Consider the following 57,368-nt stretch of genomic DNA (forward strand, 5'->3'; position numbering starts at 1 on the left):
GCCTCACCAGCGGTAGTGGGCGAAGGCGCGGTTGGACTCGGCCATCTTGTGGGTGTCCTCGCGGCGCTTCACGGACGCACCGAGACCGTTGGAGGCATCGAGGATCTCGTTCATGAGGCGTTCGGTCATGCTGTTCTCGCGACGGGCGCGGGAGTAGCCGACCAGCCAGCGCAGAGCGAGGGTGGTCGAGCGGCCGGGCTTGACCTCGATCGGCACCTGGTAGGTGGCACCGCCGACGCGGCGGGAGCGCACCTCGAGGCTGGGACGGATGTTGTCCAGCGCAGCCTTCAGGGTGACCACCGGGTCCTGGCCGTTCTTCTCACGGCAGCCCTCGAGAGCGCCGTAGACGATGCTCTCGGCGACGGTCTTCTTGCCGTCCAGGAGGATCTTGTTGATGAGCTGGGTGACCAGCGGCGAGTCGTAGACGGGGTCCACGACGAGCTGGCGCTTGGGAGCTGCTCCCTTACGAGGCATTACTTCTTCTCCTTCTTCGCGCCGTAGCGGGAACGGGCCTGCTGGCGACCCTTGACACCCTGGGTGTCGAGGGAGCCGCGCACGATCTTGTAGCGCACGCCGGGCAGGTCCTTCACACGGCCGCCGCGGACCAGCACGATCGAGTGCTCCTGGAGGTTGTGGCCCACACCCGGGATGTATGCGGTGACCTCGATGCCGGTGGACAGACGCACACGCGCGATCTTCCGCAGGGCCGAGTTCGGCTTCTTCGGGGTGGTGGTGTAGACGCGCGTGCAGACACCGCGGCGCTGGGGCGAGCCCTTGAGCGCCGGCGTCTTCGAGGCGGAGGACTTGTCCTTCCGTCCCTTGCGCACCAGCTGCTGAATAGTTGGCACAGATTCTCTTCCTGTTCGGCCACCGGAACTGTTGACTCCGGAGGATCGACATCTTCGACCGCTGCCTGCGTGGCGCCGCAGCGGACGGCGACCCGGTTCGCCGCCCCCATGCCCGGGAAGCGGTGGCGGACCGACCCGCCCGACCGGTATGGGACCGGCCGGTCGTCGGAGGACCGTGATCGATGCCCGCGCTGCGGGACCGGGCATGGCCGCCGCACCGATTTCGGGCACACCGCCAGGATCCGCTCCTCGCGGGGGACCCCCCTCGCTGCTCCCCGGAGGGGCGGCGGGTTCGTCCCAGCTCACGACCAGAGGGCACTCCGGACGCTCTGACAGTCTACGGAGGCCCGGCGGGCAGGGTCAAAGGGATGAGGAAGCTCCGACGCACATCACACCGGGCGGGACCAGCAGGGCTGCTCCACGACGCACCTCGGCCGCAGCACCGGCGCGAGCCGGCCTGCGGCCGAGGAGGATGAAGCGGAGTGGATCAGCGGATACCGAGCTTGCTGGTGCACGCCGGCCAGGCGCCCCAACCCTGACCGGCCTGGACCTTCTTGGCGATCGCGATCTGCTGGTCGCGAGTGGCCTGGTTGGCGTACGGGGCGTACTGGCCACCGCCGTAGGCGCGCCAGGTGCCCGCGGAGAACTGCAGGCCGCCGTAGTACCCGTTGCCGGTGTTGATCGACCAGTTGCCGCCGGACTCGCACTGGGCCAGTCGGTCCCACACGGAGCCCGAGGGCGCCGTGGGCGCGGGAGCCGAGGAGCGCTCGGAGCTGCGAGAGGACTCGGAGGAGCGGGAAGGCTCCTTCGTCTCGCTCTTCTTCTCGGTCTTCTTCTTCGTGGCCGGCTGTGCCTTCTCCTCCTGCACGGGGGCGGGCTCCGGTTCCGGCTCCGGCTCCGGCTCTGGCTCGGGCTTCGGCTTGGTGCCCACCAGGGTCACCTGCGCCACGGGCTCGGTCACGACCTTCTCGGTGACGACCTGCGACTCGGTGACCTCACCGTCGACCAGCTTCTCGGAGACGACCTTCTCCCGCGAGCCCTCCTTGCCGGCGACCTTCACCTTGGTGGTGCCCTCGAGGAGGGAGTCGTCCTTCTCGGTCTTCTTCTCGAAGGGGATGGTCTCGGTCTCGGTGCGCTCGGTCTGGCGCACGCGCTGCACGGTGATGGTGGCACCGTCCTCGAGGATCGAGTCGCGGTCCACGGACGCGGTGTCGGTGTCCTCGATGTCGCGGAGCACCGTGCGCATCGCCTCGTCGACGGTGAGAGCGGCGACCTCGAAGGTGTCCTGGCCGTACTGGCCCACGAAGGTGACGGTCTTGAGGGTGACCACCTCGACGTCGTTGCCGTCGGCGACCAGCTCCGTGCCGGGCTCCGGGGTGATGCGGGCGCCCTCGGTCTCGAGCTCGAGCTCCTCCAGCGCGTCGGAGACGGTGGTGCCGGTGGTGAGCAGTTCCTGGGGCTCGCCGTCCACGGTCACGGTGACGGGGGTGCGCTCGATGATCTGGATCTGGGTGCCATCGGTGACCTGCTCATCGAGTCCCGGGATCACCAGGTCGGTGTCCTTGACCTCGATGCCCTGGTCCGCGAGGACCTCGGCCACGGTGGGGCTGAAGGTGCGCACGTGGGACTCCTCCCCGTACGCATCCACCGTCACCACGTTCGACATCGCGTACGCGGTGCCACCGCCGCCGACGCCGATGACGCAGGCCGTCGCGGCCGCGATGATCCACGGGGTCTTCTTCACTGTTCCACCTGCTTCTCGCCGCCGCCAGGCGGTCCGTCGTTCCCTGGGTCCGTGGGCCCCGGAGGGGGCCGGGCGGGAATCGGCGCGATCGCGTGCTCGACTCCAAGGAGCCGAGGTGCTGCGGGGGAAGAACGCGCGGAGTGCCGCCGTCCTCCATGCTTCCGCGCGCGGCGGGGCCTCGTGAAGGGTCCCGGCCAGACCTTGGCCAGGGACCGGAGGGATCTTTACCCGCTCGTGAACATGCACGCGCCCCAGGTCACGCTGAGGAACGCACGGCGTGGCGGTCCTCACGGGCACGGACCGTCGAGCGGCCCTGTGACAGACGGGCAGCAGGGGCGGCCCCACCCGGAGGTGGGACCGCCCCTGCTGATCTGGCCGACCGCATCCGCTCCCCCGCTCTTACCGGCAGTGACCGGTGGAGGCGGAGGGGGATCTCAGCGGGTCAGCGGAAGTCCGTGCGGAACGGATCGGCGTAGTCGATGTCGTCCAGGTTCACCGAGCCGGTCTGGCCGAAGCCGGAGAAGTCCAGCTCGTCGTACCCGGGCACCTGGTACATCTGCGCCTTGGCCTCGTCCGTGGGCTCCACCGCGATGCGGCGGAACCGCGGCAGGCCGGTCCCAGCGGGGATCAGCTTGCCGATGATCACGTTCTCCTTGAGCCCCATGAGCTGATCGCTCTTGCGGTTCAGGGCGGCCTCGGTGAGCACGCGGGTGGTCTCCTGGAAGGAGGCCGCCGACAGCCACGAGTCCGTCGCCAGCGACGCCTTGGTGATGCCCATCAGCTCCGGGCGACCGGAGGCGGGCTGACCGCCCTCGGCGAGCACCCGACGGTTCTCGGTCTCGAAGGCCACGCGCTCGGCGAAGTCACCGGGCAGCAGGTCGGTGTCACCGGACTCGATGATCGTCACGCGGCGCAGCATCTGCCGCACGATGACCTCGATGTGCTTGGCGTGGATGTCCACGCCCTGCGAGATGTACACCTTCTGGACCTCGTCCACCAGGTGCTGCTGCACGGCGCGGGGGCCGAGGATGCGCAGCACCTGCTTCGGGTCCACCGAGCCCACGGTGAGCTGGTGGCCCACCTCGACGTGGTCGCCGTCGGAGACCCGCAGGGTCACGCGCTTGGACACGTTGTAGGTGATCGGATCGGTGCCGTCGTCGGGGGTGACGGTGATACGACGCTGCTTGTCGTTCTCCTCCACCTCGACGCGGCCCGCGGACTCGGTGATCGGCGCGAAGCCGGCCGGGGTGCGGGCCTCGAACAGCTCCTGCACACGCGGCAGGCCGTGCGTGATGTCGCCGTCGGCGCTGGCCACACCACCGGTGTGGAAGGTACGCATGGTCAGCTGGGTGCCGGGCTCGCCGATCGACTGGGCGGCGACGATGCCCACGGCCTCGCCGATGTCCACCAGGTGGCCGGTGGCCAGGGAGCGGCCGTAGCAGGCGGCGCAGGTGCCGACGGCGGAGTCACAGGTGAGCACGGAGCGGATCTTGACCTCGCGCACTCCCCCGGCGACCAGCTTCTCGATGAGCACATCGCCCACCTCGTCGCCGGCCGCGGCCAGCTCCTGGCCGTCCTCACCGGTGACAGCGGAGGCGAGCACACGCCCGTACACGGTGGTCTCCACGTTCTCGTGGGCCACCAGCGCACCGGCCTCCTCCACCGCGATCGGCAGCACCAGGCCCTTGGCGGTGCCGCAGTCGGCCTCGCGGACGATGACGTCCTGGGAGACGTCCACCAGACGACGGGTCAGGTAGCCGGACTGGGCGGTCTTCAGAGCGGTGTCCGCCAGGCCCTTGCGGGAGCCGTGCGAGGCGATGAAGTACTCCAGGACCGACAGTCCCTCCTTGTAGTTGGAGAGGATCGGACGCGGGATGATCTCGCCCTTGGGGTTGTTCACCAGGCCGCGCATACCGGCGATCTGGCGGATCTGCATCCAGTTGCCTCGGGCACCGGAGTGCACCATCCGGTAGATGGTGTTGGTCTCCTCGAAGTTCTCGCGCATCGCGTTGTCGACCTCATTGGTCGCCTCGGTCCAGATGTCGATCAGCTCCATGTTGCGCTCGGCCTCGGAGACCAGGCCCAGGTCACGGTTCTCCTGCACCTGCGCGGCCTTGGCCTCGTACTTCTGCACGATCTCGGCCTTGTTCGGCGGGACCACCACGTCGGAGAACGCGAAGGACACACCGGAACGGGTGGACCAGGAGAAGCCGTAGGCCTTCAGGGCGTCCAGGGACGCGGAGACCTGCACCTTCTCGTAGCGCTCGGCCAGGGCGTTGACGATCGAGCCCAGGCGCTTCTTGCCCACCTGGCCCTCGACGTACGGGAAGCCCTCCGGCAGCGTCTCGTTGAAGAACACGGTGCCCAGGGTGGTGGTGAGGGTGATCGGGTCGCCCTCGCTCCAGCCCTCGGGGGCCTCCCATCCGGTGGGCGGCACGATGTCGGTGAAGCGGATGGTCACCGGCGCGTTCAGGTCCAGCTCGCCCGCATCGAAGGCCATGATGGCCTCCGCCTCGGAGGAGAAGGAGCGGCCTGCGCCGGGGACGTCCTCGCGCACCGTGGTCAGGTGATACAGGCCGATCACCATGTCCTGTGCGGGCATGGTGACGGGGCGACCGTCGGAGGGCTTGAGGATGTTGTTGCTCGAGAGCATCAGGATGCGGGCCTCGGCCTGCGCCTCGGCGCTCAGCGGCAGGTGCACGGCCATCTGGTCGCCGTCGAAATCGGCGTTGAAGGCGGCGCACACCAGCGGGTGCAGGTGGATGGCCTTGCCCTCCACCAGCTGCGGCTCGAAGGCCTGGATGCCCAGGCGGTGCAGGGTGGGTGCACGGTTCAGCAGCACCGGGTGCTCGGTGATGACCTCCTCGAGCACGTCCCACACCTCGGGGCGGGCACGCTCGACCATGCGCTTGGCGGCCTTCACGTTCTGGGCGTGGGACAGCTCCACCAGGCGCTTCATCACGAACGGCTTGAACAGCTCCAGCGCCATGCCCTTGGGCAGGCCGCACTGGTGCAGCTCCAGCTGCGGGCCGTTCACGATCACGGAACGACCGGAGTAGTCAACGCGCTTGCCCAGCAGGTTCTGGCGGAAGCGGCCCTGCTTGCCCTTGAGCATGTCCGAGAGGGACTTCAGGGGGCGGTTGCCCGGACCGGTGACCGGTCGACCGCGGCGGCCGTTGTCGAACAGCGAATCCACCGACTCCTGCAGCATGCGCTTCTCGTTGTTCACGATGATCTCGGGGGCACCGAGATCCAGCAGCCGCTTGAGGCGGTTGTTGCGGTTGATCACGCGACGGTACAGATCGTTGAGGTCCGAGGTCGCGAAGCGGCCGCCGTCCAGCTGCACCATGGGGCGCAGGTCCGGCGGGATCACCGGCACGCAGTCCAGCACCATGCCGTCGGGCGAGTTGGTGGTGGTGCGGAAGGCGGAGACCACCTTGAGGCGCTTGAGGGCGCGGGCCTTCTTCTGGCCCTTGCCGTTGGCGATGATCTCGCGCAGGGACGCGGCCTCGGAGTCGAGGTCGAAGTCCTGCAGGCGCTTCTGGATCGCCTCGGCGCCCATGCCGCCCTCGAAGTAGGTGCCGTAGCGCAGCTTCATGGCGCGGTACAGCTGCTCGTCGCCCTCGAGATCGGCCACCTTGAGGGACTTGAAGCGCTCCCACACGTTGGTGACGCGAGCGATCTCGGCGTCGTACTTCTTGCGGATCTGGGCCTGCTCGCGCTCGGCGGAGTCGCGAACCTTGCGCTTCGCGTCGGCCTTGGCGCCCTCCTCCTCGAGCTGGGCGAGGTCCTTCTCGGCGGTGACGGCGCGGTCGTTGACCGCGCTGTCGCGCTCGTTCTCCAGCTCCTTGATCTCCAGGTCGTGGCGGGCCTGGAGGTCGGGCAGGTCCTCGTGGCGGGCGTCCTCGTCCACGGCGGTGATCATGTACGCGGCGAAGTAGATGACCTTCTCGAGGTCCTTCGGCGCGAGGTCCAGCAGGTAGCCCAGACGGCTGGGCACGCCCTTGAAGTACCAGATGTGGGTGACGGGGGCGGCGAGCTCCACGTGGCCCATGCGCTCACGGCGCACGGAGGACTTGGTGACCTCCACGCCGCATCGCTCGCAGACGATGCCCTTGAAGCGCACGCGCTTGTACTTGCCGCAGTAGCACTCCCAGTCCCGGGTGGGACCGAAGATGCGCTCGCAGAACAGGCCCTCCATCTCGGGCTTCAGGGTGCGGTAGTTGATGGTCTCGGGCTTCTTGACCTCGCCGTGCGACCAGGCGCGGATGTCATCGGCGGTCGCGAGGCCGATGCGCAGCTCGTCGAAGGTGTTGACGTCGAGCACAGGTGTCCTTCTCTCGAATCGTAAGTCAGGCGGTCTGAGTGATCAGGGTCGAGGGGCGGGCCGGCGGCCACGCGGGGCGTGGACCGTCGGGCCCTGTCTCTCAGACCTCTTCGATGGAGCCGACGCCCTCGTGGGGCCGGCGGGACAGGTCGATGCCGAGCTCCTCGGCGGCGCGGAAGACCTCCTCGTCGCTCTCCCGCACCTCCTGGGCGGTGCCGTCGGAGGAGAGGACCTCGACGTTCAGGCACAGCGACTGCATCTCCTTGAGCAGCACCCGGAAGGACTCCGGGATGCCGGGCTCGGGGATGTTCTCGCCCTTGACGATCGCCTCGTAGACCTTCACGCGGCCGGAGATGTCGTCGGACTTGATGGTCAGCAGCTCCTGCAGGGCGTAGGCGGCGCCGTAGGCCTCCAGGGCCCACACCTCCATCTCGCCGAAGCGCTGGCCGCCGAACTGGGCCTTTCCGCCCAGGGGCTGCTGCGTGATCATCGAGTACGGGCCGGTGGAGCGGGCGTGCAGCTTGTCGTCCACCAGGTGGTGGAGCTTCAGGATGTACATGTAGCCCACGGAGATCGGGTCGGGGAACGGCTCACCGGAGCGACCGTCGAACAGGCGCGCCTTGCCGTTCTCCTTGACCATCCGCTCGCCGTCCCGGTTGGGGCGGTGGTTGGCGATCAGGCCCTCGAGCTCATCGGCGGAGAGGCCGTCGAACACGGGCACCGCCACCGGGGTGCCGGGCTCGCCGTGCAGGGCCGTCTCGGGCAGGTCGTCCACCGCGGCGGAGCCCTTCTCGAGGTCCCAGCCGTTCTTCGCCACCCAGCCCAGGTGGGTCTCCATCACCTGGCCGATGTTCATGCGCCCGGGCACGCCCATCGGGTTGAGGATGATGTCCACCGGGGTGCCGTCCTCGAGGAACGGCATGTCCTCGACCGGCAGGATCTTGGCGATGACGCCCTTGTTGCCGTGGCGGCCGGCGAGCTTGTCGCCGTCGGTGATCTTGCGCTTCTGAGCCACGTACACGCGGACCATCTCGTTGACACCGGTGGGGAGGATGTCGCCGTCCTCCTCGTCGGTGAACACGCGCACACCGATGACGGTGCCGGACTCGCCGTGGGGCACGCGCAGAGAGGTGTCGCGCACCTCGCGAGCCTTCTCGCCGAAGATGGCGCGCAGCAGGCGCTCCTCCGGGGTCAGCTCGGTCTCACCCTTCGGGGTCACCTTGCCGACCAGGATGTCGCCCGGCTCCACCTCGGCGCCGATGCGGATGATGCCACGCTCGTCGAGATCGGCCAGGACGTCGTCACCCACGTTGGGGATGTCCCGGGTGATCTCCTCCTTGCCCAGCTTGGTGTCGCGGGCGTCGACCTCGTGCTCCTCGATGTGGATCGAGGTGAGGACGTCGTCCTGGACCATCCGGGAGGACAGGATGATGCCGTCCTCGTAGTTGTGGCCCTCCCACGACATGAACGCCACCAGCAGGTTCTTGCCCAGCGACAGCTCGCCCTGATCGGTGGAGGGGCCGTCGGCCAGGATCGAACCGGCCTCGACGCGGTCGCCCTCGTCGAACAGCACGCGCTGGTTGTAGCAGTTGCCGGCGTTGGAGCGCTGGAACTTGCCGATGGGGTAGGTCTGACGGGTGCCGTCATCGGCCATCACGGAGACCAGGTCCGCGCTGAGCTCCTCGATGACGCCGCCCTTCTCGGCCACCACCACGTCGCCCGCGTCCACCGCGGCACGACGCTCCATGCCGGTGCCGACCAGCGGCATCTCCGGGCGCAACAGCGGCACGGCCTGGCGCTGCATGTTCGACCCCATCAGCGCACGGTTGGCGTCGTCGTGCTCGAGGAAGGGGATCATCGCGGTCGCGACCGACACCATCTGGCGGGCCGAGACGTCCATGTAGTCGACGTCCGTGGCGTCCACCAGGTCCGGCTCGCCGCCGGCCAGGCGCACCAGCACCTGCTCCTCGGCGAAGCGGCCGTCGTCGGTGAGCTTGGCGTTGGCCTGGGCGATGACGTGGCGATCCTCGTCGTCGGCGGTCAGGTACACGATCTCGTCGGTGACCTGGCCATCGGTGACCTTCCGGTACGGAGTCTCGACGAAGCCGAAGGGGTTGATGCGGGCGAAGGTCGCCAGCGAGCCGATCAGGCCGATGTTCGGCCCCTCAGGGGTCTCGATCGGGCACATGCGGCCGTAGTGCGAGGGGTGCACGTCGCGCACCTCCATGCCCGCACGGTCGCGGGACAGACCGCCCGGGCCCAGCGCCGAGAGACGACGCTTGTGGGTCAGGCCCGACAGCGGGTTGTTCTGGTCCATGAACTGCGAGAGCTGCGAAGTCCCGAAGAACTCCTTGATCGCCGCCGTCACCGGGCGGATGTTGATCAGGGTCAGCGGGGTGATCGCCTCGACGTCCTGCGTGGTCATGCGCTCGCGGACCACGCGCTCCATGCGGGACAGGCCCGTGCGCACCTGGTTCTGGATCAGTTCGCCGACCGCGCGGATGCGACGGTTGCCGAAGTGGTCGATGTCGTCGGTCTCCACGCGCACGGTGTGGCCGTCGGCGCTGGTGTACTCGGTGAGGCCCTCGTGCAGGGCGACGATGTACTTGATCGTGGCCACGACGTCCTGCAGGCGCAGGCTGGACTCGGACAGCGAGCCGTCCACGCCGAGCTTCTTGCCGATCTTGTACCGGCCCACCTTGGCCAGGTCGTAGCGCTTGGGGTTGAAGTAGAGGTTGTTCAGCATGGCCTCGCCCGCATCGCGCGTGGGCGGCTCGCCCGGACGCTGCTTGCGGTAGATGTCCATGAGGGCCTCGTCGGTCGAGGAGATGCGGTCCTTCTCCAGGGTGGAGCGCATGGACTCGAACTCGCCGAACTCCTCGAGGATGTCGCTGTGGGACATGCCGAGGGCCTGCAGCAGGGTGGTCACCGACTGCTTGCGCTTGCGGTCGATGCGCACGCCGACCTGGTCGCGCTTGTCGACCTCGAACTCCAGCCAGGCGCCGCGCGAGGGGATGATCTTCGCGGAGAAGATGCGCTTGTCGCTGGTCTTGTCGATCGTCTCCTCGAAGTACACCCCCGGGGAGCGCACCAGCTGCGAGACGACCACGCGCTCGGTGCCGTTGATGATGAAGGTGCCCTTGTCGGTCATGAGCGGGAACTCGCCCATGAAGACCGTCTGGGTCTTGATCTCGCCGGTCTCGTTGTTCATGAACTCGGCGATCACGTACAGCGGAGCGGCGTAGGTGAGGTCCTTCTCCTTGCACTCCTCGACGCTGTACTTCGGGTCGTCGAAGGTGTGGTCCCGGAAGGACAGCGACATGTTGCCGGCGAAGTCCTCGATCGGGGAGATCTCCTCGAGGATGTCGGCCAGACCGGAGGTCTGCGGGACGTCCTCGCGCCCAGCGGCGGCGGCCTCAGCGGCACGCTCCTGCCAGCGCTCATTGCCCAGCAGCCAGTCGAAGGACGTGGTCTGCAGGCTCAGGAGATCCGGAACGTCGATCGGATCGCCGAGCTTGGCGAAGGTGACGCGCGGCGAGGCGGTGCGACGGGAGATGTCGGTGGTGATATCGGTGCTCGAGGCAGCCAAGGGGGGTCCTTCCAGGCCGATGACGGAATCCCAGGCGCGGCGAACACCCCGTGAGGTGAAGAGACTTGCCGATGGCCGGCGTGATGCCGAGATGACAGAGCCGTGATGACAGAACGGGGCGAGGCACAGCGCAAAATCCGAGCATACACAGAGTCGCGGATGGACACAAGGGTCGCTTCGCGACGGGTCCATCCGCGTCGGCCGCCATATGCCTGGCGCGGAAAGGCGAGGCCTCCTGCCCGTCTTTCTCGACGTGGCTGCCGGTGCGCACGCGTTCCCGTGCGGTGACGGGAGGGGCTCCGGTGCCGTGGGCGGCAGGAACAGCTTCGTACGTCACACAGGATGCTGACTATTCGCCCGCGAGTCAAGCAGCGGGCCGCGTGTCGGTGGTGAAGGCCAGAGCACATGGCGGCCAACCCCCGCGCCCGACCCGCACCGAGGGCCCCTCCGGACGGATCCAGAGGAGCCCTCGGCATCGCCCCGTGCTGTGCGGATCAGCGCCTGCGCAGCCCCACCATCAGGGCACCGCCGCCCAGCAGGGTCAGCGCGGCAGCGGCCATGCCCCAGGCCTCGACTCCGGAGGCGTTCTTCGCATTTCTCTGCGTCACGAAACGATCACGGACGCTACCACTGGGCGGGAACGGCGGAAGGGCCGCCCCGCAGCTGCGGGACGGCCCTTGCGTCTGTGATGCGCGTGCTCGCCGGGGCGAGCACCGGATCACTTGAGGGTGATGGTGGCGCCGGCGCCCTCGAGCTTCTCCTTGGCGGCCTCGGCGTCCTCCTTCTTGACGCCCTCGAGGACGGGCTTGGGGGCACCGTCGACGAGGTCCTTGGCCTCCTTCAGGCCGAGGGAGGTCAGGGCGCGCACCTCCTTGATGACGGCGATCTTGGCCGAGCCGGCGGACTCGAGAATGACGTCGAACTCGTCCTTCTCCTCCTCGGCGGCGGCCTCGCCACCGGCGGCGGCGCCACCAGCGGCGGCGACGGCCACGGGGGCGGCGGCGGTGACGTCGAAGACCTCCTCGAACTGCTTCACGAACTCAGAGAGCTCGATGAGGGACATCTCCTTGAAAGCTTCGATGAGCTCGTCGGTGCTGAGCTTCGCCATGATGGCGTTCCTTCCTGTCGGTGGGACCTGGTCCCTGGGTTCCGGTGCATCCGCGTGGGGCGGGTGCGTGGTACTTCAGCGGCGCTGGTGCGCCAGGTCATGCGGCCGGTTCGCCCCATCGGGCGGCCGACGGTCCAGCGCGATCGCGCTGGGCGGGTGCGGGAGCTGAGCCTGGGCTCAGGCCTCCTGCTTGACCCGCAGCGCGTCCACGGTGCGCACTGCCTTGGACAGCGGCGCATTGAACACGGCGGCGGCCTTGGACATCGACGCCTTCATGGCACCGGCGGCCTTGGCCAGCAGGACCTCGCGGGACTCGAGGTCCGCGAGCTGCTGCACATCGGCCACCGAGAGCAGGTTGCCCTCGAAGTAGCCGGACTTGATGACGAGCTGTTCGTGCTCCTTGGCGAAGTCACGCAGAGCCTTGGCGGGCTCCACCGGCTCACCCTTGATGAAGGCGATGGCGGTGGGGCCGCTGAGCTGACCCTCGAAGACGTCGATGCCGGCCTCGCGGGCGGCGATCTCGGTCAGCGTGTTCTTCACCACGGCGTACGTCGTCTCGGAGCCCAGAGCACGACGCAGCTGCTTGAGCTGGTCCACGCTGAGCCCGCGGTACTCGGTGACGACGGCGGCGTCGGAGCTGCGGAACAGCTCCGTGATCTCCGCGACGGCGTCGACCTTCTCGGGGTTCGCCATGGCCCTCCTTCCAGAGGTCTCGCGCCGCCGGGTGAAGGTCTCCGCGCACGAGAAAGGCCTCGACACGCAGGTGTCGAGGCCCCGGGCCGCACAGCACGTGCTCGGTGCCCCCATGGGAGCACCGGGCACGACCGAGCGACGGTCGTCCTGATTCACCTGCGCAGGCCATCCCGTGCGGGATTTCTTCGGTCCCCCTCAGGTGAGGGCGACGACCGGCGGTCTTCGGTACCGGTAACTGTACCCGCTCCCGAGGCTGTCCCGCCACGGGGCGACGGGCGGAGTGGGTCACACGACCGGCTGAAGCCGGTGATCTGACCCACACCCGATGTTGTCAGTTCGACGCTAAGGGACCCACGTCCCGGTGGGCATTGCCGGAGGGGCGAGTGTCGGGGGCATCCTCGCCCCGGGACCTCGCCCACCTCATCTGGTCGTTCTTCCGCCAGCATTCATCAGACCATCGAACCTGCAGGCGAGGGCGGGACCAAGGACTCTGCTCGCCTCAGCGCACCCTTCCGCCACGACGAGCCGGGCGCCCCCTTCCCCGCCACGGCCCCACGGCAGCAGGAGCTCCCCGCGCCCCTTCAAAAAGCATTCTGACCTGCGCTTTCACCCAGTGTGGCGCTGTTGACGAAGTGAGGGTGGCAATCGACCGGGCATCCCTCTAGCGTGATCGGTGACGGACCACACGGGCCGTCGGCTCCCCCGCTCGCGGGGCCGAGCAGCCGAGACCAGAGGCAAGGACAGAACCGAGATCATGACCGGCAAAGCCGACAGCGCGACCACCTCTACCCGCAGCTCCACCGCGGCCGCCATCGACACCCTCGCCGAGCGCGCCTCCGAGGCCCTGGCCGCCTTCGACTCCTTCAAGCAGAAGGAGATCACCGCGATCGTCCATGCGATGGCCCTGGCGGGCGTGGATCAGCACATGCCGCTGGCCAAGCTGGCCGTCGAGGAGACCGGCCGCGGCCTCTTCGAGGACAAGTGCGTCAAGAACATCTTCGCCACCGAGTACATCTGGAACTCGATCAAGTACGACCGCACGGTGGGGATCATCGCCGAGGACAAGCAGAAGGGGATCATCGAGATCGCCGAGCCGGTCGGCGTGGTCGCGGGCGTCACTCCCGTCACCAACCCCACCTCCACCGTCATGTTCAAGTGCCTGATCTCGATCATGACCCGGAACCCGATCGTGTTCGCCTTCCACCCCAGCGCGCAGAAGTGCTCGGCCGCAGCCGCCCAGGTGATGCTGGACGCGGCCGTCGAGGCCGGCGCACCCGCCCACTGCATCCAGTGGATCGAGCAGCCCTCGCTGGAGGCCACCGATGCCCTGCTGAACCACCCGACGGTGGCACTCACCCTGGCCACCGGCGGTTCCGGCATGGTCAAGGCCGCCTACTCCACCGGTAAGCCGGCGCTCGGCGTGGGCCCGGGCAACGTCCCGGTGTACATCGAGCGGACCGCGAAGGTGTCCCGCGCCGTCAACGACCTGCTGATCTCCAAGACCTTCGACAACGGCATGATCTGCGCCTCCGAGCAGGCCATCATCGTCGACGAGGAGATCGCGGAGCAGGTGCTGGAGGAGTTCCAGGCCTTCGGCGCCCACGTGGTCACCGAGGCCGAGCGCGCCAAGCTCGAGGACTTCATGGTGACCGAGAAGGGCGGGATCGCCGCCTCCGTGGTCGGTCAGAGCGCCGAGGACATCGCCCGAGGCGCGGGCATCGAGGTGCCCGCCGGCACCAAGCTGCTGATCGCGCCCATCGAGGGCGTCGGCGAGGAGCACCCCCTCTCCCGCGAGAAGCTCTGCCCGGTGCTGGCCATGCTCACGGTGCCCGGCAAGAAGGAGGGCTTCGACCTGGCCCAGCAGATGCTGGAGTTCGGTGGGCTGGGGCACACCGCGGTCATCCACACCTCCGACGCCGCCATCGAGCGCGAGTACGGACTGCGGATGAAGGCCTGCCGCATCATCGTCAACGCCCCCAGTGCCCTGGGCGGCATCGGGGACGTCTACAACGGTCTGCTGCCCTCGCTGACCTTGGGCTGCGGCTCCTACGGCCACAACTCTGTCTCCCGCAATGTCAGCGCGGTGGACCTCATCAACGTCAAGCGGATCGCGGAACGGCGGAACAACATGCAGTGGTTCAAGGTGCCCCCGAAGACCTACTTCGAGCGGTACTCCGTGCAGTACCTCCAGAAAATGCCGGAGATCAAGCGGGTCTTCATCGTCACCGACCCGGGCATGGTCCAGTTCGGCTATGTGGACGTGCTGATCGACCACCTCAAGCAGCGCCGCGAGGAGGTCGCCTGGACGATCTTCTCGGACGTGGAGCCCAACCCCACCTCCACCACCGTGTTCAAGGGCGCCCAGTGGATGCGGGACTTCGAGCCGGACTGCATCATCGCCCTCGGCGGTGGCTCCGCGATGGACGCGGCCAAGGGCATGTGGCTGTTCTACGAGCACCCCGAGGCCAGCTACTTCGGCATGAAGCAGAAGTTCATGGACATCCGCAAGCGCACCTACCGCTTCCCGAAGCTGGGCCAGAAGGCGGAGTTCGTGGCCATCCCCACCACCTCCGGCACCGGCTCGGAGTGCACCCCGTTCGCGGTGATCACCGATGCGGAGACGCACGTGAAGTACCCGCTGGCGGACTACGCGCTCACTCCGACCGTGGCGATCGTGGACGCCCAGTTCGTGGACACCGTGCCGAGGCGCACCGCAGCCGACTCCGGCCTGGACGCGCTCACCCACGCGATCGAGTCGTACGTGTCGACCATGGCCAGCGACTACACTCGCGGCCTCTCGATCCGGGCGGCACAGCTCATCTTCGAGAACATGCGGGCCGCCGTGCTGGAGAACGACATGGAGGCCAAGGAGAAGATGCACAACGCCTCGGCGATGGCCGGCATGGCCTTCGCCAACGCGTTCCTGGGCATCGTGCACTCCCTGTCGCACAAGTGCGGGGCGGAGTTCGAGATCGCCCACGGCCGCACCAACGCGATCTTCCTGCCTCACGTGATCCGGTACAACGCCACCAAGCCGTTCAAGCACGCGATCTTCCCGAAGTACGAGAACTACCGGGCCGACAAGGACCTCGCGGACTTCGCACGCTTCATGGGCTTCCCGGCCGCCACCACGGAGGAGGGCGTGCAGTCGCTGATCGACGAGGTGACCCGCCTGGCCGAGGATCTCGGCGTCGAGCTGAGCCTCAAGGCCAACGGCGCCACCCAGGAGCACCTGGACCGGGTGATCGACGAGCTCGCCTACCGGGCCTTCGAGGACCAGTGCACCCCGGCCAACCCCAAGGAGCCCCTGGTGATCGAGCTCAAGGAGCTGATCCAGGACGCCTTCGAGGGCGAGGTCGGGTACACCAAGCGCACCGGCGGCGAGGTGAAGGAGCCCTCCACCACCGCCTCGGCCGTGGCGATCGGCGAGAAGGCCCCGGCGGCCGATGCGACCGACAACGACGCGGACGACACCGCGGAGTTCGTCGACTCCGTGGATCCCGAGCGCGAGCGCGAGCAGGGCAAGGCGTGAGTCGCTGAGCGGCTGAGCAGCTGAGAGGAGGGCCCTGCACCGGTGATCGGTGCGGGGCCCTTCGCTGAGTGCGGTCAGCCGCGCACAGCGGCTTGACCTCTCGTCCATGATCTAGATGATGCGGGTCGGGACATTGCCGTCTCCTGGGCGGAGTGCCACCGGGATGGCTCACGCAGACGACGCACCGGGCCGCCATCGACGCAGGGCTCGGTGCTGCGCGAGGGCCGCGATTGCGGCCATGACCAGTGCCGCCAGCACCGGCAGCACCGAGGTGGCCAGGAAGTATCCCGGCGGGAGGAATCCGTTGAACGGTGGAAGTGTGTAGGGGAACGTCGTGGCGAAGGCGGTGACACCGCCGGTGACGATGGCGGCCAGCAACGGGATCAGGACTCGACCGACTGCGACCCCGAGGGAGAGCCCCGGCCCGGGTGCCCACATGCTCAGCACCCCGAGCCGATCCGATGCTCCATCGGAGTCCCCGAGCACGACGCCGGAGATCGCCAGCGCCAGTAGCACTGTTGCCACTACTGCGATCAACGGGTGCCAGCGGTAGAAGCTGTCGTAGCCGGTCCAGTAGCCCAGCAGCCACTCTTCGCCGATGTTCGACAGCTCGGGGCGGGGCAGCACCTGCTGGGACAGTTCAATCGCGATCTCCTCGCGGGGAAGATCCTCGCCGTCCAGTGAGACGGCATAGATTGCGGGCGCTTCCCCATCGGGGGAGATATCCCAGGCGCTGCCCACAGCGATCTGCACCTCGTCGATGCCACCGAGCATCCAGCGTCCTCTGTCGTCATCCACCCGATCCGACGTCTCCAGCGGACCATCGGTGCACGGCAGGCCGAGCGCTCTCAGCGCATCGCAGGATCCGGTGACCGTTGCGCGGACCGGGTCGCTCGGGGAGTTCCCGTATTGGGTCATCACGGCGATGACATCACCGTTGCCCGAGAGCGCATCATCCACGAGCTGCGGCGCCTCATCACCGCTGCGGGAGGTGTCCAGTACCAGCAGGGAGTCCCCGAAGCGGTCTCGCAGGGCGGCGGCCTCCCTGAATGCCGAGGTGGTCATGGTGCCGAGCGTCATGAGGTGGGCCACGAGGATGATGACCAGGGCCATGCCGGCACTGAGGCGTCGCACCGCTCCCGGATCGGCCATCATGAGGCGTCCTGCGACCAGGGCGCTCACGCTGCCGTATCGCTGTCCCCACGCGGCGAGGGCACGTGCTGCGAGCGAGGTGATGATGCCGATGAACCCGGGAAGGCAGATGGCAACCGCTGCTATGCCGCCGTAGGTGACGAACAGCCGCAGGGCGCTGAGCTCCCATCGACCAGTGTTCAGCCACGCGATGATCATCGCCACGGCAGCAAGCGGAAGCGGAAGCATCTGCCTGAGCTTGTCCGGACGCTGGGAGGACCGAGGGCGGGTGCCACGGTGCCGTCGGAGCTGGTTCAGCCCGAGCAGCATTGCAGCGGCAATGCTCGCGCCGAGGAGGACAGCGCCGATCACCCACAGCAGATGGGCCCGCAGATCCGCCGATTGGATCGTGTAGCGGCCGATCGGGATGTAGAGATCAAAGACCATCAGAGCAGTGATGACTGCCCCCGCGCTCGTGATGCCTGCCGTGAAGGGAACCGCGAAGACACCGAGGAGGAAGGCGAGATCCTCCCTGCGCCCCGCGCCGAGGATGTGCAGCATCTGCCGCCGCTGGTCGCGTCGCGCGGATGCGGTGCGTGATGCGATGGCCATGAACAACAGGGCGGGGGCGATGACGCCGAGCGTAAAACCGATGGTGATGTTCCAGATGCCCCGTTGGCGCGCGGGGCCGCCGGTCAGCCCTTCGCTGGTCAGCTCAACGGGGGAAGGCATTCCGAACGATGAAACGGAGTAACCGAAGGTCTGCTGCTCGGTTGCAGCGCTGGGTCGGACATATGCGATGCGCTCTTGGGGTGAGACGAGACCGTCTCCCTGTACCTGCTGCTGGGACAAGACTCCATAGCGCTCGGCGATGATTGCACCATCAGGATGAGCGGCAAGTGCTGGTGACAGCACGACGGTCCCGGGCTCCGGCCAGGCCTCCAGCCCGGGAGGGAGGGGAGTGGATTCCTCGGGGACGACGATGATGACGTCGACCCATCGGTCCTCGACCGCGTCAGCGACGATGCGCCACCGTGCTCCCTCTGCCGTGGCGTCCTCACCGGAGAACCAGCCATCTGCGATACGGCTGTGGTCGGTCTCGAGCCGCTCCTGAAACGTCGCGCAGATGATCCCGAGGAACCCTGTGGACAGCACCATCGCAGCCGTGGCCAGCGCGATCATCGCCGAGGCGATACGCCGCTCGAAGTGTGTGGCGTCCCCCCGCCACCCAAGGCGAAACATCGTGGCCGCCTGAGGGGTGCTTCGGCCGATGCTCATGCAACCGCCTCCCACCGCGAGGACTCTCCTGGAACCGCCACAACGCGATACGAGGAATCGGCACGAGCCGCGAGGTCCGGATCGTGCGTCACCATGAGAACAGAGCTGCCCCACCGCTCGGGTATCGACAGCACGAGGTCACCGACCATGTCCCGGAACTCGGCATCGAGAGAACCGGTCGGCTCATCGGCGAGGACGAGCTGAGGCTTCGTGATGAGTGCCCTGGCCACGGCGACGCGCTGCCGCTCACCACCGGAAAGATCTCGTGTGAGGATCCCGGTGGCCTGCACGTCGAGATCACTCAGGAGCTGCGCTGCACTTTGACGGGCATCGTGGCGGCTCTGCCCCGCGAGCAGCGCCGCAACCTCGACGTTCTCCGACGGCTCGAGCTCATCGATGAGCTCACCGTGCTGGAAGACCATGGACACGGTGTGCCGGAGAAAATCTCGCCGCGCCGCCGAGCGCATTCTGATCACCGACTCGCCGTTGACAGTAATGTCCCCCGAGGACGGTGTCACCATGCCGAGGATCGCAGCGAGCAGAGAGGATTTTCCGCTTCCAGAACGGCCCTGCACGGCTGCCGACGCACCTGCTGGAAGCGTGAAATCAACACCGGAGAGGACTGTGCGTCGGCCGTAGGCGATGACGAGCTGATGAACCTCGAGCATGGGCGAAGAGACTTTCGTGAAGGAAGTACGTAGTGGGGAAGCGCCCGCCTCGGCCATGTGGCGCTGCCGAGGCGGGCGTGGCGAGAGTGGGGATCAGATGTACTGTCGCTTGGCGCAAGTATCAAGCTCGACGGGACGATCCAGGCACGCCCGGAAGGACGCTACCTTCTCCGAACCAGAGAGCTTTTGGGAGACGGTCTGGTTGTACGCCTTCGTCACCAGCTGGCGCTTGGCGCCAGTATTGAGCCAGAAGTCGCCGTAGACCCGATATCCATCTCCCTTGGTGTCCTTCACGGAGTAGGACGTGCGCGTGCTGGTTACATCGGCTCGGCCCGCACTATCAGCAAGGTAGGACGTGTAAGCACTCGCGGAGCTGAGCCCTCCGCCCAGCACGATGAGAGCTCCGGTCGCAGTAAGGATTGCCTTGGTCGTGAGGTTCTTCATCGAGGATCTCCTTCGGTGATGATGCGAGCCATCGTCGGCTCGCATCCACATCGTCACTGAGGCTCAGAGCCGCGGCATCATCTGGGCGAATGAACTACCGCCAGGCGGGGTCAGGGCGGGTCGATGAATCGGTACGCACGAGCCGTGACAAGCAGCTGTTGAAGGTTGCGTGCGTCGAGCTTCTGGCGGAGATGGCTGGTGTGCGTTTTCACGGTGTTGACGCTGATGACGAGGTGGGCGGCGATCTCCTCGTAGTTCCAGCCGCGGGCCAGCAGCTGCAGGGTCTGTAATTCCGCGGCGGTGAGGCGCGGCACCGGGTGATCTGTACCAGTGGAGGCATCGACCGCGTGCAGGAGCTCGGCCGTCTGCTCTCGCAGCGTTGCAGACGACGGTCCTGCCATGACGGAGAGCACGACGTCGACGAGCACATCAGCGGGGGCGTCCTTGGCCACAGCTCCGAGTGCTCCAGAGGCCAGGGCACGGCGCAGCGCCAGGCTCGGGCATGAGGTCGTGATGAGGATGATCTTGGCCTCGGCATCGTTGCGCATTATGCGCTCGGTGGCATCGATGCCGTTCATGCCGCGAGGCATGGAGACATCCATGAGGACGACGTCAGGCCGATGGGCCCGGAACAGCTCCACCGCAGCAGACCCTTCGTGCGCATGCGCGACGACCTCGATCTGACCGGAGGCCGTGATGGTCTGGGCCAGTGCGCGTGCGGTCCATGTGTCGTCGTCCACGATCAGGACCCGCACGACGTCCTTCTCTCCCGGGCGCGGATTCGCCGTCATAGGCACTCCTTGGCGTACCGCGCGGGGTCGAACAAGCGCCAGAACTGACACCGAATCTCGTGCCCATCGGGATGCTGAGCGATGGCCTCGGAATTGATATCTGGTCCGCGGGAGGGAACCTCGGTACGACCAGAGGGCACCCCGAACATGATGAGCACGGAGCATAGAATGATGAGCAGCGTCCTTCCCATAGAAGCATTGGATCGGTTACGTAGTCGGAGCGCATCATCTGCACGGATGAGCTTCAGGATGATCGGGCTGGCACTTGAGGGGGAGCGTGACGCGCACGTGGACCCAATGACCCCGCTGAGCCATGGTGCAGGCGCCATCGAGACGTCGTGCGCGATGCTCGATCGACCACGGTGCCGCAGGAAGATCGTCGCGGGGCGATGCTGGATTCGAGGTGGCGAGGATCAGCTCCCGGCCATGTGCCCCGGACGTGGTCGAGACTTCCAGGGTGGCCCGATCGGGCGACCCGGAGTGTTTGAGAATGTTCGTCATCAGCTCGAAGAGGATCAGCTGAACCTCCTCGGCGAAGCTGGCCGATACAGGCATGTCTGCGATGCTCACGGTACTGTGGATGGTGTACCCAGCAGCCTCCGTGCTGGAGCGGATCGTGAGCACCGTGCGCTCGATCTCCCGCAGCAGATCGACAGGGCTCGCTGACGACCGGGCGCCGTGGATCCGCGCAAGGAGCTGCCGGAGACCCAGTTGCGCCCGCGAGTTCACCAGAGCCAGCTCACCCAGGATCTGGCGATCCACGGTGGACTGAGGGGAGCCGGCAAGAACGGTGATGATCGCCTTCTGGGTCATCAGGGCGTTTGAGACGGTGTCGTGCGTGTCAGCAGCGTGTTGGAGCCGAATCCGCTCCAGCTGACGCTCTGCCTCGACGGCAGAGTCTGTTGCGTGGGCGACAGCGCGATTGAGATGGGTCTGGAGAAGCAAAGCTCCTCCCGCGAGGGCTATAGCGAATAGCCAGATTGCCCAGTCAACCAAGACGGGCGGATCCGTGGTGGGGTCCGGCCACGAGAAGGTCTGGATCATCGTGGCGAGGCCAAGCCCTGCTGTAGCACCGGTCAGGACGCTCCACCGCTGATGCACCATCGCTACCGCCCCTGAAACGATCAGCGGCAGGAAGAAGTTTCCCAGTGATGCCGGGAACAGAAGGATCTCTCCCAGGAATCCCACCGTGGAGGCCAGCGCAACTGCGCCAGGGAACCATGCCCCGAGCAGAGTGAGTACCGCGCTGGCAACCACCGTCGCCGCGTACAGCGGGCCGGGCTGATTGAAGTTTGTGGGCAACAGGCTTAGCACCATGAGGAACAGCGCGATGCCACGCACAGGGCCGTCGATCAGACGTGGCCCGAACACACGGCGTCGCCAGCGCATCGCCCGGGAGTCCTCCAACTCGCCGGGAAGCTCGAGCGTTCCGATGAACGTCATGACCTGATCATGCCGCACAGCGGAAGAACGGGGCGACTCTGCAGCGTCCCGCACACCGCGGGGTGGACGGGACACCTGACGAGCGTTGAGGGCTCAGGACCCTGGGGAATCAGCCCTCGGCCGACACGGCCTCCTCATCGGCCGTCTCATCGTGCCGAGTCTCCACGTCGTCCATCTTGGACTGCACCCAGGGGGCGATCGCGAACATGCCCAGGGAGACGAGCAGCGTCACGCCACCGAGGACCGCGTAGTACACGCCGTCGGAGAAACCGGACATGAGCTGGATGACCACGGAGGTGAGCCCCATGCCGACGGCCGGGGCGAGGTACCACAGCGTCATCGTCTGGGAGGCGAAGTGGCGCGGAGCGAGCTTGGTGGTAACCGACAGGCCCACCGGGTTCATAAGCAGCTCCGCGACGGTCTGCACGACGAACACGGCGATGAGGAACCAGAACGGGGCCAGCGCCGCACCGCCCGGGAAGGCGCTGAACCCGTAGCCCATCATGAGCGCCGAGATACCGATGATCACCAGCGAGATCGCGAACTTCTGCGCCGTGGAGGGGAAGCGCCCCTGCCGCTTCAGGAACAGCCAGCCCAGGATCGGGGCGAGGATCAGCACGAAGGTGGGGTTGAAGGACTGGTACGTCTCGGGGGTGAGCTCGAACAGGCCCAGCACCGAACGGTCCGTGTGCTCCAGCGCGACGGTGGCCATCTTTCCGGCGGCCTGCTCGAAGATCAGCACGAACAGGACGTTGCCCACCCACAGCGGGGCGAAGGCGCCCAGGTGCACCCGCTCCTCGGGCGTGACCTTGGGACTCTTCACCATGGTCACGAAGTAGACGCCGGCGGTGCCGAGGGCGAACAGGAACAGCGCCCAGGCGATCGCGCTGGTGAGCTCCCCCAGCAGCAGCTGGAACAGGACCACCAGCACCGTGGCGACCACGGCGATGACCACCGCGAGGCCCAGCAGCTTCTTCCCCTCCCCTGGCTTGAGCGGGTTCGGGACGGTGTACGCGAAGGTGGAGAGCTTCTTGCGGCCGTACCAGAAGGAGATGAGGGCCAGCGCCATGCCGATCGCGGCGGCGATGAAGCCGATGTGATGGAGCCGCCGACCAGGGTGGACATCCACGGGCCCAGGATGCGGTCGGCGAAAATGCCGCCAGGGATGGTCATGAGCAGCACGGCCGCGCCGTAGGCGGAGACGACCGCCTGTCCGGCGGTGGTGGAGAGCCCCAGGCCGCCGTTGGCGACGGTGTCCACGAGGAAGTACAGCAGGATCGCGCGCATGCCGAACCAGCTGAAGCGCTCCCACATCTCCACCTGCAGCATCCACGGCAGACCGCCGGGGTGGCCGATGAAGGAGCGGTCCTCGGCCGAGGGGCCGTGGCGCAGGGTGTCGGGGGCGAAGCGCATGCGCGGTGCCGTGGTGCCATCGGGCCCAAGGGCGGTGGCTCCGGTGCCGCCCGGACCCTGGCGAGAAGGCGGCTCGGTGTTGCGTGGAGGTCGGGACTCAGTCATGGGGAGAGGATCCTTCCAGACACATAGGGGCCTCCGGCGGTCCCAGTGCATCCGCGGGAGGCGTGCGGAGCTGCTCTGCTCCGGCGCATACAGGGTCCCGGTTCTCATCGGCGACGCTCACCTCGAAGGTCCCGAAATCACCATGGTGTCTCGCATCCCGGACTCATCGTATTAGCAGCGTTGCTCGCGCCGACGGCGGGCCGCGCAGTGCGCTGGGAACTGTGCGGTGGGTGCTTCGCGGTGGGCACTACAGACCGGCGCACGGCGGCCCCGTTATCGACGACGGCGCCCCGCCCACCGCTGGGGTGGACGGGGCGCCGTGAGAGGAACCGAGGAGTCTCAGGACTCGTCGGTGTCCTCCAGGAGGTTGCGGGTGCGGTTCACGTCGACCGGGATGCCCGGGCCCATGGTGGTGGACACGGTGATCTTGGTGATGTAGCGGCCCTTGGAGGAGGCCGGCTTCAGACGCAGGATCTCCTCGAGCGCCGCGACGTAGTTCTGCACCAGCTGCTCATCAGTGAAGGAGACCTTGCCGATGATGTAGTGCAGGTTCGCCGCGCGGTCGGTGCGGAACTCGATCTTGCCGCCCTTGATGTCGGACACGGCCTTGGCGGTGTCCATGGTGACGGTGCCGGTCTTGGGGTTCGGCATCAGGCCACGGGGGCCCAGCACGCGGCCCAGACGGCCGACCTTGCCCATCAGGTTCGGAGTGGCCACGGCCGCGTCGAAGTCGGTCCAGCCGCCGGCGACCTTCTCGATCAGCTCGTCGTCGCCCACCTCGTCGGCGCCGGCCTCACGGGCGGCGTCGGCCTGGGGGCCGGTGGCGAACACGATCACGCGGGCCGTCTTGCCGGTGCCGTTGGGCAGGTTGACGGTGCCGCGCACCATCTGGTCCGCCTTGCGCGGGTCCACGCCCAGGCGCATCGCGACCTCGACCGAGGCGTCGAACTTCGACGGGCTGGTCTTCTGGGCCAGACGCACGGCGTCCAGCGGCGAGTAGAGGCGGCCGTCCTCGATCTTAGCGGCGCCGTCCTTGTAAGCCTTGCTGCGGAATGCCATGTCGTCAGTCCTCCACCGTGATGCCCATGGAACGAGCGGTGCCGGCGACGATCTTCGCCGCGGCCTCGATGTCGTTCGCGTTCAGATCAGGCATCTTGGTCTCCGCGATCTCGCGGACCTGAGCCTGGGTGATCTTGCCGACCTTGTCGGTGTGCGGCGTCGCGGAGCCCTTCTGCAGGCCCGCTGCCTTCTTGATCAGCTCGGCGGCCGGAGGGGTCTTGGTGATGAAGGTGAACGAGCGGTCCTCGTACACCGTGATCTCGACCGGCACGATGTTGCCGCGCATGTCGGCGGTGCGATCGTTGTAGGCCTTGACGAACTCCATCATGTTCACGCCGGCAGCGCCGAGCGCGGGACCCACGGGCGGCGCAGGGGTGGCCTGGCCGGCCTGGATCTGGAGCTTGATGACGCTCGCGATCTTCTTCTTGGGAGCCATTGCTCTTCCTTACTGTGTCGTGGTCCGGGCGGAGCTCATCAGGCGCTCCTCCCACAATTGGCCCTGGGCCATCGCGCCGGGAACCGGGGTTCCGGCGCGGCGAGGGCCGGGTGCGACGCTACGGGAGCGCCGCGCGGACGTCGAGGGGGATCGGGAGTGATCTTCGTCGACGACCGAGTCTCAGATCTTCGCGACCTGGTCGAAGCCCAGCTCGACCGGGGTTTCGCGACCGAAGATCGACACCAGGACCTGCAGCTTCTGCGCCTCGGTGTGGATCTCGGAGATGGTGGCGGGCATGGTCTCGAAGGGGCCGTCCATCACGGTGACCGACTCGCCCACCTCGAAGGCCGGCATCTTCTGTGCGGCGGCGGCCTTGGTGGCCGAGCCGCTGCGCTTCTTCTCGGGCAGGCCCACGGACGGTGCCAGCAGCGAGTAGATCTCGTCGAAGGTCAGCGGCGTGGGATCGGTCGCGTTGCCCACGAAACCGGTGACGCCGGGGGTGTCGCGCACCACTCGCCACGACTCGTCGGTCAGCTCCATGCGCACCAATACGTAGCCGGGCACGCGCACGCGTCGCACGACCTTCTTCTGGCCGCCCTTGACCTCGGTGGCGTCCTCCATCGGGACCTCGACCTGGAAGATGTACTCCTCCATGTCCTGGGTCTCGATACGGGTGGTGAGCTGGGTCTTCACCCGGTTCTCGTGACCGGAGTAGGAGTGGATCACGTACCACTCGCCCAGGGCGGAGCGCAGCTGGCGCTTGAGGGCGACCAGCGGGTCCTCCTCCTCGGGCTCCTCGGCGGCGGGCTCCTCCGCGGTGGCCGCATCATCGGCCTGCTCGGTGATCTCCTCGCCCGCATCGGCGACGGCATCCGCCTCGGCCTCGGCATCGCCCGCATCCGTGGCATCCAGCGCGTCCTCGGCGTCGGCGCTCACCCCGAGGCCCTCGCCGTCGGGGTCCACGGAGTCGAAGGTGCCCAGGGCGTCATCGGCAGCCTCGGTCTGCACGGCAGAATCGACCTGCTCGCCGGCAGAGGCGTTCTGCGTCTCGGGGGACGAGGAGAACGACAGGGTGTCGTCGACGTCGTCGTAGGAGTCCTCACGGGATGCGTTCGGGTCGCTCACCATCGTGAACCTGCCTTCCTGGCGGCTGTGGATCGGATCGGGCCTGGTCGCGGACCCGGCTGGGTCTCGACGCGAGCTCAGAGCCCTTGGTCCGGGACCACGAACGCGATCCGGGACAGCCAGCTGGAGACGAAGTCGAGACCGAAGATGTACAGGATCATCGCGATGACGAACGCGAGGACCGTGATCGCGTAGACGATCAGCTCCTTGCGGGTCGGGACGACGACCTTCTTGAGCTCAGCGATGACCTGGCGGATGAACAGACCGATGGCCAGGAACGGGTTGCTGGACCCGTTTCCCCGACCGTCGCCGCGCGCGGGCGCCGACGGTGCGTGCTGGCTGGAGTTCACGTGTGGACTGTCCGATCTCGTCGAGGTCATCCGCATCCGGCCGGGCAGGCCCGGACGGACGGGCAGGGTAGACAGGGCTCGAACCTGCAACCTGCGGTTTTGGAGACCGCTGCGCTACCAATTGCGCCACTACCCTTCGCGGGGAAGGATCCCCGCGCGGCCCGGGGGCACGCCGCGGCAGCACGGTGGGGTGCTGTGACGCGCCGTAGCGGTTCGGGCCAGCGATCAGCATACAAGCCTCACGGACCCGGTGCGAATCGACCCGGGGCAGATCACATGGGCCGGACTTCCTGACGAACCCGGCCCGCCTCTGCCACGATGGGGGCGTGACCACCGCCGACGATCGCAGCCCCGCAGCCTCCTTCCCTGCAGCCGACCGCGCCCGCATCTCACGGCGCATCAGCTCCATCGCCCCGTCCGCCACCCTCGCCGTGGACGCCACCGCGAAGGCCCTCAAGGCCGCCGGTCGTCCCGTGATCGGCTTCGGCGCCGGTGAGCCGGACTTCCCCACACCCGCGCACATCGTGGACGCGGCACGGGATGCGGTGGGCGACCCCGCCAACCACCGCTACTCCCCCACCGCCGGCCTGCCCGCCCTGCGCCAGGCCGTGGCGGACAGCGCCACCCGGATGGGCGGCCTCACCGTGGAGCCGGGCCAGGTGCTGATCACCAACGGCGGCAAGCAGGCCGTGTACCAGGCCTTCGCGACCCTGCTGGATCCGGGCGACGAAGTGCTGCTGCCGGCCCCCTACTGGACCACCTACCCCGAGGCGATCCGCCTGGCCGGGGGCCGCGAGGTCACGGTGCTCGCGGGCGCCGACCAGGGGTACCTGCCCAGCCTCGCCCAGCTGGAGGCCTCCCGCACCGACGCCACCCGGGCCATCCTGCTGTGCTCCCCCTCGAACCCCACCGGCGCGGTGATGAGCGCAGATCAGCTGCGGGAGATCGGGCAGTGGGCGCTCGAGCACGGGCTGTGGGTGATCAGCGACGAGATCTACCAGCACCTCACCTACGACGACACCCCCTTCACCTCGGTGCTGTCCGTCGTCCCCGAGCTGGTCGACTCCACGCTCGTGCTGGGCGGGGTCGCCAAGACCTACGCGATGACCGGCTGGCGGGTGGGATGGATGATCGGCCCCGAGGACGTGATCGCGGCGGCCAGCAACCTGCAGTCCCACCTCACCTCCAACGTCAACAACATCGCCCAGCGCGCCGCGATCGCCGCTCTGAATGGCCCGATGGAGCCCATCGACCAGATGCGCGAGGCCTTCGACCGTCGGCGCCGGCTCATGGTCCAGAAGCTCTCCCAGGTGCCCGGCTTCACGGTCCCCACCCCCACCGGGGCGTTCTACGCCTTCCCGGACGTGCACGGCGCCCTGGGGAAGGAGATCCGCGGCACGCACGTGGAGACCTCGACCGAGCTGGCCGCGGTCATCCTGCAGGAGGCGGAGGTGGCCGCGGTGCCGGGAGAGGCCTTCGGCGCGCCCGGCCACCTGCGGTTCTCCTACGCCCTCAGCGACGAGGACCTGGCCGAGGGCATCGACCGGGTGATCGCCCTGCTCGGATCGTGAGCACCGGCTCCGCAGTGAGCACCGGGACAGGCCGGGACCTCGCGGCGCTCCCCAAGGCCCACCTGCACCTGCACTTCACCGGCTCGATGCGCCCGCAGACCCTGTGGGACCTGGCGGCGGAGCGGCGGATCCGCCTGCCGCGCTCCCTGACCGATGACACGGCCCTGCAGGTGGAGCCCACGCATCGCGGCTGGTTCCGCTTCCAGCGGCAGTACGACGCGGCGCGCGCGGTGGTGGACTCCGAGGGGGCGATGCGGCGCCTGATCCGGGAGGCCGCCGAGGACGACGCCGCCGAGGGCTCCGGGCGGCTCGAGCTGCAGGTGGATCCCACCAGCTACGCGCCGCACGTGGGCGGGCTGACCCCGGCCATCGAGATCGTGCTGGACGAGGCCCGCCTCACCGAGGACGCCACGGGCGTGAGCATCGGCATCATCATCGCCGCCTCCCGCACCCGTCACCCGCTGGATGCCCGCACCCTGGCTCGGCTGGCTGTCCGCCACGCCGAGCGGGAGCCGGGCCGGGTGGTCGGCTTCGGGCTCTCCAACGACGAGCGCCGCGGGGACACCCGTGACTTCGCCCCCGCCTTCCGGATCGCGAGGGAGGCGGGCCTGCTGTCGGTCCCGCACGGCGGTGAGCTGCTGGGCCCGGACCACGTGCGCGAGGTGGTGGACAGCCTGGCGCCCGACCGTCTGGGCCACGGCGTGCGGGCGGCCCAGGATCCCCGCCTGCTGGAGCAGATCGTGGAGCGCGGCATCGGGCTGGAGGTGTGCCCGGCCTCGAACGCCTCCCTGGGGGTGTTCCGGGAGGCCACAGACGTGCCGCTGCGCACCCTGGTCGATGCGGGCGCCCTGATCGCTCTGAGCGCGGACGACCCGCTGCTGTTCAACTCGCGTCTGCTGGACCAGTACGAGACCGCCCGGGCCATCGGCATGGATGACGGGGAGCTGGCCCACCTGGCCGCGTCCTCGATCCGGCTGTCCAGCGCACCCGAGCAGGTGCGCGCCCGCCTGCTGGGCGGGGTCGAGGAGTGGCTGCGCACCCCCGCCCCGCCGGCGGACTGAGGGCGCGCGCCCGCGTATCAGCGGTCCTGACCGGCGCCCTCACTGGGCAGGGCCAGGAAGAACACCGGCTCACCCAGCGACTGCTGGCGGAAGGCGTGGGCGATGGCACCGGCCACGGCCTCGGCCTGCTCCGCCTCCACCAGCGCGATCGTCGAGCCGCCGAAGCCGCCCCCGGTCATGCGGGCACCGTGGGCCCCCGCGGCGCGGGCCGCGTCCACGGCGACGTCGAGCGCCGGCACGGTGACCTCGTAGTCATCGCGCAGGGAGTCATGGGAGGCGTTCAGCAGGTCGCCGAGCTCCGCCAGGTGGTCCCGCACGCTGCCGGAGGACAGCAGCCCGTCGAACTCCTTGACGCGCCGGATCTCGGTGATCACGTGCCGGGCGCGACGGCGCACCGTGTCGTCCTCGATGCGGCCCAGTGCCTCCTCGAGCTGCTCGAAGGGGACCTCGCGCAGGGTGGGCACACCGATCAGCTCGGCGGCGCGCTCGCTGTCGGCGCGCCGGGCCACGTACTCGCCGTCGACGTGCGAGTGCTCGGCGCGGGTGTCGGTGATCAGCAGCGCCAGGCCCTGGGAGCCCAGGTCCCACGGCACGGGGCGGGTGGAGAAGTCGCGGCAGTCCAGGAACAGGGCGTGCCCGGCGCGGGAGAGCACCGAGGCGGACTGGTCCAGGCCTCCCGTGGAGGCACCGGCGAACTCGGTCTCCGCAGTGATCGCGGCCTTGACCCGCTCGAGGGGCGTGGTTCCCAGGCTCAGCAGGGACTCGATGGCCTCGGCGGTGGCGCACTCCAGTGCCGCGGAGCTGGACAGCCCCGAGCCCAGCGGGACGTGGCCGTCGATCAGCACGTCCATGCCCTGCGTGGCGGAGCCGGAGATGAACGAGCGCAGCGCCCACAGGACTCCCGCCACGTAGGCGGGCCATCCCTCGACCGCACCGGGGGCGAGCTCCCCCGCGTCGATGTCGAGTTCCACGTCGCTCTGGAGGGACCGCAGGCGCACGCGGTCGGTGGGGGTGCGTGCGGCCGCTGCGAAACACCGGTGGGAGATGGCCATAGGCAGGCACAGGCCGTCCTGGTAGTCCACGTGCTCGCCGATGATGTTGACACGGCCAGGGGCGGACCACACGCCGTCGGGGCTGTACCCGAAGGACTGCGCGAACGCCTCCTCCACTCGCTGTGCGGCCCGGGCGCGGTCCGGTGCCGTCGACAGCAGCCCCTGGGGCTGCGCATCCGCGTCCGGTCCGGGTGCCGAACCCGGGGCGGTCGTGCTCTCGTGGCCGGCAGGTGTGGTCATCAGAATCCTTCCGTGACGGACGCCGTCCCGGTCGGATCCGAGGTCCCCGGGATGTTCTCTTCAGCGGTTGGAGAGTCTATAAGGCACCGGGCCCATGATCAGGGACGCACGTCAGGGACGAACGGCGAGGCATGCCACCGAGGGGGACTCGATCGGCTCCCCCACCGTGCTCAGGCGCTCGCCCTCCACGCGCAGCACGTCGATGCGGTCGGCCTCCTGCGCCGCTACCAGCACCAGGTCGCCCAGCTGCGTGAAGTGGCGGGGGTGGGCCCCCACCTCGATCTCGGCGACCAGCCGGGGGCGCATCGCCACCAGGGACAGCAGGGAGATCGTGTCCGGGCCGCGGTTGGCGACCAGCAGGTGCCCCTCATCGGCGGTGAGCTCGAGGTGGGACGGCGCATTGGTGCCCTCATGCCCGCTGGCCTGCACCGTGGTGCGCACCGCCCAGCGGTACTGGGCACCGCGCACCGGGCGCGGCAGGTTCGGGTCGCTCTCGCCCTCCTGCCTCACGGCGGTGGCGACCGTTCCGTTGAGCTCGCAGGAGATGTGCAGCAGCTCGGACTCGTGGTCGGCCACCAGGTGGCGCGGCCCGCTGCCCCGGCGCAGGGGGATCTCGCCGGCCAGGTCGATCTGGCCGGTGGTGTCCTGCGCGTAGAGGAACACGCGGTCCAGCCCCAGGTCCGGGACGGCCAGCAGCTCGGTGCCGGGCATCTGGACCACTTGGTGGGGGTGCGGGTCCAGGCCGTCGGCGTGGTGGCGGTGGCTGTCGAAGTCGACTAGCTCCACGGGTACGCCCTGCTCGTCGAGGGTGACCGTCTCGACCGAGCCGGAGCCGTAGTCGGCGATCACCAGGGTGCGGGCGCGGTGGCCGTAGGCCAGGTGGCACGCCCCCTCCCCCTGCAGGGGGAGGTCGGCGACCAGCTCGGCGGTGGTGCCGTCCTCGCTCACGCGCAGCGCCACCAGGCGGCTGGGCGAGGTCTCCAGCACGGCGTACAGCAGGGTGCCGTCACGACTCCACAGCAGGAAGGTGGGATTCTCGAGCTCGACGGAGGCCAGGCGCTCGACGCCGCAAGCGGCCTGTCCCTGCCCCGGTGTCAGCCGCATCAGCTCTATTCCGGTGCCGCGGCCGGTGCCGCTGCGGGAGTACGCGCCGGTGGCGACGATCGCGGGGCTGCTCATCAGTTCTCCTTGTGCTCGGAGCGCCGCACCGGGGAGCTCTCGAGTTCCTCGAGGAGGCTGGGCGACAGCGCTGTCATCTCACCGGTCATCGTAGACGGCTCGAGATGCGCCGTCCGGCCCTTTCGTCTCGATCGCCGCAGACCCAGTGACATACGTCGCCTGCGCAGCGTGGTGAACGGGGAGGAGATGACCGGGGTGTAGGAGATGCGGCCGCGCGGCAGTCGTGCGATCAGCCGGGCGAGCGCCAGCTGGCCCAGGATCGCGCCGGCGGCGATGGCCACCGCCACCTCGGCGGCGCCGAACAGCTCCACCGCGCCCTCGGCGACGTCGCTGCCCAGCCCCAGCAGGCCCCGGAAGATGCGGCTGCCGGGAACCAGGGGGATCACACCTGCCATCACGATGGCCAGAGCGGGGGCCCGCAGCCGGTCGCCGATCACCACGGAGACCGCGCCCACCAGGAACGCGGTGATGGCCACGGCGTACACCCGGTCCAGCACCAGCACCGACAGCACGTGGGAGGTGACCGCCGAGCCGACGGCCACCACGGCCGTCCAGGCGAGGATGCGGGCGGGCACCTGGGTGCCCACTCCGTAGCCCAGGCCCATCCCGGCACCGGAGACCACCAGCACCAGCACGGAGATCAGCGAGACCGGCATGGAGGCGCTCACGGAGATGTCGGCCCCCAGGCGATCGGCCAGCAGCAGTCCCCCGCGGACCCCTGCCACCACGCCGACGGTGAGCATGAGGGTCTCCAGGATCCGCCCGGAGGCGGTGATGTACCAGCCCGTGACAGCATCCTGCATCGCGCCGAAGGAGGTCAGTCCCGCCAGCTGCACGATGATGCAGGCCACCACCACGATCGAGGAGTTCACGGTGGGGTCGATCATGTCCACCACCACCGCGGTGAGCACACCGACCAGTCCCCCCAGGGCCTGGGAGTAGAACTGCGGGATGCGCCACCGGGTCAGGTACTCCCCGGCCAGGATCAGGATCCCGGCCGCGAGGGTCGCGGCGGTGGCGACCAGGGGCTTGGCACCCAGGCTCAGGGCAGCGGCACCGCCCATCATCGCGAAGCCGGCGGTGACCAGTCCCAGGTGGTAGGCGGCCTTCTGGCGCGGGATCTCCTCGGCCAGGCGCCGAGCCTCGTCCAGGTCGAGGTCACCGGCGATGTAGCGGTGGGTGATGTCCTCGAAGGCGGCCAGGCGCGAGAAGTCCTGCACTCTCGCGCTCGCCGAGCGCACCCGGGTGAAGGGCGCGGAGAGCTGATCGGGAAGATAGGAGATGGTCACCTCGTCGAAGGTGACCTGGACCGAGACGTTGCGCAGGCCCGAGGAGCTGGTGACCCGCAGGACGGTCGCGGTGACCTCGGAGGCGGCAGCACCGTTGGAGAGCAGGCCCTCACCGATCCTCATCGCGAGGTCGAACACGGCGTGCAGGCGCGCGGTATCGGTGGGCACGATCCTGATCGTGTCACACTGTCTCGCGTGTTCTCCAACGCACCGGACCCCCGCTCCCGACCGACTCCGTCACAGGCGCTGCAGGCCCTGATCGACGGCAACCTCCGCTTCGCCGAGGGCCGCCCGCGCCGCCCCCACCAGGACGATGCGCATCGTCGGGCCCTGACCGACGGTCAGCACCCGCACGCCGTGGTGCTGGCCTGCTCGGACTCGCGGGTGAGCGTGGAGATCCTGCTGGACCAGGGGTTCGGCGACCTGTTCGTGGTGCGGACGGCGGGACACGTGCTGGACCGCTCGGTGGTGGCATCGGTGGAGTTCGCGGTGGCGCAGCTGGGGGTCTCCGTGGCCCTGGTGCTGGGGCACGAGTCCTGCGGCGCCGTGGCCGCGGCCCAGCGCTACCTGGTTGACGGGCACGACCTGCCCGGTTCCATGCCCGCACTGGTGGAGGGCGTGCGCGACCACCTCGATCCCGAGGATCCCTCCCATGACGCGGTGGCCCGGCACGTGCGCGGCACGATCACCGATCTGACGGCCGGCTCCGCCCTGGTGCGCGAGGCCCAGCGCTCCGGACTGCTGTCCGTGGTGGGCGGGGTGTACGGCCTGGGTGACGGACGCATGGTCCTGGTCCAGGACTGACGGCTCTCAGGTCCCCTGGGGCTGAGGCGCTCCCGTGGATCAGAGGTTCGGTGAGGTCGAGAGTACGGCGAGCCCCGCCGCGATGACCAGCATCACTGCGGCGTCCACGGCGCGTGAGCGCACGGCGAGCGCCCCGACGGCGGCGGTGGGCAGCACCAGTCGCATCACTGCCAGCACGGCCATCAGTGCCGCGAGCAGCATGCCGGCCAGCGGCACCGCACCCAGCGCACCGACCACCAGGATCACCGCCAGCGCGAGCAGTGCCACGGTGAGCACGGCCTGGCGTCGGAGCGCCGCGCGCACCGTGAACGGTGAGGGGTCGGAGATCACCGGCCCATCGTACGGTGCCGCCGATCCGGCTCGGGAGGCCCCGGCGCGGGATACGCTGAGCGGGGCCGTCAGAGCCGTCGGCCCCGGACCGTCGGCACGCCCCGGCGGCCCCTCCCCGCCGGCCCCGTCGACGCGGCCACACGCATCCATCCCCCGGAGGACTCCCCCGATGACCAGTTCCGCCACTCGCCGCGAGCACGACCTGCTGGGCGACCGCGACGTGCCTGCCGATGCCTACTACGGGATCCAGACCCTGCGCGCCCAGGAGAACTTCCACATCACCGGGGTGCCGGTGAGCCACTTCCCCAAGCTGATCATCGCGCTGGCGCAGGTAAAGCGGGCAGCGGCTCGCGCGAACCGGCAGCTGGGAGCCCTGGACGAGCGCCGGGCCGAGGCCATCGAGCAGGCCTGCGCGGAGATCGTGGACGGTGCTCTGCACGAGCACTTCGTGGTGGACATGATCCAGGGCGGCGCCGGCACCAGCACCAACATGAACGCCAACGAGGTGATCGCCAACCGCGCGCTGGAGATCCTGGGCCTGGAGCGGGGCGACTACGAGCAGCTGCATCCCAACAACCATGTGAACCTGGGCCAGTCCACCAACGACGTGTACCCCACGGCGGTGCGCCTGGCGATGCTGCTGTCGTTCCCGGCTCTCGCCGAGGCGATGGATCAGCTGATCGGGACCCTGCGGGAGAAGGGCGAGGAGTTCTCCGACATCCTCAAGATGGGCCGCACCCAGATGCAGGACGCGGTGCCGATGACCGTGGGCCAGGAGTTCCGCGGCTGGGCCACCACCATCGCGGAGGACGTCGAGCGCCTGACCCGCACCTCGCGCCTGTTCCAGGAGGTCAACCTGGGGGCCACCGCGATCGGCACCGGCATCACCTCGGATCCTCGCTACGCGGAGCTGGCCACGCGCGAGCTCGCCGAGCTCACGGGGATCCCGTTCTCCGTCTCCGCGGATCTGGTGGAGGCCACCAGTGACACGGGCGCGTTCGTCACCTTCTCCGGTGTGCTCAAGCGCATCGCGGTGAAGATCTCCAAGATCTGCAACGATCTGCGACTGCTCTCCTCCGGGCCCCGTGCGGGCTTCGCCGAGCTGCGACTGCCTGCCGTCCAGCCCGGCAGCTCGATCATGCCGGGCAAGGTCAATCCGGTCATCCCCGAGGTGGTCAACCAGGTGGCCTTCGAGGTGATCGGCAACGACATGACCGTCACCTTCGCCGCTGAGGGCGGCCAGCTGCAGCTGAACCCCTTCGAGCCGGTGATCTGCTTCAACATCCTGGAGTCCACGCGCATCATGACCCGGGCGATGACCACGCTGGCGGAGCGCTGCATCGCCGGGATCGAGGTGAACCGGGACGTGGTGGACGGGTACGTGCGCCACTCGATCGGGGTGATCACCGCACTGGTGCCGGTGATCGGCTACGCCGCCGCCACCGAGGTGGCCAGCGAGGCCCTGGAGACGGGCCGGCCGGTGGCGGACCTGGTGCTGGAGAGGGGCCTGCTGGACGAGCGGCGCCTGGCAGGGCTGCTCTCACCTGCCTCGATGACCCGCCCGGTACGGCCCACGGCCACCGGCACGATCCCGGCGCTCACGGTCGCGGAGGAGCCCCCGGCTGCCGAGGAGCGGACCGCCGAGGACGAGGAGCGGACCCACGAGAGCTGACTGGCTACTCGTCGGCCTCCTCCTGCTTGCCGCGCATCACGAGCTTCGGATCGGGCTCACCGACCACGTCGTGGTCCTTGCCCTCGTACTCGAACTGGGACAGGAAGTAGCGCATCGCATTGAGCCGTGCGCGCTTCTTGTCGTTGGAGCGGATGATGGTCCAGGGCGCGTACTTCTTGTCCGTGCGGCGGAACATCTCCAGCTTGGCCTCGGTGTACGCGTCCCAGCGGTCCAGGGACTCCAGGTCCATCGGGGAGAGCTTCCAGCGGCGCACCGGGTCCAGCTGGCGGATCGCGAAGCGGGTGCGCTGCTCCTTCTGGGACACGGAGAACCAGAACTTGGTGACGTGGATGCCGGAATCCACCAGCATCCGCTCGAAGTGCGGGACCTGGTTCATGAAGGTCTCGTACTGCTCCGGGGAGGCGAAGCCCATCACCCGCTCCACCCCGGCGCGGTTGTACCAGGAGCGGTCGAACAGCACCATCTCCCCGGAGGTGGGCAGGTGCTGGATGTAGCGCTGGAAGTACCACTGGCCGCGCTCGCGGTCGCTGGGCTTGTTCAGCGCGACCACGCGCGCGGTGCGGGGGTTCAGGTGTTCGGTGAAGCGCTTGATGGTGCCGCCCTTGCCGGCCGCATCGCGCCCCTCGAAGATGATGATCGACTTCTGGTCGTTGTCCTCGAGCCAGTACTGGTACTTCAGCAGCTCCACCTGCAGGCGGTACTTCTCCAGCTCGTACTCGTCGCGGTCCATGCGGGTCTCGTACGGGTACCCCTCCTGCCAGGTGTACACCGGGTTGCCCTGCGGGTCGATCAGGTCCGGGTCCGGGGTGTGGCCGTCGGTGACGGAGTAGCCCTCGTCCCGCAGGTGCTCGATGTACTCGCGCAGACTCTGGTTGTCGGGGATCTTCACCGTTGCTCTCCTTCGATCACTCGCCTGGGTTACCGCTCACTCTATTGCCCCGGTCCGACAGCTTTCCGTGACCCCTGCGTCCGCGAAGCGCGAGCCGCGAGCCGAGTGCCGTCGGGCTCAGTGGGCGAAGTGGCGGGTGCCGGTGAGGTAGAGGGTCACCCCTGCCTCGCGGCAGGCCGCGATCACCTCGTCGTCGCGGATGGAGCCGCCGGGCTGGACGATCGCGGTCACGCCCGCGTCGATGAGGATCTGGGCACCGTCGGCGAAGGGGAAGAAGGCGTCCGAGGCGGCGACGGCTCCGCGTGCCCGCTCCGGTGCCTGCTCGCCCTCGGCATGCTCGCCGAGGGTGTTGGCGCGGGCCACGGCCAGCCGGCAGGAGTCCAGGCGGTTGACCTGGCCCATGCCGATGCCGACGGCTGCACCGTCCTTGGCCAGCAGGATCGCGTTGGACTTGGGCGCCCGCACGGCCCGCCAGGCGAAGGCGAGGTCGGCGAGGGTGTCCTGGTCGGCGGCCTCCCCGGCGGCCAGGGTCCAGGTGGCAGGGTCGTCCCCGCCGGCCGTGAGGGCATCGACGTCCTGCACCAGGGTGCCGCCCCAGATGGTGCGGATCTCCACCCCGCCGCGGGGCCGGTCGGCGACCTGCAGGATCCGCAGGTTCTTCTTGCTGTGCAGCAGCTCGAGGGCCTCGACCTCGTAGCCGGGCGCCAGGATCACCTCGGTGAACACCGGCTTGACCTGCTGAGCCATCGCCAGGGTGACCGTGCGGTTGGCGGCGATCACCCCGCCGTAGGCGGAGACCGGGTCGGTGCCATGAGCGCGGGCGTGGGCGGCGGCGATGTCCTCGCCCTCGCGCGCGACGGCGATGCCGCAGGGGTTGTTGTGCTTCATCACCACCACGCAGGGCTGGTCGTGGTCGTAGGCAGCACGCAGGGCGGCGTCGGCGTCGACGTAGTTGTTGTAGCTCATGGCCTTGCCGCCGAGCTGCTCGGCGCCGGCGAGACCGGGATCCTCCTCGTCGACCACGGCGAGGCGGGCGCGCTGGTGGGGGTTCTCGCCGTACCGCAGGGTGGCGGCGAAGCCCATGGTGGCAGCGTCCTCGTCGCTCATGTCCAGCAGGTAGGTGTCGCTGACCTCCTCCGCCTCGTCCTGCTCGGCGCCGTCGGCGTCCTGGGCGTCGTCCCCGTCCAGGGCGCCCATCATCCAGGCGGCGATCGCCTCGTCGTACCCGGCAGTGACCTGGAAAGCAGCCGCGGCCAGCTCCTGCCGCTCCCCCAGAGTGAAGCCACCGGCCCCCGCTGCACGGGCGGCCTCGGCGTAGTCCTCGGGCTCGACCACGACGGCCACCGAGGCGAAGTTCTTGGCGGCGCCGCGCACCATGGTGGGGCCGCCCACGTCGATCTTCTCGATGATCTCCTGGAAGCTGCCGCCGGCCGCGACCGTCTCCGCGAAGGGGTAGAGGTTCACCACCACGAGGTCGAAGGGGGCGATGTCGTGGTCGGCCAGCTGGGAGACGTGGTCCTCCAGGCGCTGGTCGGCGAGGATCCCGCCGTGGATGCGGGGGTGGAGGGTCTTGACACGGCCATCGAGCATCTCGGGGAACCCGGTGATCTGCTCGACGTCGGTGACCTCGATCCCGGCCTGGCGGACGGTCGCCGCGGTGGAGCCGGTGGAGACGATCTCGCAGCCGGCGTCGGCGAGCGCTCGGGCCAGCTCGACGATGCCGCTCTTGTCGTAGACGGACAGCAGGGCGCGGCGGAAGGGGCGGCGGTCGGAAGTGGTCACGCGATGGGCTCCTGTTCGGTTCGGTTCGCAGCGGTCAGTCGGCGCACCACGTCCACCAGCAGCGGCTGCTCGGCCTGCTTGATGCGCTCGTGGAGGGTGGCCTCGGTGTCGTCCTCGTGCACCTCGACGGCGACCTGGGCGAGGATGCGGCCGGTGTCCACACCGGCATCGACCTCGATCACGGTGGCGCCGGTGACCTTCACCCCGTGCGCGAGGGCGTCGCGCACGCCGTGGGCGCCGGGGAAGGAGGGAAGCAGGGCGGGGTGGGTGTTGATGATGCGCCCGGGATGGGCCTCCAGCAGCGGTGCTCCCAGCAGCTTCATGAACCCGGCCAGCACCACCAGGCGCGGGGAGAAGCCGGCGACGGCCTCAGCGAGCGCGCGATCCCACGCGGCGCGGTCGGCGTGGTCGGCCAGGCGCACCACGGCGGTGGGCACGCCCGCAGCGCGCGCGTGGGCGAGGCCCGCGGCCTCCTTGTCGGCGATCACACCGACGATCTCGTAGGGGCAGTCCGGGTGCGCACCGGCCTCCAGCAGGGCGGCGAGAGTGGATCCGGTGCCGGAGATGAGGACGACGACGGGGGTGCGGGACACGGTGCCAGGGTAGTGCAGGGGCGTGTGCGCGCCGTCGTCGGTCCGAGGGTCGGCGCCGGCCCGAGGGTCGGCGTCGGTCCGGGGGTCAGCGCCGACCGCGGGGCGAGCCCGCCCCCATCTGCGAGCGGCCTGCACGCGGTGACACGGGGTCCAGGCGGACGGGGCACAATGGTCCACGATGAGCAGCGATGAGAAGAAACCGCAGGGCGGCGCACGGGACGAGTCCACCACCGGCACCAGGCAGCGTCGGCTGCTCGGGGCGCTCAGCTTCGCCCTGCTGGCCGCGTGGCTGCTGATGCTGGCTCCGCTGCCCTACTCGCTGCTGAGCGGGCTGGCAGGCCTCATCGCGCTGGTGCTGCTGATCCCCCTGATCGTGACCGCCTTCCGGGAGGGGCGCCGGGGGATGGCGATCTTCTCCGCCGTGGTGGGCGTTCCCGCCACACTGCTGATCGTGCTGGGCACCGTGACCTCCCTGGTGTTCTACGGCCCTACGGTGCAGCGCGAGGAGTGCGTGCGCACGGCGATCACCGAGCGTGCGAAGTCGCAGTGCGCCCAGGAGGCGCAGGAGTCGATGACGGACTGGATCACCGGTCTGCTGGGGGGTTGAGCTCCTCCGCAGGCACCTCCACGGGGTCCTGAGCCTGCGCAGGCTCCTCACGCTCCACAGGGTCCGGGGCGTCCTCGTGGACCTCCCCGTCCTCCTGCGCGGGTGCGGGATCACCTGCCCCGGTGCGCTCGGCACGCTCCTTCTCCTCGGCGGACTCCACGCGGCTGCGCAGCGATGTCACCGCTTTCTGCGTCCAGGGGATCAATGCGGTGGCCATGAACGCCAGCACCGCGCCCGTGCCGCCCACCGTCAGCAGCAGCAGCGGCATCAGCAGGGTGCCCATCTGCGGGCCCAGGTGCGCCAGGCGTCCGTCGCCGATGCCACCGGTGGACAGCCCGGCCAGCAGCAGGATCACCACCATCAGCACCAGCGGGTAGGCCACCCACGCGGTCACCCGGTCCCGGAGGTCCAGGTGCTCGACGTCCCGCACCAGGCGCACCGCGCCCAGCACGACGGGGGCCAGGGGCACCAGCATCAACGCGATCGCCCATTCGGGTGCGGGGCCCGGTTCCGGCAGGGCCGCCAGGATCGGCAGGGCCGGCATCAGCCCGGTCTCCACCCCCTGCAGGGAAAAGGCGGTGCCGGTGCCCATGGTCACGGTGCCGCCCAGCAGGATCACCAGTGCCCACACCATCAGCAGGGGAAGCAGGGCCAGCTGCAGCAGGGTCAGCACGATCCCGCCCACGATCCCGGGGCCCAGCTGTTCGAACAGGGCAGCGGCGCCCTTGATGCCCCACAGCAGCTGGCCGGTGACGGCAAGGGCCCCCACCGCGACCAGGCCGGCCAGGGCCAGCAGCACCGCGCGGGCAACAGCGTCGAAGGGGGCGGGCAGCAGACCCAGCACCCGCACTCCCGGGGAGCTGTCCGTGGGGCGCCGTGACAGGGACCGGAGCACGCCGAGCAGGCCTCCCACCACTGCCACCAGCGCGCCGGAGAGGAACGCCGGGACAATCATGGGGGCCGCATCGACGCTGCGCCCCAGGGCGGCCAGCGCCGCCACCCCGATCGCGTAGACGACGGTGTAGGCGCCCAGTGCCGCGCCGGCGTCCCCCAGCGCGCGCGGCCGCAGCCCTGCATCGTGCTCGACCAGCCCCAGCACATAGCCCACGCGGCGCATGCCCAGAGCGGACACCAGAACGAACAGCGCCATCAGCCCGAGGGGGGTGAGCGTGACGGTGCCGTCGATCACCCCGGTGGACAGGGTGATGCCGCCGCCGTGCCCGAGCACCAGCACGTTGAGGCCGATGATGATGGCGTCCAGGGCGGTGGCGGCTGAGCGGGTGCCTGCCACCTGGGCGGCGAGCGCGGGGATCACGGTCACCGCGATCGCGGTGCCCAGGGACACGACGGCCGCGAGCACTCCCCGCACCAGGGGGCTCGCGATGCTCTCGCCGCTGCTTCTCACGCACTGCTCCGTCCATCCGTCCATCGGGCGGCCCGGGAGGGCCGACGGGCACCGCGGGGGGCGCCCGCACCATCGTCGCACCTGAGACCCCCTCACCGGCGCAGGCGGCATCGGGGTGCCGCCGGTGACCATCCGCACGCGGAGGACCTGTCGCATAATGAGTCCCGATGCCTTCCCTCCCCACGTCCCCCGCCCTCGCCGACGACACGTCGGAGCTGGTGGTGCGCACCCTGCGGATCGATGAACCGGTCGACCTGCTGGGGCATGTGCCCGAGCACCTCAGCGCCGCCTGGCTGCGTCACGGCCAGGGCCTGGTCGCCGTGGGGACGGCCTGGTCGGTGCAGACGGCCGGGCCGCACCGCTTCGCCGCCGCCAGCGCTGCCTTCCAGCACCTGGCCCAGCGCTGCCGCATCGACGACGAGGTGCGCACCCGGGCCAGCGGCCTGATCGCCCTGGGCAGCTTCTCCTACGCCGACGGCTCCGCACGGCCCTCCACGCTGATGGTTCCGCAGGCGGCGCTGGGGGTGGAGGAGGGCGAGGCCTTCCTCACCGTGGTGGGGACGGGTGTCGAGCCCGAGGTGCCCGCCTCCTGGCGCGACCTGTTCCCCTCCACCCCGCGCACACCCGACCCCGGCGAGCTGGACATCGACCCCTCGCACACCCCAGAGCAGTACCAGGCCCTGGTGCGGGACGCGGTCGGTGCGATCACGGACGGCGAGGCGCAGAAGGTGGTGCTCTCCGAGCTGACCACGGTGCGCTCCGGCGCGCCCGTCAGTCGGGCCGCGCTGGTGGCGCGCCTGGCTCGCGAGTACCCGAGCACCTGGGTGTACCACCTCGAGGACGTGGTGGGGGCAAGCCCCGAGATGCTCGCCCAGACCGAGGACGGCCGTGTGTTCTCCCGGGTGCTGGCAGGCACCCGTCCGGTGGCCGAGGGCGCAGAGCTGTCCGAACAGGACCGCCGCACCTTCCGCGGGGACGCCAAGGAGCGCTCCGAGCACGCCTTCGCGGTGGACTCGGTGGTGGATCGCCTGGTGGACGTGGCCCTCGACGTCACGGTGTCCCCGGAGCCGTTCGTGCTGCGGCTGCCGGGGCTGGAGCACCTGGCCTCGGATGTCTCGGCGAGCCTGCTACGTGGGGTGACCAGCCTGGACGTGGCCGCACGGCTGCATCCCTCGGCCGCGGTCTCGGGGACCCCGCGGGAGGCGGCCGACGAGATCATCGCCCGCCTGGAGCCGCGCGACCGCGGCGGCTACGCCTCCCCCGTGGGCTGGATGAACGCCCGGGGCGACGGGCAGTGGGCGATCGCGCTGCGGATGGCGCACCTGGTGGACGACCGCACCGTCGCCCTGCAGGCCGGGGGCGGCCTGGTGGCGGCCTCCGATCCGGTCTCCGAGCACGCCGAGGTGCTCGCGAAGAACCGGCCCATGCTGCGGGCACTGCGCGGCGGGACGGCCGGGACGGGGAACGGCCCCGTCAAGCGCTAGGGCCTCTCCCCCAGGGTGATCCGGATCGCCCGCTCCTTCTCGCCCCTGACCACGGTGAGCGTGTGCTCGGATCCCACCTCCTGGCCGCGCACCACGGCCGTCAGCGCCGCAGCCCCGCCGATGCTGACGTCGTCGAACGCCGTGATCAGGTCCCCCTCCTGTATGCCGGCCTCCACCGCCGGGCTGTCCGGCTCCACGCCGACCACCTCGGCACCGCGGTGGGTCACGTCGCCCACGCTGCGGGTGCCGTCCTGGGTGGTGACGCCCACGTAGGCGTGCCGCACCGTGCCGCCCTCCCCCAGCTGATCCGCGATCAGCCGCGCGGTGTTCGAGGGGATCGCGAAGCCCAGTCCGATGCTCCCCACGGCACGATCCGTGCCGGGGATGGCGGCGATGGCCGTGTTGACGCCCACCACGTGACCGCGGGCGTCGACCAGCGGCCCCCCGGAGTTGCCGGGGTTGATGGCGGCATCGGTCTGGATGGCGGAGGTGAAGGCGGCGTCGGAGCCGTCCTCCTCCTCTCCCTCGGTGGTCACGGGCCTGTCCACTGCCGAGACGATGCCCGTGGTGACGGTGTTCTCCAGCCCCAGCGGTGTGCCGACGGCCATCACCGGATCCCCCACCTCGACCAGCTCGGAGTCGCCGAAGGTGGCGGGCTGGAGGTCCGGGGGCGGTGCGTCCAGGCGGATCACGGCCAGGTCCGTGCTGGGATCAGCGCCCACCACTGCCGCGGTGTACGTGAGGCCGTCGGCCAGGGTGACCTGCACCTGGTCCCCTCCGGCCACCACGTGATCGTTGGTGAGAACGGAGCCGTCCTCGGAGAGCACCACGCCGGTGCCCTGGCTGGTGCCGGTAGCGGTGCGCACCTGGATGGCGACCGTGCTCGGGGCCACCTGCTCGGCCACCTCGCTCCAGTCCGCCACCGTCGCCCCACCGGTCGAGACGGGCTCCACGTCCGGGCCGGTGGGCGAGGGGGAGGCTGGCTCGCTCGGTGCCTGTGCCGAGGTGAGCGGCGCGATGATCCGGTCGTAGGCCACCACTCCGCCCAGGGTGGCACCGCTGGACAGGAGCATCCCGGCCAGGACCAGGGCGCTCACCCCTCCCCAACCGGGGCCGCGCCGCGGGGTGTGCGGGTGGGCGTGCGGGGCGGCCTCCCGGCTGACCCGCGATGCCTCGACCGCGGTGCCGCTCGGCCCGGCAGGCGGCGTCGGTTCCGGCTGCGGCGGTCGGAGCGCGGATGGCCCCTGAGCGTCCTCCCCGGTCCGGGAGGCGAAGGGATCCCAGGGGTTCGGGGACTGCCCGGGATCATCCTGCGCGGGGCTCATTCGACCATCCCGTCTCTCGAGATCGATGACCGCCGACGGGAGAACTCCTGGACCACGATGACCCGGATCCCCCGGCTGGGGGCCGCAAGCGCGCCGGCCAGCTCATCGGTGCACACGGACTCGGTGCGGGCACCGAGGGAGGCGGCGGCACCGGCGATGTCCACGCCGTGCGGGGTGGTGAAGAAGCGCCGCAGCAGCGCGGGCGGGGCGGCGGCGTGCTCGAGCCCCCCGAAGATGCGACCGCCGTCGTCGTCGACCACCACCACGTCGAGATCCGGGCGCTGCTCCTCCGGGCCGATGATCAGGCCCGTGAGGTCGTGCAGCGCCGTGAGGTCACCCACCAGCAGCCGCACCCGCCCGGGGTGGTCCCGGTGGGCCAGGGCCAGGCCGGTGGCCATGGCGGTGGTGCCGTCGATGCCGGCCAGTCCCCTGTTGGCGATCACCCGGGCGTCCGTGCTCCCGGCGTGCTGCTCGAGGTCCCGGACCAGGCTGGAGGAGCCCAGCACCAGCACGTCGTGCTCCTCGCTCGCGTTCCACACGGCCAGCGCCGCCCCCACCTGCCAGCCCAGGGGGCGGGCGGCGGATGCGGCCGCGCCGCGCCAGGCCTGGACGCGGGTGCGGCGGGCGGCGAGCTCCTCGCTGTCCGCGCGATCATCACCGGTGGCCGCGGGCACCGTGAGAGCGGCGCGGCCTGCCGCGTCGGGCCAGCTCGAGGTGGAATCCACGACGATCACCTCGACGTCCTCGGCGCCCAACAGGGCCCCCAGCACGGGTCGTGAGAGGGTGGGGTGCCCGAAGACCACGGCCCGCTCGGGCCGCAGGTCGTGCGAAGGATCCGCCATGATCTCGCTCAGCAGCGCCGGATACCCCGGCACCAGCATGTCGCCGCCGCGGGCACCGGAACTGGGCTCCGCCAGCAGCGGCAGCCGATGGCGCTCGGCGAAGGCGCGGGCATCGGGTCCGGCGCCGTCACCGGCGACCACCACCGTGCGGGAGGAGACCGCCACGGGGTGCGGCGGCGGGGCGCCGGGGCGTGGCCTGCGGGTGAGCACGATCGGTCGTGCGGGCGAGTCCGCATCGTCGGCCGCACCGGTGGCGCCGGGATCCGTGTCGTCGTCGGGACCGGCAGCAGCTCCGGGGCCGGGCGTCGTGGGCACCAGGGGGTCTCGGAACCCGAGGTTCAGGTGCACCGGTCCGGGATGGGTGCCAGTGGCCGCGGCCATGGCGCGGGCGGCGGTCATGGCGATGGTGCGCAGTTCGACGGGGGTCGCCCCGGTGGCGGTGGGCGCGGGCAGATCCGCCTCGAAGCGCACGAAGTCGCGGTACAGGCCCACCTGAGAAGTGGTCTGGTTCGCCCCGGTGCCCCGCAGCTCGACCGGGCGGTCGGCGGTGAGCACGATCAGGGGCACCCGGGAGTGGTGCGCCTCCATCACCGCGGCCAGCAGGTGGGCGGTCGCGGTGCCCGAGGTGGTGGCCACCGCGGCGGGGTGGGCGGGATCGTGGCGCGAGATGCCCAGGGCGGTGAAGCCGGCTGCGCGCTCGTCGATCCGCACGTGGGGCCGGATCATGTCGGCCACCTGCCCATCCGCGAGGGCGTACACCAGGGGGGCGGAGCGGGATCCCGGGGCGAGGACGGTCTCGCGCACGCCGAGCAGGCCCAGGGCGCGCCACAGCACGACCGCCTCGTCGACCGCCCCGGACCCGGTGGGGGCCGGCGCGGTCAGTGGGGCGACCTCGGGGCGCTGCTCGGCATCAGGCATGGTGACAGCGTAGAACCCTCACAGCTGCGCAGAGCACTCGGCCAGGCGCGCCTGCCACCTCGCGGTGAGCTCCGGCCCGGCCGCGTGCCGCACCAGCTGCTCCTCGGTCGGCTCCGGGCGCACGGCGGCGATGGTGCCGCCGGTGGCGTGCAGGGGCTCAGCCGTCACATCGCCGGTGAGCAGCGCCGCCGTGGCGAGGCCGCAGGCGTGGGGCAGCTCGGGCAGCGCGGCGGCCAGGGCCAGCCCCGCGCTCAGACCCACCCCCGTCTCCAGCGCGGAGGAGACCACCACCGGCAGGCCGGCCTGCTCGGCGAGCTGGAGGCAGCGCCGCACCCCGCCCAGGGGCTGGACCTTCATCACCAGCACATCAGCAGCCTCGGCGCGGGCCACCCGCAGAGGGTCCTCGGCGCGGCGCACCGACTCGTCGGCTGCGATCGGCACGTCCAGGGCCCGGCGCAGGGAGGCGAGGTCCTCGATGCTCGCGCAGGGCTGCTCGGCGTACTCGAGCCCCCCGGCGGCCCTGTCCAGCACCGGCAGTGCCGCCAGGGCCTCCTCGAGGGTCCAGGCGGCATTGGCGTCGATGCGGATGCGGGCCTCGGGTCCCATGGCCTCACGCACGGCGGCGAGCCGGTCGGCGTCCTGGGAGAGATCGCAGCCGGGGTCGGCGACCTTGACCTTCGCGGTGCGCGCGCCGCCCACCCGGGCGATGCGGGCGGCGAGGGCCGGGGGCACCACGGGCACGGTGACGTTCACGGGGATCTCGCGGCGCTGCGGGGCAGGCCGCTCGGCTGTGGCATCGGCGAGCGCTGCCCGCAGCCAGGAGGCGGACTCCTCCACGTCGTAGTCCCAGAAGGGTGAGAACTCCGACCAGCCCCGGGGGCCGTGCAGAAGCACGCCGTCGCGTTCGGTGAGGCCGCGGAACCGCATGGTCATGGGGATCGACCAGGCCACCGCCCGATCGATGCCGAGCTCGCGCAGAGCAGAGGGGATGTGCATCTCTCGAGGGTATCGGCCGGGTCACCGCCCCAGCAGGGCAGGATGGGGTCATGACGTCCCCTCAGCCATCCGGCCCGTACTCCCTGCGTCCCGTGGGCGCTGCGGACGCCGACGCGGTGCTCGCCGCCTTCACCTCCCACCCCGACATGGCCCGTCAGGGTGAGGTGGAGACCATCGAGCAGGCCCGCACCTACGTGGACTGGCTGCGGGGCGAGCAGCGCCGGGCGGTCGCTGTCACCGATTCCTCGGGGAGCATGATCGGCCTGGTGGCCCTGAGCATCGACCAGGACAACCGGGCGGGATGGTTCTTCTACTGGATGCACGCGCAGCACCGGGGCCGTGGGCTCATCGGCCGAGCGGCGGCCACCGTGGCGGATCGGGCCCTGGCCCCGCTCGAGCAGGGCGGGTGGGGGCTGGACCGCCTCGAGCTGGGACATCGTGCCAACAATCCAGCCTCCGGAGCGATCGCGCGTGCAGCGGGCTTCGTGCAGGAGGGCGTGGAGCGACAGAAGTTCCTGATCGACGGGGAGCGGCACGACGTGCTCGCCTACGGGCGCCTGCGCACCGATCGGGCACCGTCCACACCGCGCCTGCCCTGGGCGCCGCAGGGCCAGGAGATGGCGCCTTCCCACTACCCTGGGGGGCATGACGACCACCCCCGCTCCTGAGCCCCGGCAGGTCTCCGAGACCTTCGATCCCTCGCGCTGGCGGGAGGTGACGGCCGCCGAGCACGGCGGCTCTGCCTTCACCGACATCACCTACCACCGCGGGGTGCAGCGCAGCGAGGACTCCACCGGCCACGACCTGCCGGTGGTGCGCATCGCCTTCGATCGTCCCGAGGTGCGCAACGCCTTCCGCCCGCACACGGTGGATGAGCTGTACCGGGCTATCGACCATGCCCGCCTGGACACCGGCGTGGGCGTGGTGCTGCTGACCGGGAACGGCCCCTCCCCCAAGGACGGCGGGCGCTCCTTCTGCTCCGGCGGCGACCAGCGCATCCGCGGCCGCGCCGGCTACGAGTACGCCGAGGCCGAGGAGCTCGCGGAGACCGACCAGGCGCGCACCGGCTCCTCGGGCCGCCTGCACATCCTGGAGGTGCAGCGCCTCATCCGCACCATGGGCAAGGTGGTGATCGCGGTGGTCAACGGCTGGGCCGCCGGCGGTGGCCACTCCCTGCACGTGGTCGCGGATCTCACCATCGCCTCCCGCCAGCACGCCCGCTTCAAGCAGACCGATGCGAACGTGGGCTCCTTCGACGGCGGCTACGGCTCGGCGTACCTGGCCAAGCAGGTGGGGCAGAAGCGGGCCCGGGAGATCTTCTTCCTGGCCGAGGAGTACTCGGCGCAGGACGCCTACGACTGGGGCGCGGTCAACCGGGTGGTGGACCACGCCGATCTCGAGGACGAGGCCCTCGCGATGGCCGCGACCATCGCCACCAAGTCCCCGCAGGCGATCCGGATGCTCAAGTTCGCCTTCAACCTGGCTGACGACGGTCTGATGGGCCAGCAGGTGTTCGCCGGGGAGGCCACGCGCCTTGCCTACATGACCGACGAGGCCGTCGAGGGCCGCGACGCCTTCCTGCACAAGCGCGACCCCGACTGGACCCGGTTCCCCCACCCGCAGGGCTGAGATCGCCGTGACGTCGTGGATCCGGCCGGCCCCGTACGACGCCTCCGCCGCCTCCCTCACCGAGCACGCACACGCGATCGGTGAGGTGATGGCCGGGCACGGCAGGCTGTGGCTGGGCCCCTTCGATCCTCCCGCGCAGCTGCCCGCCGGGTTCGAGGATGCGGCGCTGGTGGTGCCCACCTCCGGCTCCACCGGCGCGGCCAAGGCGGTGGCGCTGTCCCGGCAGGCGCTGCTGGCCTCGCAGGACGCCACCGCCTCCCTGATCGGCCACGGCTACTGGCTGCCCCTGCTGCCGCCCACGCACATCGCCGGGGTGCAGGTGATCGCCCGCGCCCACCGCACCGCGCAGGTGCTGGGGCTGGACGGCCCGGCCCTCCCCCGGCCGCTGCCGGACCTGCGCGGCCACTTCGACTCCACCGCCTTCGTGGCCCTGGCCGAGCCGGCGCTGGCGCAGGCGCAGGAGGCGGGACTGCCGGCGCTGACCTCCCTGGTGCCCACCCAGCTGACCCGCGTCGTCACCGGGGCCACCGGCGCCGATGCCCGGGCCAGGGCCGTGCTGCGCCGCTTCACCGCGGTGCTGGTGGGCGGGGCCGCGACCCCGCAGGAGGTGCTGGCGCGGGCCCGTGGCCAGCGGATCGCGGTGCGCACCACCTACGGCTCCTCCGAGACCGCCGGTGGCTGCGTGTACGACGGCACCGCCCTGCCCGGGGTGCGCCTGCGGATCGACGGGGCCGACGCCGAGGGCGCCGGCCGCCTGCTCGTCTCCTCCCCGACACTCGCCCTGGGGTACCTGTTCGCGGACGGCAGCAGCGAAGCGATCGGCACGGAGCTGGCCACCTCGGACCTGACCTCGCTCGATGCCGAGGGCGCCCTGAGCGTGCTGGGTCGCGCCGACGACGTGATCATCACCGGTGGCCGCAAAGTGCTCCCGCAGGACGTGGAGCGGGCCATCGACCGCTCCCTGATGCTGCGCGGGCTGGTGCGCTCGGCCGTCGTCGTGGGCGTGCCGGATGCGGAGTGGGGCCAGCGGGTGGAGGCCCTGGTGACCCTCGAGGCGGGCGTGGAGCCGGCCGAGGCGGCGTCCCTGGTGCGCTCGGCGCTGCGCACCACCGAGGTGCCCTCCTTCATGATCCCCAAGCGGGTGCACGTGGTCCAGGAGCTGCCGCTGCTGGGGATCGGTAAGATCGATCGGTCCGCCGCCCGGCGGGTCGCCACCGATCTCACCGATCCGGCAGGCGGCTGACCGCCCGGCCCGGATGCCCTCCCCCGCTCGACGCGCTCCGACGTCGACCGTTCGCCTGAGCACTCCCGGAAGGACCGCCGTGGCCACCGTCTCCCAGTGGATCGAAGGGGCACGCCCCCGCACCTGGCCGGCGGCCGTGGCCCCGGTGGCGGCGGGCACCGGCGCGGCGATATGGCAGCTGCGCGGCCTCGACTCCCTCGACGCCGGCACCCTGCTCGGCGTGGTGCTGCCCCGCGCCCTGCTGGCGCTCGCCGTGGCGCTCAGCCTGCAGATCGGCGTGAACTACGCCAACGACTACTCCGACGGCATCCGCGGCACCGACGACGAGCGCGTGGGGCCCTTCCGCCTCACCAGTTCCCGAGCTGCCGCACCGGCCACCGTCAAGCGTGCCGCCATCGGCTCCCTGGCCGCAGGCGCCCTGTTCGGGGTGGCGCTGATCGCGGTGGCCGGGATCTGGTGGGCCCTGGTGGTGGGGTCCGCCGCCGTCGCGGCCGCCTGGTTCTACACCGGCGGCAAGAAGCCCTACGGGTACCTGGGCCTGGGCGAGCTGTTCGTGTTCGTGTTCTTCGGGCTGGTGGCGGTCAATGGCACCGCCTACGCGATCACGCTGCGGTTCGGGTGGGTGGCGCTGCTGGCCTCGATCGCGATCGGCCTGCTGGCAGTGGCGATCATGCTCACCAACAACCTGCGGGACATCCCCACCGACACGATCGCAGGCAAGCGCACCCTCGCGGTGCGCCTGGGCGATCGGGGCACCCGATGGCTGTTCACCGCGACCATGCTGGTGCCGTTCGTGCTGATGGTGCCGGTGATGGTGGCGCAGTGGCCAGTGCTGCTGGTGCTGCTGGCCCTGCCGCTGGCGATCATGCCGGCGCGCACGGTGCTGGGAGGGGCGATGGGCCGTGACCTGATCCCGGTGCTGGGCGCCACCGGGAAGCTCGAGCTGGTGTTCTCAGTGCTGCTGCTGGCCGGCCTGGTGATCTGAGGGCTCCTCACGACCGGAGCTCTCCGCGCTGTCCAGCAGGGCGTCCTCGTGCTCGGCGTCCTCGTCGACCATGGGCCCGCGCTTGGCGCGACGACGATCATCGGCATCCTTCCACCGCATCGCGGCGCGGTCACGCACCTTGTCCAGGACCAGGATCGACACCAGCATCGAGAGCAGCGCCGCCAGCACGCCCGCCAGCATCACCCCGATGTCCAGCAGGGTGAGCAGCCACCAGACCGCACCGAACAGGGCGAGCCGCAGCACGGCATAGACGACCATCTCTCGCATACCCACCAGGGTAGGTCCCCCTGGTGGGTGCTTCCTGCTCCGAGCCGCCGACCAGGGACCCTGCCTAGACTGGATCCATGCTTCGCGCGATCCCGGCCATCCTCTCCATCGCCCTTGCGATCTTCGCGCTCGCGGACTGCGTCCAGACCCAGGACGACGAGGTGCGCGGGCTGCCGAAGTGGGCGTGGATCGTGCTGATCGTGCTGATCCCCTGGGTGGGGCCGATCACGTGGCTGCTGGTCGGCAAGGACCGCACCGACGGCACCGGCCGCGGGCCCGGGCGGGGCGGGCCGCGGCGCAGCGGACCGATCGCGCCGGACGAGGACCCGGACTTCCTGCGCAAGCTCGATGAGGACATCCGTCGCGAGCGCCGCGAGAAGGAGCGCCTGCGGAAGGAGCGGGAGGCCCGTGAGGATCAGCAGCGCAGCGAGGGTCCCGAGGACCCGCCCTCGGCCTGAACCGCCACGACCTGCACGTCCGTGCCGCGGGCCAGACCTGCGCCGGAGCGCTGCGAGGGGGGTTCTCCCTGCTCACAGCCCCGAATAGGAGTGGAGCCCGTTGATGACGGTGTTGACGATCGTGTAGTTGAACACAACGGCGACGAACCCTGCCAGGGCTAGCCAGGCCGCACGGCTGCCGCGGAAGCCGCCGGTGGCACGGGCGTGGAGGTAGGCCGCGTAGATCACCCAGATCACGAAGGTCCACACCTCCTTGGGATCCCAGTTCCAGTAGCGGCCCCAGGCGTCGCGCGCCCAGATCGCGCCGAAGATCAGGGTGAAGGTCCAGCACACGAAGCCCACGGAGTGGATGCGGAAGCTCAGCCCCTCCAGGACGCTCGAGGAGGGCAGGCGGTCCAGTACGTGCCCGAAGCGCCCCCAGTGCTCGGGGCGCTCCTCCCCTGCGGCGACCTTCTCCACCAGGGCCCTCTCGTGGCGGGCCTGCAGCAGCTGCATCACCGCCACCACGGCGCCGAGGATCGACAGGGCGGTGGCCAGGATCGCCACGCCGATGTGGATGACGAGCCAGTGGGAGTTCTGCAGGCTGGGGGTGAGCTCTGCGGCCGGCACGATCCAGAAGCGCTGCGCGATGAACAGCAGCAGCAGGATCGGGCCCACCACAAAGGTGCCCAGGGCGCGCAGGTCGTGGCGCTTGATGGAGAACACCAGGAACGCGGCCATCACCAGGGCCGCGCTGGTGATGGCGAACTCGTACATGTTGGTCCACGGCACCCTCTGGGTGGCCAGGGCCCGCAGGATCACGCCTCCCAGGTGCAGGGCGGTGCCGGCACCGGCGATCAGGAAGGCGAAGCGCTGGGCCGACATTCCCTGGGCGGGCACCCCGCCCGCTGCGCCGAGATCCGCGGCAGGATCCTGCCCGCCGGATCCGGCCACGGGCGCGTCGGTCCCCCCGACGCCGGTGTGCGCACCCGTCGTATCGACGGAGGCGGAGTCGGTGGCGCCGCTCGCTGCGACGCCGACGGGCTCGCGGGCCTCCTTCGCCTCACGGGCGGCCAGGCGCGCGTCGCTGCGCCGTGCGGTGGTGCCGGCCAGGTCGGCGGTGAAGCCGATCAGTGCGAGCACGTACAGGACGATCGTGATCACGATCAGGAGGCTGGAGAACTCGGCGAGCTGCTGGTCGATCACGAGGGTCGTCCTCCGGTGGTCGGGGCGGTGCTGGACTGCGCAGGCTGCGGGCCCTCGGGCCCGTCGTGGTGGTCAATCGACGAGGATAGCCGCTGGGCCAGGGAGGCGACGTCGTCGGCGAGGGCGGGATCCTGGCTGCGGGCCAGGCCCGCCACCTCCAGCACCGCGGCGCCGTCGGCCTCGGTCACGCGCACCCACATGCGGCGGCGCGGCACGAACAGCGAGAGGATCAGACCGGCCACCGAGGCCAGCGCGAAGCCCAGCAGCCACGGCTCGAAGGGGTTGTGCGCCACGTCGAACGCGGCGTAGCGGCGCACCCCGTCGAAGGAGAGGCTGGAGCCATCGGGCAGGTCGATCTGCTGGCCGGGCTCCAGGCTGATCAGCACGGGGCTGCCGTCCTGGCCGGTCAGCTGCTCCAGCTGGGAGACGTCCACCTCGTACACGTTGCGGGGAACGCCCTCGTCCAGCCCCAGGTCGCCGTGGTGCACGGAGACCACCAGCATCGGATTCCACAGATCGGGGGACACCGAGTGGGGGCCCTGCTCGTCGATCACGCCGGAGGGCAGGAAGTAGCCCACCACGGCGGTCTGCTCGGGGCGGGCGTCCGGGGCCTTGATCACCAGCTGGGAGGTGTAGCCGGTGTCCCCCGTGGGCACGGTGATCACCGGTCCCTCGGCCACCACGGTGCCCTCCGGGTCCCGCAGGGTGACCTCGGGGGCGTAGCCGTTGCCCAGCAGGTACATCGAGGCGCCCGGCACGTGCAGCGGCTTGTTGACCTCGAGGGTCTGCGCGAAGGGCTCCTGGCCCGCAGTGGTCACCTGCACGTCGGCCTCGAAGGAGAGGGGCTGCCCCACGTTGGGCGAGGTGGGCTCCTCGTCGTACGCGGCGCGGAACTGCTCCAGGGTGAAGCGGAACTCGGGCAGCTCGGAGGTGTCGAACCAGGCACCGGGCTCGAAGGAGTCGTACTGGGTCAGGGAGTTGGAGAAGCCGGATCCCTCCACCACCGTGATCTGACCGCGGTAGCCGGTGAGATGACCGGCCGCCACGCACACCAGCACCCCCACCAGGGCGATGTGGAACAGCAGGTTGCCGCTCTCGCGCAGCAGGCCGCGCTCCGCGGTGATCGAGCGCGAGGCCCGCTCCTGCAGGCGCTCGGTGCGGTACCGCGAGCGGCGCAGGGCGGCGTGGGCGCGGTCGAGCAGCGCGTCGGCGTCCGCACCGGGGAGCTCCTGCCGGGTGTACCCGGTGAAGCGGGTGAGCTTGGCGGGGGTGCGCGGGGGCGTGGAGCGCAGCTGCTTCAGGTGCACCCCCACGCGCGGAACGATGCAGCCGATCAGGGAGATGAACAGCAGCAGGTAGATCGCGGAGAACCACGGCGAGGAGAACACCTCGAAGAAGCCGAGCGAGTCGAGGATCTCCCCCCAGCGGCCGTTCTCCTGCAGGTACTGGTCGGTCAGGCCGGGGTTGACGTTGCGCTGGGGGTACAGGGAGCCGGGGATCGCCGCGATCGCCAGCAGCATCAGCAGGATCAGGGCGGTCTGCATGCTGGTGAGCTGGCGCCACAGGAACAGCAGGGTGCCGCGCAGGCCCAGCGCGGGAGCGGCCGGGCGGGGGCGTCGCGAGGCACGGGAGGGTCGGGATGAGCTCATCACACCACCGGCTCGAAGGTCGCGATCATGCCCTGCAGCTGGTCCATCCAGGCCGCCCACTGCCCTGTCAGCAGCAGCACGCCGATGGCCACCAGCAGGGCCCCGGAGAGCAGTCCGATGGTGCGGCGGTGGCGACTGAGGGCGCGGCTCAGGCCCAGCGCCCTCTCGAACAGCAGGGCGAACAGCACGAAAGGCAGCCCCAGGCCCAGGGAGTAGGCCAGGGCGAGGATGCCGCCGCGCACGGCCGCCCCGTCGCCAGCGGTGCCGTCCAGGGACAGGGCGATGATGGCGGCGTAGGTGGGGCCGATGCACGGGGTCCAGCTCAGCCCGAAGATCACACCCAGCAGCGGGGCGCCCAGCAGGCCGGCGTCGGGCTTCTTCCCGGAGGCCCTTGTGGTTCCGCTGAGCTGGGGGAACACGCCCATGAACACCAGGCCCATGAGGATCACCACCACGCCGGCGACCCGGTTGATCCACACGGCGTGCTCCTGCAGGAGGTACCCGACGGCACCGGCGAAGCCGCCCAGCAGCATGAACACCACGGTGAACCCGGCCACGAACAGGGCGCTGCCGGCGACCATGCGCCCACGGGAGGGCGCGACGGGGCGCTTCTGCGCCCGGCCACCCCCGGTGCCTGCCCGACCGGCGGCCGCTGTCGCGCCCTGCCCGGCCAGGCCCGAGACGTACCCCAGGTACCCGGGCACCACGGGCAGCACGCACGGGGACAGGAAGGCGACGACGCCTGCGGCGGCGGCCACCGCGATGGCCAGCAGCAGTGATCCGGACAGCGCGGTGGCCTGGAAGGCCTCCCCGATCTCGGCGACGATCATTCGGCCAGGACCCGGTCGAGCATGGCGCGCAGCACGGAGGGGTCGGCCGCGCCGGAGATGCGGGCGGCCACGCGGCCCTCGCGGTCCAGCACCAGGGTGGAGGGGACGGCGTTGGGGGCCACCTGCCCCCGCAGCGCGTACATGATCTGCGCGTCGGTGTCCGGCAGGGAGGGGTAGGTGATGCCGTAGGTCTGCTCGAAGGCCCGGGCGGGGCCGGCGGCATCACGCACGTTGACCCCGACGAAGGAGACGCCCTCGGGGGCGTACTCCTCGCTGACGGCCTGCAGGTCCGGCGCTTCCTTGCGGCACGGCGGGCAGGCGGCGTACCAGACGTTGACCACCAGCACCTCGCCGCGCCGGTCGGCTGCGGCGAACTCCTCACCCTCGTAGGTGGCGCCGGCGAACTCCAGCGGCTCCTCGCGGGACTCGGGCGGGATCTCGGTGGTCACGCCGTCGCCGCCCACGTAGCCGGTGTCGTAGCGGTCGGAGGTGTCAGTGCCGCAGGCGGCCAGCAGCGCTCCCGCGGGGAGCAGGCCGAGACCGGCGAGCACGGAGCGTCGTCGCAGGGTCATGTGAGCTTGCCCCCGGTGGCGTCCACGGCGCCGGCCACCAGGTCCGCGGCGGGCTCGGCGTAGTCCACACCCGCCAGGTGGGGGCCGGCGAAGCGGAAGCTGGTGACAGAGCACAGCGAGCACTGCCGGCGCCGCGGGTCGTGCGGCAGGGGCTTGCCCTCGGCGCTGCGCCGCACCAGCCAGATAGGCAGCTGGTGCAGGACCAGCACGGCGTCCCCGCCGAGTTCCTCGGCCTCGGCGCGGGCCTGGTGCATGGCCGCCAGCACGCGGGCCACCTGCTCGCGATAGGGCTCGCCCCAGGAGGGGCGCAGAGGGTTGACGAACCAGCGCCAGTTGCGCGGATCGCTCAGCTTCGCATCGCCGTGGCCCATGCGCTGGCCCTCGAAGCGGTTGCCGGACTCGATCAGCCGCTGATCGGTGGTGACCGGCAGCTGATGCGCGGCCGCGATGGGGGCGGCGGTCTGCTGGGCGCGCAGCAGCGGGGAGGAGCGCACCAGGGCGATGTCCTCCCCGGCGAGGTGATCGGCCACGCGCAGAGCCATCTGCGCCCCGCGATCGGAGAGCCGGTAGCCGGGCATGCGGCCGTACAGGATCCGGTCGGGGTTGTTCACCTCGCCGTGGCGGACGAGGTGGACGACGGTGGTGGTCATGGGTGCGCATTCCTCCCGAGGCTGAGCGGGCTCACGGTACCAACCCAAGCTTCGAATCAGGCGGGGTCACGCCTGCATGTGAGCGGACGGACGCGGCAGCTCCACCGGAGCGCCCTCCGGCAGGGTGCGTCCCATGATCCGGCCCAGCTCCAGGAAGTCCTCGTGGCCCACGATGTCCAGCAGCAGCTCGCGCACGGACCGCACGTGCAGGGGTGCCGCCTGGCGCAGCAGGTCTGTGCCCTGCTCGGTCAGGCGGGCCTGGCGGCCGCGGCCGTCGGCCGAGCAGCGCACCCGCTCCACCAGCCCGCGCTTCTCCATGCGGGTGATGGTGTGGGTCAGGCGCGAGCGGGAGTGGACCACCTGGTCGGCGAGGTCGGACATGCGGATGAAGCCGGCCTCGGCCTCGGACAGCCGCACCAGGATCTCGTACTCCCCCAGGGTCAGGTCGATCTCCGGTGCGGACTCCAGTGCCATCGACAGGCGCTCGTTGAGAAGGGTGGTGGCGTACAGGAAGCGGCGCCACGCCCCCTGCTCCGCGTGACTGAGCCACAGGCCCTCGGGGGTGGAGGCGTCCGCGGAGCGCCGGTCGTCATCGGATATGGACTGCATCACGTTCTCCTGGTTCGATCGGGAGGTGCCCTTGCACTGCCCTCGCAGTATAGTTTAGCTTTCAAGCATGTGTGGGTGCCCCACCCCGGGGCGTTCCCCGTCTACGAAGGAGACACCTCATGACCGAGCAGTTCGATGGCCTCACCCCCGGCGTCTGGACCCTGGACCCCGCCCACACCTCCGCGAGCTTCACCGTGCGTCACGCCGGCATCTCCAAGGCCCGTGGCCAGTTCGCCGACGTCGAGGGCACCCTGACCGTCGGTGAGGGACAGGATGTCAGCTTCAAGGCCGTGATGAAGACCGCCTCGATCGGTACCGGCAACGAGGACCGCGACAACCACCTGCGCAGCGGTGACTTCTTCGACGCCGAGACCTTCCCGGAGATCACCTTCGTGTCCACCAAGGTCGAGGGCGACGAGCTGCACGGCGAGCTCACGATCCGCGACACCACCCGCCCGGTGGTCCTGGACTTCGCCTACGAGGGCGCTGCCACCGATCCCTTCGGCGTGTACCGCGCCGGCTTCACCGGCGAGACCACGATCTCCCGCAAGGAGTTCGGCCTGACCTGGAACGCCGCCCTCGAGACCGGTGGCGTGCTGGTCTCCGACGACGTGCACATCTCCATCGAGGCCGAGTTCACCGCGCCGACCGCCGCCTGATCGCCGATCGGCTGATCCAGCACCGCTGAGACCGAAGGCCCCCTTCCCTTCCCCGGGGCCGGCTCTGTGAGCCCACGACGGGCCGCACGCCATCTGGCGAGCGGCCCGTCGTGCTGTCGGTAGGGTTCCCCCATGAGCGAGCGCCGCATCCCCTCCCCCATCGATCCCGACGCGAGGATCGTCTACCTCACCCGCACCGGCTGTCACCTGTGCGACGAGGCCCTGCCCGTGGTGAGGGCGGAGGCCGACCGGGCCGGTACCACCGTGGACGTGCAGGACATCGACGCCGACGAGACCCTGCGACGCGACTGGGACCACGACGTCCCGGTGATCATCGTGGATGGGAAGGTCCATTCCCGCTACCGCGTCGATGCCGAGCAGCTGCGGGCCGCGCTCGCGGTGCCGCTGTGGCGCCGCCTGCTGCGCCGCCGCTGAGCGGCCCGCGCCCCCAGCACCCCGGCCCCGGA

General features: G+C 70.1%; 49 protein-coding genes and 1 tRNA gene. 14 read left to right on the plus strand and 36 right to left on the minus strand.

What is annotated here, in order from left to right; translation table 11 throughout:
• Window positions 1–3: 3 nt before the first annotated feature.
• From rpsG to rplJ, 7 genes are all read right to left on the minus strand, one after another.
• Window positions 4–474 carry a 30S ribosomal protein S7 gene (gene rpsG / locus M4D54_RS04650; RefSeq protein ID WP_193864425.1) on the minus strand — a complete coding sequence of 157 codons (471 nt, stop codon included), beginning with the start codon at window positions 472–474 and terminating at the stop codon, window positions 4–6.
• Entirely contained in the window at window positions 474–848 is a 375-nt protein-coding gene (gene rpsL / locus M4D54_RS04655) for a 30S ribosomal protein S12 (RefSeq protein ID WP_193864424.1), read from the minus strand. Before rpsL ends, rpsG begins: the two co-directional genes overlap by 1 nt.
• A gap of 487 nt (window positions 849–1,335) precedes the next feature.
• Window positions 1,336–2,592 (minus strand): resuscitation-promoting factor, encoded by a 1,257-nt coding sequence (locus tag M4D54_RS13810; RefSeq protein ID WP_193864423.1) that lies wholly within the window; start codon window positions 2,590–2,592, stop codon window positions 1,336–1,338.
• Between the two features lie 442 nt (window positions 2,593–3,034).
• A complete protein-coding gene (locus M4D54_RS04670) occupies window positions 3,035–6,919 on the minus strand; it encodes a DNA-directed RNA polymerase subunit beta' (protein WP_193864422.1) in 3,885 nt (1,294 codons plus the stop codon).
• Between the two features lie 100 nt (window positions 6,920–7,019).
• Window positions 7,020–10,508: a DNA-directed RNA polymerase subunit beta gene (gene rpoB, locus M4D54_RS04675; RefSeq protein ID WP_193864421.1), complete on the minus strand. Its 3,489-nt coding sequence runs from the start codon at window positions 10,506–10,508 to the stop codon at window positions 7,020–7,022.
• A gap of 718 nt (window positions 10,509–11,226) precedes the next feature.
• A complete protein-coding gene (rplL, locus tag M4D54_RS04680) occupies window positions 11,227–11,616 on the minus strand; it encodes a 50S ribosomal protein L7/L12 (RefSeq protein ID WP_193864420.1) in 390 nt (129 codons plus the stop codon).
• Window positions 11,617–11,793: 177 nt separating this feature from the next.
• The gene (gene rplJ / locus M4D54_RS04685) at window positions 11,794–12,309 is read right to left on the minus strand and encodes a 50S ribosomal protein L10 (protein WP_193864419.1); all 516 of its coding nucleotides are present in this window, start codon (window positions 12,307–12,309) and stop codon (window positions 11,794–11,796) included.
• A 754-nt stretch (window positions 12,310–13,063) separates the two neighbouring features.
• Here rplJ and adhE point away from each other — a divergent pair.
• On the plus strand, window positions 13,064–15,841 hold the full coding sequence (gene adhE, locus M4D54_RS04690) for a bifunctional acetaldehyde-CoA/alcohol dehydrogenase (RefSeq protein WP_259890516.1): 2,778 nt from the start codon (window positions 13,064–13,066) through the stop codon (window positions 15,839–15,841).
• 168 nt (window positions 15,842–16,009) lie between these two features.
• On the opposite strand, the gene M4D54_RS04695 is transcribed toward adhE, so the two are convergent.
• From M4D54_RS04695 to M4D54_RS04745, 11 genes are all read right to left on the minus strand, one after another.
• The gene (locus M4D54_RS04695; RefSeq protein ID WP_193864417.1) at window positions 16,010–18,364 is read right to left on the minus strand and encodes a hypothetical protein; all 2,355 of its coding nucleotides are present in this window, start codon (window positions 18,362–18,364) and stop codon (window positions 16,010–16,012) included.
• The gene (locus M4D54_RS04700; RefSeq protein ID WP_193864416.1) at window positions 18,247–18,918 is read right to left on the minus strand and encodes an ABC transporter ATP-binding protein; all 672 of its coding nucleotides are present in this window, start codon (window positions 18,916–18,918) and stop codon (window positions 18,247–18,249) included. Before M4D54_RS04700 ends, M4D54_RS04695 begins: the two co-directional genes overlap by 118 nt.
• Window positions 18,919–19,011: 93 nt before the next feature.
• A complete protein-coding gene (locus M4D54_RS04705) occupies window positions 19,012–19,362 on the minus strand; it encodes a hypothetical protein (RefSeq protein ID WP_193864415.1) in 351 nt (116 codons plus the stop codon).
• A 110-nt stretch (window positions 19,363–19,472) separates the two neighbouring features.
• Window positions 19,473–20,153 (minus strand): response regulator transcription factor, encoded by a 681-nt coding sequence (locus M4D54_RS04710; RefSeq protein ID WP_193864414.1) that lies wholly within the window; start codon window positions 20,151–20,153, stop codon window positions 19,473–19,475.
• Between the two features lie 225 nt (window positions 20,154–20,378).
• The gene (locus tag M4D54_RS04715; RefSeq protein WP_259890518.1) at window positions 20,379–21,596 is read right to left on the minus strand and encodes a hypothetical protein; all 1,218 of its coding nucleotides are present in this window, start codon (window positions 21,594–21,596) and stop codon (window positions 20,379–20,381) included.
• Between the two features lie 109 nt (window positions 21,597–21,705).
• Complete coding sequence (locus tag M4D54_RS04720) at window positions 21,706–22,725, minus strand: peptide MFS transporter (RefSeq protein WP_259792147.1); 1,020 nt, start codon at window positions 22,723–22,725, stop codon at window positions 21,706–21,708.
• Window positions 22,726–23,453: 728 nt separating this feature from the next.
• Window positions 23,454–24,173: a 50S ribosomal protein L1 gene (gene rplA / locus M4D54_RS04725; RefSeq protein WP_193864411.1), complete on the minus strand. Its 720-nt coding sequence runs from the start codon at window positions 24,171–24,173 to the stop codon at window positions 23,454–23,456.
• A gap of 4 nt (window positions 24,174–24,177) precedes the next feature.
• A complete protein-coding gene (rplK, locus tag M4D54_RS04730; protein WP_193864410.1) occupies window positions 24,178–24,609 on the minus strand; it encodes a 50S ribosomal protein L11 in 432 nt (143 codons plus the stop codon).
• A 180-nt stretch (window positions 24,610–24,789) separates the two neighbouring features.
• Window positions 24,790–25,737: a transcription termination/antitermination protein NusG gene (gene nusG / locus M4D54_RS04735; protein ID WP_193864409.1), complete on the minus strand. Its 948-nt coding sequence runs from the start codon at window positions 25,735–25,737 to the stop codon at window positions 24,790–24,792.
• A gap of 74 nt (window positions 25,738–25,811) precedes the next feature.
• Window positions 25,812–26,084, minus strand: coding sequence for a preprotein translocase subunit SecE (gene secE / locus M4D54_RS04740; RefSeq protein ID WP_193864408.1), 273 nt, complete (start codon window positions 26,082–26,084; stop codon window positions 25,812–25,814).
• A 63-nt stretch (window positions 26,085–26,147) separates the two neighbouring features.
• Window positions 26,148–26,220, minus strand: a tRNA-Trp gene (locus M4D54_RS04745).
• A 190-nt stretch (window positions 26,221–26,410) separates the two neighbouring features.
• Between M4D54_RS04745 and M4D54_RS04750 the strand changes: the two genes are divergently transcribed.
• The gene (locus M4D54_RS04750; RefSeq protein ID WP_193864407.1) at window positions 26,411–27,655 is read left to right on the plus strand and encodes a pyridoxal phosphate-dependent aminotransferase; all 1,245 of its coding nucleotides are present in this window, start codon (window positions 26,411–26,413) and stop codon (window positions 27,653–27,655) included.
• A gap of 86 nt (window positions 27,656–27,741) precedes the next feature.
• Window positions 27,742–28,716 carry an adenosine deaminase gene (locus tag M4D54_RS04755; RefSeq protein ID WP_250646938.1) on the plus strand — a complete coding sequence of 325 codons (975 nt, stop codon included), beginning with the start codon at window positions 27,742–27,744 and terminating at the stop codon, window positions 28,714–28,716.
• Between the two features lie 17 nt (window positions 28,717–28,733).
• On the opposite strand, the gene galK is transcribed toward M4D54_RS04755, so the two are convergent.
• The 3 genes from galK to M4D54_RS04770 all read right to left on the minus strand — a co-directional run bounded on the left by galK (window position 28,734) and on the right by M4D54_RS04770 (window position 32,644).
• Window positions 28,734–30,008, minus strand: a complete 1,275-nt coding sequence (gene galK, locus M4D54_RS04760) for a galactokinase (RefSeq protein ID WP_259890523.1) — start codon at window positions 30,006–30,008, stop codon at window positions 28,734–28,736.
• 111 nt (window positions 30,009–30,119) lie between these two features.
• Window positions 30,120–31,187 carry a beta-propeller fold lactonase family protein gene (locus tag M4D54_RS04765; protein WP_193864406.1) on the minus strand — a complete coding sequence of 356 codons (1,068 nt, stop codon included), beginning with the start codon at window positions 31,185–31,187 and terminating at the stop codon, window positions 30,120–30,122.
• Window positions 31,187–32,644 (minus strand): threonine/serine exporter ThrE family protein, encoded by a 1,458-nt coding sequence (locus M4D54_RS04770; RefSeq protein ID WP_193864405.1) that lies wholly within the window; start codon window positions 32,642–32,644, stop codon window positions 31,187–31,189. The genes M4D54_RS04765 and M4D54_RS04770 overlap by 1 nt, the downstream gene beginning before the upstream one ends.
• Window positions 32,645–32,671: 27 nt before the next feature.
• On the opposite strand from M4D54_RS04770, the gene M4D54_RS04775 reads away from it, so the two are divergent.
• On the plus strand, window positions 32,672–33,280 hold the full coding sequence (locus M4D54_RS04775) for a carbonic anhydrase (RefSeq protein WP_193864404.1): 609 nt from the start codon (window positions 32,672–32,674) through the stop codon (window positions 33,278–33,280).
• Between the two features lie 39 nt (window positions 33,281–33,319).
• On the opposite strand, the gene M4D54_RS04780 is transcribed toward M4D54_RS04775, so the two are convergent.
• On the minus strand, window positions 33,320–33,610 hold the full coding sequence (locus M4D54_RS04780) for a DUF3017 domain-containing protein (protein ID WP_193864403.1): 291 nt from the start codon (window positions 33,608–33,610) through the stop codon (window positions 33,320–33,322).
• Window positions 33,611–33,779: 169 nt separating this feature from the next.
• Between M4D54_RS04780 and M4D54_RS04785 the strand changes: the two genes are divergently transcribed.
• Entirely contained in the window at window positions 33,780–35,282 is a 1,503-nt protein-coding gene (locus M4D54_RS04785; RefSeq protein ID WP_193864402.1) for an aspartate ammonia-lyase, read from the plus strand.
• 4 nt (window positions 35,283–35,286) lie between these two features.
• Here the strand turns inward: M4D54_RS04785 and ppk2 are convergent, their stop codons facing one another.
• From ppk2 to purN, 3 genes are all read right to left on the minus strand, one after another.
• A complete protein-coding gene (gene ppk2 / locus M4D54_RS04790) occupies window positions 35,287–36,192 on the minus strand; it encodes a polyphosphate kinase 2 (protein WP_193864401.1) in 906 nt (301 codons plus the stop codon).
• Window positions 36,193–36,309: 117 nt separating this feature from the next.
• Window positions 36,310–37,974, minus strand: a complete 1,665-nt coding sequence (gene purH, locus M4D54_RS04795) for a bifunctional phosphoribosylaminoimidazolecarboxamide formyltransferase/IMP cyclohydrolase (RefSeq protein ID WP_193864400.1) — start codon at window positions 37,972–37,974, stop codon at window positions 36,310–36,312.
• Window positions 37,971–38,567, minus strand: coding sequence for a phosphoribosylglycinamide formyltransferase (gene purN, locus M4D54_RS04800; protein WP_193864399.1), 597 nt, complete (start codon window positions 38,565–38,567; stop codon window positions 37,971–37,973). The genes purH and purN overlap by 4 nt, the downstream gene beginning before the upstream one ends.
• A gap of 178 nt (window positions 38,568–38,745) precedes the next feature.
• Between purN and M4D54_RS04805 the strand changes: the two genes are divergently transcribed.
• Window positions 38,746–39,174 (plus strand): hypothetical protein, encoded by a 429-nt coding sequence (locus tag M4D54_RS04805; RefSeq protein ID WP_193864398.1) that lies wholly within the window; start codon window positions 38,746–38,748, stop codon window positions 39,172–39,174.
• Here the strand turns inward: M4D54_RS04805 and M4D54_RS04810 are convergent.
• Window positions 39,152–40,579, minus strand: a complete 1,428-nt coding sequence (locus M4D54_RS04810) for a DUF6350 family protein (RefSeq protein ID WP_193864397.1) — start codon at window positions 40,577–40,579, stop codon at window positions 39,152–39,154. The genes M4D54_RS04805 and M4D54_RS04810 overlap by 23 nt on opposite strands.
• 167 nt (window positions 40,580–40,746) lie before the next feature.
• On the opposite strand from M4D54_RS04810, the gene M4D54_RS04815 reads away from it, so the two are divergent.
• The gene (locus M4D54_RS04815) at window positions 40,747–42,063 is read left to right on the plus strand and encodes an isochorismate synthase MenF (protein ID WP_259890527.1); all 1,317 of its coding nucleotides are present in this window, start codon (window positions 40,747–40,749) and stop codon (window positions 42,061–42,063) included.
• Here the strand turns inward: M4D54_RS04815 and M4D54_RS04820 are convergent.
• The 3 genes from M4D54_RS04820 to M4D54_RS04830 form a co-directional block, all read right to left on the minus strand.
• Window positions 42,060–43,160, minus strand: coding sequence for a S1C family serine protease (locus M4D54_RS04820; RefSeq protein ID WP_259890529.1), 1,101 nt, complete (start codon window positions 43,158–43,160; stop codon window positions 42,060–42,062). The two genes, M4D54_RS04815 and M4D54_RS04820, sit on opposite strands and share 4 nt — an antisense overlap.
• A gap of 224 nt (window positions 43,161–43,384) precedes the next feature.
• Window positions 43,385–45,148, minus strand: coding sequence for a 2-succinyl-5-enolpyruvyl-6-hydroxy-3-cyclohexene-1-carboxylic-acid synthase (gene menD / locus M4D54_RS04825; protein WP_259890530.1), 1,764 nt, complete (start codon window positions 45,146–45,148; stop codon window positions 43,385–43,387).
• Window positions 45,149–45,166: 18 nt separating this feature from the next.
• Window positions 45,167–46,144 (minus strand): o-succinylbenzoate synthase, encoded by a 978-nt coding sequence (locus tag M4D54_RS04830; RefSeq protein ID WP_193864395.1) that lies wholly within the window; start codon window positions 46,142–46,144, stop codon window positions 45,167–45,169.
• 50 nt (window positions 46,145–46,194) lie between these two features.
• Between M4D54_RS04830 and M4D54_RS04835 the strand changes: the two genes are divergently transcribed.
• The 4 genes from M4D54_RS04835 (at window position 46,195) to M4D54_RS04850 (ending at window position 50,001) form a co-directional block, all read left to right on the plus strand.
• Window positions 46,195–46,812, plus strand: a complete 618-nt coding sequence (locus M4D54_RS04835) for a GNAT family N-acetyltransferase (RefSeq protein ID WP_259890533.1) — start codon at window positions 46,195–46,197, stop codon at window positions 46,810–46,812.
• On the plus strand, window positions 46,790–47,773 hold the full coding sequence (locus M4D54_RS04840) for a 1,4-dihydroxy-2-naphthoyl-CoA synthase (RefSeq protein ID WP_193864393.1): 984 nt from the start codon (window positions 46,790–46,792) through the stop codon (window positions 47,771–47,773). The genes M4D54_RS04835 and M4D54_RS04840 overlap by 23 nt, the downstream gene beginning before the upstream one ends.
• 7 nt (window positions 47,774–47,780) lie before the next feature.
• Window positions 47,781–49,016, plus strand: coding sequence for an AMP-binding protein (locus M4D54_RS04845; protein ID WP_259890534.1), 1,236 nt, complete (start codon window positions 47,781–47,783; stop codon window positions 49,014–49,016).
• Window positions 49,017–49,095: 79 nt separating this feature from the next.
• Window positions 49,096–50,001, plus strand: a complete 906-nt coding sequence (locus M4D54_RS04850; RefSeq protein WP_259792394.1) for a 1,4-dihydroxy-2-naphthoate polyprenyltransferase — start codon at window positions 49,096–49,098, stop codon at window positions 49,999–50,001.
• Here M4D54_RS04850 and M4D54_RS04855 read toward each other — a convergent pair.
• Window positions 49,969–50,289 (minus strand): DUF4229 domain-containing protein, encoded by a 321-nt coding sequence (locus tag M4D54_RS04855; protein WP_193864391.1) that lies wholly within the window; start codon window positions 50,287–50,289, stop codon window positions 49,969–49,971. The two genes, M4D54_RS04850 and M4D54_RS04855, sit on opposite strands and share 33 nt — an antisense overlap.
• 77 nt (window positions 50,290–50,366) lie before the next feature.
• On the opposite strand from M4D54_RS04855, the gene M4D54_RS04860 reads away from it, so the two are divergent.
• Window positions 50,367–50,747 carry a PLD nuclease N-terminal domain-containing protein gene (locus M4D54_RS04860; protein ID WP_193864390.1) on the plus strand — a complete coding sequence of 127 codons (381 nt, stop codon included), beginning with the start codon at window positions 50,367–50,369 and terminating at the stop codon, window positions 50,745–50,747.
• 72 nt (window positions 50,748–50,819) lie between these two features.
• On the opposite strand, the gene ccsB is transcribed toward M4D54_RS04860, so the two are convergent.
• The 6 genes from ccsB to M4D54_RS04890 all read right to left on the minus strand — a co-directional run bounded on the left by ccsB (window position 50,820) and on the right by M4D54_RS04890 (window position 56,242).
• Entirely contained in the window at window positions 50,820–51,932 is a 1,113-nt protein-coding gene (gene ccsB / locus M4D54_RS04865; protein ID WP_193864389.1) for a c-type cytochrome biogenesis protein CcsB, read from the minus strand.
• Entirely contained in the window at window positions 51,929–53,581 is a 1,653-nt protein-coding gene (locus M4D54_RS04870; protein WP_259890536.1) for a cytochrome c biogenesis protein ResB, read from the minus strand. The genes ccsB and M4D54_RS04870 overlap by 4 nt, the downstream gene beginning before the upstream one ends.
• Window positions 53,581–54,411, minus strand: a complete 831-nt coding sequence (locus tag M4D54_RS04875) for a cytochrome c biogenesis CcdA family protein (RefSeq protein WP_259890539.1) — start codon at window positions 54,409–54,411, stop codon at window positions 53,581–53,583. The genes M4D54_RS04870 and M4D54_RS04875 overlap by 1 nt, the downstream gene beginning before the upstream one ends.
• Window positions 54,408–54,983, minus strand: a complete 576-nt coding sequence (locus M4D54_RS04880) for a TlpA disulfide reductase family protein (protein WP_193864386.1) — start codon at window positions 54,981–54,983, stop codon at window positions 54,408–54,410. The genes M4D54_RS04875 and M4D54_RS04880 overlap by 4 nt, the downstream gene beginning before the upstream one ends.
• A complete protein-coding gene (locus tag M4D54_RS04885; RefSeq protein WP_193864385.1) occupies window positions 54,980–55,633 on the minus strand; it encodes a histidine phosphatase family protein in 654 nt (217 codons plus the stop codon). The genes M4D54_RS04880 and M4D54_RS04885 overlap by 4 nt, the downstream gene beginning before the upstream one ends.
• Before the next feature lie 66 nt (window positions 55,634–55,699).
• Window positions 55,700–56,242, minus strand: a complete 543-nt coding sequence (locus M4D54_RS04890) for a MarR family winged helix-turn-helix transcriptional regulator (RefSeq protein ID WP_193864384.1) — start codon at window positions 56,240–56,242, stop codon at window positions 55,700–55,702.
• A 119-nt stretch (window positions 56,243–56,361) separates the two neighbouring features.
• Here M4D54_RS04890 and M4D54_RS04895 point away from each other — a divergent pair, with 119 nt between their 5' ends.
• The gene (locus M4D54_RS04895) at window positions 56,362–56,901 is read left to right on the plus strand and encodes a YceI family protein (protein ID WP_193864383.1); all 540 of its coding nucleotides are present in this window, start codon (window positions 56,362–56,364) and stop codon (window positions 56,899–56,901) included.
• A gap of 132 nt (window positions 56,902–57,033) precedes the next feature.
• On the plus strand, window positions 57,034–57,336 hold the full coding sequence (locus M4D54_RS04900) for a glutaredoxin family protein (protein WP_193864382.1): 303 nt from the start codon (window positions 57,034–57,036) through the stop codon (window positions 57,334–57,336).
• Window positions 57,337–57,368 lie beyond the last annotated feature (32 nt).

It is taken from the genome of Brachybacterium sp. p3-SID1565, from assembly GCF_025143785.1.
Lineage (GTDB): Bacteria > Actinomycetota > Actinomycetes > Actinomycetales > Dermabacteraceae > Brachybacterium > Brachybacterium epidermidis.

Coding starts and splice junctions, on each gene's coding strand:
- rpsG (WP_193864425.1), bottom strand. CDS start 474: ATGCCTCGTAAGGGAGCAGCTCCCAAGCGCCAGCTCGTCGTGGACCCC.
- rplL (WP_193864420.1), bottom strand. CDS start 11,616: ATGGCGAAGCTCAGCACCGACGAGCTCATCGAAGCTTTCAAGGAGATG.
- rplJ (WP_193864419.1), bottom strand. CDS start 12,309: ATGGCGAACCCCGAGAAGGTCGACGCCGTCGCGGAGATCACGGAGCTG.
- adhE (WP_259890516.1), top strand. CDS start 13,064: ATGACCGGCAAAGCCGACAGCGCGACCACCTCTACCCGCAGCTCCACC.
- M4D54_RS04700 (WP_193864416.1), bottom strand. CDS start 18,918: ATGCTCGAGGTTCATCAGCTCGTCATCGCCTACGGCCGACGCACAGTC.
- M4D54_RS04705 (WP_193864415.1), bottom strand. CDS start 19,362: ATGAAGAACCTCACGACCAAGGCAATCCTTACTGCGACCGGAGCTCTC.
- M4D54_RS04710 (WP_193864414.1), bottom strand. CDS start 20,153: ATGACGGCGAATCCGCGCCCGGGAGAGAAGGACGTCGTGCGGGTCCTG.
- M4D54_RS04715 (WP_259890518.1), bottom strand. CDS start 21,596: ATGACGTTCATCGGAACGCTCGAGCTTCCCGGCGAGTTGGAGGACTCC.
- rplA (WP_193864411.1), bottom strand. CDS start 24,173: ATGGCATTCCGCAGCAAGGCTTACAAGGACGGCGCCGCTAAGATCGAG.
- rplK (WP_193864410.1), bottom strand. CDS start 24,609: ATGGCTCCCAAGAAGAAGATCGCGAGCGTCATCAAGCTCCAGATCCAG.
- nusG (WP_193864409.1), bottom strand. CDS start 25,737: ATGGTGAGCGACCCGAACGCATCCCGTGAGGACTCCTACGACGACGTC.
- M4D54_RS04755 (WP_250646938.1), top strand. CDS start 27,742: ATGCGCCCGCAGACCCTGTGGGACCTGGCGGCGGAGCGGCGGATCCGC.
- galK (WP_259890523.1), bottom strand. CDS start 30,008: ATGACCACACCTGCCGGCCACGAGAGCACGACCGCCCCGGGTTCGGCA.
- M4D54_RS04765 (WP_193864406.1), bottom strand. CDS start 31,187: ATGAGCAGCCCCGCGATCGTCGCCACCGGCGCGTACTCCCGCAGCGGC.
- M4D54_RS04785 (WP_193864402.1), top strand. CDS start 33,780: ATGACCAGTTCCGCCACTCGCCGCGAGCACGACCTGCTGGGCGACCGC.
- M4D54_RS04805 (WP_193864398.1), top strand. CDS start 38,746: ATGAGCAGCGATGAGAAGAAACCGCAGGGCGGCGCACGGGACGAGTCC.
- M4D54_RS04815 (WP_259890527.1), top strand. CDS start 40,747: ATGCCTTCCCTCCCCACGTCCCCCGCCCTCGCCGACGACACGTCGGAG.
- menD (WP_259890530.1), bottom strand. CDS start 45,148: ATGCCTGATGCCGAGCAGCGCCCCGAGGTCGCCCCACTGACCGCGCCG.
- M4D54_RS04830 (WP_193864395.1), bottom strand. CDS start 46,144: ATGCACATCCCCTCTGCTCTGCGCGAGCTCGGCATCGATCGGGCGGTG.
- M4D54_RS04835 (WP_259890533.1), top strand. CDS start 46,195: ATGACGTCCCCTCAGCCATCCGGCCCGTACTCCCTGCGTCCCGTGGGC.
- M4D54_RS04840 (WP_193864393.1), top strand. CDS start 46,790: ATGACGACCACCCCCGCTCCTGAGCCCCGGCAGGTCTCCGAGACCTTC.
- M4D54_RS04855 (WP_193864391.1), bottom strand. CDS start 50,289: ATGCGAGAGATGGTCGTCTATGCCGTGCTGCGGCTCGCCCTGTTCGGT.
- M4D54_RS04860 (WP_193864390.1), top strand. CDS start 50,367: ATGCTTCGCGCGATCCCGGCCATCCTCTCCATCGCCCTTGCGATCTTC.
- M4D54_RS04870 (WP_259890536.1), bottom strand. CDS start 53,581: ATGAGCTCATCCCGACCCTCCCGTGCCTCGCGACGCCCCCGCCCGGCC.
- M4D54_RS04875 (WP_259890539.1), bottom strand. CDS start 54,411: ATGATCGTCGCCGAGATCGGGGAGGCCTTCCAGGCCACCGCGCTGTCC.
- M4D54_RS04880 (WP_193864386.1), bottom strand. CDS start 54,983: ATGACCCTGCGACGACGCTCCGTGCTCGCCGGTCTCGGCCTGCTCCCC.
- M4D54_RS04885 (WP_193864385.1), bottom strand. CDS start 55,633: ATGACCACCACCGTCGTCCACCTCGTCCGCCACGGCGAGGTGAACAAC.
- M4D54_RS04890 (WP_193864384.1), bottom strand. CDS start 56,242: ATGCAGTCCATATCCGATGACGACCGGCGCTCCGCGGACGCCTCCACC.
- M4D54_RS04895 (WP_193864383.1), top strand. CDS start 56,362: ATGACCGAGCAGTTCGATGGCCTCACCCCCGGCGTCTGGACCCTGGAC.
- M4D54_RS04900 (WP_193864382.1), top strand. CDS start 57,034: ATGAGCGAGCGCCGCATCCCCTCCCCCATCGATCCCGACGCGAGGATC.